This is a genomic window from Streptomyces sp. NPDC026301 (assembly GCF_055567935.1).
The window spans coordinates 75,408-133,078 of record NZ_JBVHPN010000014.1 but is presented as its reverse complement, the minus strand read 5'-3'; the positions used below and the strand labels follow the sequence as shown (position 1 = coordinate 133,078).

Here is a 57,671-nt window from a genome sequence, read left to right as displayed (position 1 = left end):
GGTGGGTCTCCTCGGGGAGCTTGCCGGGCAGCGGGCGGCGGATGCCGCGCGGGCGGCCGGTGGTGCCCGAGGTGTAGTTCATGACCCAGCCGAGCGTGCGGCCCTCAGGAGCCGTCTCCGGCTGTCCGGCGAGGAGTTCCGGGTACGGGCGGAAGCCGGCGGCCGTGCCGACCGCGTAGCGGCGCTCAGCGGGCATTCCGGCCTCGTCCGCGGCGGCGCGCGCCGCGTCGGCGAACCGCTCGTGCGCGATCAGGACCTTCGCCCCGGAGTCGGCCACGATCCAGGCGATCTCCGGGCCGACGAGATGGTGGTTGACGGGTACGAGGTAGAAACCCGCCTGCGCGGCCGCCAGGTAGGCGGTGAAGAACTCGACACCGTTGGGCAGTACGGCGGCGAACGCGTCGCCGCGGTCGAGGCCCGCGGCGCGCAGCCCGTGGACGAGCCGGTTGCACGCGGCGAGCAGCCGGCCCGCGGTCCATTCCTCGCCGTCCGTCGCGATCAGGACCGTGCGGTCCGGGTCCGCGGCGGCCTGGGCCCAGAAGCCGTTGGGGGGTTGCGACATGGCCGAGCTCCCTTCGGGCGGATCAGACGCGACCCGCGATCCGGTTGATGCGGTCGATGGCGCGTTCGAAGCCGCGGGTGAGGTCGTCGAAGACGGCCTGCACGCTGCGGGTGTTGTTCATTTGTCCGACGATCTGGCCGACGGGGGTGCCGAGCAGCGGCTCCGTCTCGTACTTCTGGATGCGCGACAGCGCGTCGGCGACCAGCAGGCCCTGCAGGGGCATGGGCAGCGGGCCCGGGCCCGTCGGGTCGTCCCAGGCGTCGGTCCACTCCGTACGGAGCTGGCGCGCGGGCTTGCCGGTGAGGGCGCGCGAGCGGACGGTGTCACCGGGCCCGGCGGCCAGCAGCTTCTGCGTCAGCCGCGGTGAGTGCAGCTCGGCCTCTTCGGTGGTCAGCCAGACCGAGCCGAGCCAGACGCCCTGCGCACCGAGGGCGAGGCCGGCGGCGACCTGTTCGCCGGTGCCGATGCCGCCCGCGGCCAGTACGGGGAGCGGGTCGACGGCGCGCACGACCTCGGGGGTCAGCACCATCGTGGCAATCTCACCGGTGTGCCCGCCCGCCTCGTATCCCTGCGCGACGACGATGTCGATCCCGGCCTCCTGATGGTGCCGGGCGTGCCGGGGGCTGCCGGCCAGCGCGGCGACGAGAATGCCGTGATCGTGGGCTCGTTGAACGATGTCGGCGGGCGGCGAACCCAGTGCGTTGGCCAGCAGTTTGATCGGGTAGTCGAAGGCGACGTCCAGCTGGGAGCGGGCGACCTGCTCCATCCAGCCGGTGATCCGCCACCCGGGCGCCGCGCCCTCGGGAAGCGGGGGCACGCCGTGTTTGGCGAGCGTTTCCTCGACGTACTGGCGATGCGCGGCCGGGATCATCGCCTCGATGTCCGCCTCGGTGACGCCCTCGACCTTCTTCGCGGGCATCACGACGTCCAGGCCGTACGGCAGGCCGCCGGTGTGCTCCTGCATCCAGTCCAGGTCACGCGCGAGGTCGTCGGCGGCCGTGTACCGCACCGCGCCGAGCACGCCGAACCCGCCGGCCCGGGAGATCGCCGCGGCCACGGCGGGGAACGGCGTGAACCCGAAGACGGCGTGCTCGACACCCAGTGTGCTGCTCAACTCCGTCTGCATGCGCGCAGGATGCCGCAGCGCGCCGCACGAGGGAAGAGATTTTCTGACACCACGTCAGTTTTATGGCCACCGGAGGAAGATCCCTCCCATGAGCCCACTTCCCATATGCGGCCCCGAGGGCCCGCTGCGCACCGTGGAGGGCCCGCCGCGCCCCTCCCCCGTCCGCGCCGTGCTCTTCGACTTCTCCGGCACGCTCTTCCAGATCGCGTCGTACGCCGACCGCATACGTGCCGCCATCGGCTCCCCCGTGAGCGAGGCGGCGATGGACGCCCTGCTGACGGGCCTGGAGACCGGGCTCGCGCAGCCCGATGTCGTGGCGGCTCAGCGGGGCCGGGATGTCTCGGCCGCGGCCCATCGGCACGCGTTCACGACGTGGTACGCGTCCGTGCCGGGCCTCGTGCCGGTCGCGGAGGCGCTGTACGAGCAGCTGCGGTCGCCGGAGCACTGGCGCCCGTACGCGGACGCGGCGGAGACGCTGGACGCCCTCACGGAGCGCGGCATCGCGCTCGGGGTGGTCAGTGACGTCGGCTGGGACCTGCGCCCCACCTTCGCGTACCACGGGCTCGACCGGTACTTCTCCGCGTGGGTGCACTCCTACGAGTACGACACGGAGAAGCCCGATCCGGCGCTGTTCGCGCACGCCTGCCGGCAGCTGGGCGCCGCTCCCGCCGAGACGCTGATGGTGGGCGACCACCCCGCCAAGGACGGCGGCGCGGCGGGCAGCGGCCTGCGGTCGTACGTGCTGCCGGCCGGTGCCGCCCCGGGGGCCGTCCGCGGGCTGGACGCGGTACTGAGGCTGGCGCTCGCGCCCCACCCGTAGGCCACCGCCGCACCTTCGTGTTCAGCCCGTCAGCCCCGTAGGCCACCGCCGCGCCTTCGGGCTCAGCCCTCCAGTACCGCCATCGCCGCGTTGTGGCCCGGGATGCCGCTGACGCCGCCGCCTCGGGGGGCGCCTGCGCCGCACAGGAGGACGTTGGGGTGTGCGGTGGCGACGCCCCAGCGGGCGGCGGGGGTGTCGTCCGTGGGGTCGTCCGCGTACGGGAAGGACAGGTCGCCGTGGAAGATGTTGCCGCCCGGGAGGCGGAGGTCGCGTTCCAGGTCGAGCGGGGACTTCGCCTCGATGCAGGGGCGGCCGTCGGCGTCGTGGGCCAGGCAGTCGGCCAGCGGCTCGGCGAGGTGCGCGTCGAGCTGTTCGACGGTGGCTCGCAGGAGGCGTTCCCGGGCCGCGTCGTTGTCTGCAGCGAAGAGCCGCGCCGGGGTGTGCAGGCCGAACAGGGTGAGGGTCTGGTAGCCCTGGCGCACCAGGTCGGGGGCGAGGATGGAGGGGTCGGTGAGGGAGTGGCAGTAGATCTCGCTGGGCGGCGCGGCGGGCAGTTCGCCGGCCGCGGCCTGCTGGTAGGCGGTCTCCAACTGCTCGTAACCCTCGGCGATGTGGAAGGTGCCGGAGAACGCCTCCCGCGGGTCGACGGTCTCGTCCCGCAGCCGGGGCAGCCGCGTCAGCAGCATGTTGACCTTGAGCTGGGCGCCTTCGGGCGGCTCGGGCGGCTGCTCCCCGAGGAGCGCGGCGAGCGTCTGCGGGGCGGCGTTCACCAGGACGTGGCGGGCGGCGAACGTACCCTGCGCGCACGTCACTTCGGCCGTCGTCCCGTCGGTGGCCAGTCCCGTCACCTCGTGCCCGGTGGCGATCTCGGCGCCCGCCTGCCGGGCGGCGCGGGCCAGCGCGTCGGTGAGCGCGCCCATGCCGCCGAGCGGCACGTCCCAGTCGCCGGTGCCGCCGCCGATGACGTGGTACAGGAAGCAGCGGTTCTGGCGCAGGGATTCATCGTGCGCTGAGGCGAACGTGCCGATCAGGGCGTCGGTCAGGACCACGCCGCGCACGAGGTCGTCGGCGAAGGTCTTCTCGATCGTCTCGCCCACCGGCCGCTCGAACAGCGCCTGCCAGGCGTCCTCGTCGTCGATCCGGGCGCGCAGCTCGGCGCGGGTGGGGAGCGGTTCGGTGAGGGTGGGGAAGACGCGTTCGGCGAGCCGGGCGGTGGTCCCGTAGAAGCGTTCCCACGCCTCGTACTCGCGGTCCGAGCCGGTCAGCGCCTCGAACGCGGCACGAGTACGGGCCGGGCCGCCGCCCACGAGGAGCCCGCCGGGGCGGCCGTCGCGGTCGGCGGGCGTGTACGAGGAGACGGTGCGTTTGCGGACGGCGAAGCGCAGCCCCAGGTCCTGCACGATCTTCGGGGGCAGCAGGCTGACGAGGTAGGAGTAGCGGGAGAGCCGGGCGTCGATCCCGGCGAAGGCCCTGGTGGAGACGGCGGCGCCACCGGTGTGGCCGAGCCGTTCCAGTACGAGCACGCTGCGCCCGGCGCGGGCGAGATAGGCGGCGGCGACGAGACCGTTGTGCCCGCCGCCGACAATGATCACGTCATAGGACGTCCGTTCCGGCATGTCTCTTGGTAGCACGGAGCGATCAGTACCGGCCAGAGGTCGGTACTCCTCCGGTCAGTGTCGACCGGGAACGGTCACTTCCATGCTCGATCGATCAGCCCCAGCAACAGCTCGGGCGCCATCCGTACCCCTCAGTGCCCCTGCGTCCCCCGCTGCTGTCGCAGCGCCGCCACCCTGCGGTACAGGCCGACCGCCTCGGCGGAGCGGCCGAGCTGTTCCAGGCAGTGCGCCTCGTCGGTGCGGCTGGCCAGCGCGTCGGGGTGGTCGGGCCCGAACACCCGCTCGCGGGCCTCGGCGACCCCCCGGTACACGGACAGCGCCTCGGCCCAGCGGGTCAGCCAGCCCAGCCCCACCGCCACCTCGCGGCGGCTGACGAGCGTGTCCGGGTGGTCGGCGCCGAGCACCTTCTCGCGCAGCGCACACACCTCGCGCGCCTCGGCCAGCGCCTCCTCCCAGCGCCCGAGCCGCCCGAGGTTGACGCCGAGGCCGTGCCGGGCGCGCAGCGTCTCCGGGTCCTCCGGTCCCTGCGCCTCCGTACGGGTCGCCACCAGGTCGCGGTAGAGCTCCAGGGCCTCCGCGCTGCGGCCGAGCCGGCCGAGGCTTATGCCGACCTCGTAGGTCGCGGCGAGCGTGTCGGGGTGGTCGGGGCCGAGCGCCTGGGCGCGCGCCGCCGCCACTTCCCGGTAGGTGCGCAGCGCCTCGGGCCAGCGGCCCAGTCGGCCGAGCGTGTAGGCCACCTCGCAGCGCGTCACAAGGGTGTCGGGGTGGCGCTCGCCGAGCACCCGGGCGCGTGCCGCGGCGACCTCCCGCGCCATCTCGTAGGAGTCCTCCAGCCGGCCGAGGCGGCTGAGGTTGAAGGCGAGGTTGTGGCGGCAGCGCAGGGTGTCGGGGTGATCGGCGCCCATGGTGCGGTCACGGGCCGCCAGTACCGCCGTGTAGACCTGGTGCGCCTCGAAGTGGCGGCCCAGCCGGCCGAGTACGTACGCGGTCTCCTGGCGCGCCGCGAGCGTGTCGGCGTGTTCGGGGCCGAGCGCCCGCTCGCGGCCCGCGGCGACCGCCTCGTACTCGCGCAGCGCGTCGGCGAAGCGGCCCGAGCGCGAGAGCGTGAAGGCCACTTCGAAGCGGCTGGCGAGGGTGTCGCGGTGGTCGGGCCCGAGCACGTGTTCCCGTTCGGCGGCGACCGCGCGATGCACCTCGCCCGCCTCCTCCCACCGGCCGAGCCGGCCCAGGCTCAGCCCGGCGTTGTGCCGGCCGGCGAGCGCGGCGAGCGTCGCGGGCGAGGGGGTGGGGCGTTCCCTGGCGGGCGGGGTGCTCTCCGTTCGGCGCGGCTCGAAGCCGGCGGTCCAGGAGCCGGTGAGCTCGCCGACGGCGCCGCGGGACGGCGTGCGGGGCGCGCGGGCCGGCCGCGCGCCGGCCCCGATCCGCATGCCGGCGGTCCAGGCGGGCAGCCCGGAGGCGGCGGCCGACTGCGGGGCGCGGGCGGTGGCGATGCGCTTGCCCAGTTCAGCGGCGTCGCGCGGGCGGTCGTCGGGGTCCTTGGCGAGCAGGTCCAGGACGATGCGCTCGTAGGGCTCGGGGAGGTCGGGACGGCGCTTGCGGAGCGGTTCGGGCGCGGTGTCGCGGTGGCCGACGAGCACGGCCCAGGCGTCGTCGAATTCGAACGGCGGGACACCAGTGGCCAGTTCGTACAGCACGCAGCCCAGCGAGTACAGGTCGCTGCGGTGGTCGATGGTGCCGCCCGCGATCTGTTCGGGCGACATGTAATGCGGGGTGCCCATGGCGACGCCGGTGCCGGTGAGGCGGGCGGTGAAGCCGATGTCGTGGCCGAGCCGGGCGATGCCGAAGTCGCAGATCTTCACCGTGCCGTCCGCTATCCGGACGATGTTCGCGGGCTTCAGATCCCGGTGCACGACCGCTTGCTCGTGCGTATACGCGAGCGCCGCCGACACCTGGTCGGCGATGTCGACGAAGTCCGGCACGGGCAGCGGGTCCTGGCGGTTGTCCTCCAGAAGCTGGCTGAGATTGCGCCCGTCCAGCAGCTCCATGACGATGTACAGAATGCCGTCGTCCTCGCCGAAGTCGTGCACGACGGTGATGCCGCGGTGCTGCAGGCCGGCGGCCACCCGCGCCTCGCGCCGGAACCGCTCGCGCAGCACCCGCATGAACGACGGGTCCTGCTGCTGCCCCAGCGGCTTGAGGCACTTCACCGCGACCTGGCGGCCCAGGGACTCGTCCCGGGCCCGCCACACCTCGCCCATCCCCCCGCGCCCGATCAGATCGATCAGCCGGTAACGGCCGTGGATCAGCCTGCTTTCCCCCATCGCCTGCTGCCGCCCCCCGTCCCCGTCGTCACTCCTGTGGCTCCCCCTGAGCACCGTGAGCCCTCAGTATGGCGGCCGGGCGGCACAGCTTGTAGGCCGACGGGCGGGTGCCGGGTCCGAGTCTGGCCACCGCACGCAGGATGTGCTTCGGCGGCAGCTGCCAGCGCACGGTCGGCGGGACCGCCCGCAGTACGCGTCCGGCGGCGCGCAGCCGCCGGTCGACGGCCGCAGGGGGCGGCACCGGCCTGCCGTACAGCTCGTGCGCGTACGGAGGGAGCGCCTCGTACGCCAGCGAGGCCACCCGCCGCCACAGCAGCGCGCGTACGGGGACCAGCGGGAGGGGCGCCGGCGGGCGCCGCAGGAAGTCGTCGACGGCCGCCGCCTCCGGGGTGGCGGCCAGCTCGGACCGCACCCCTTCGAAGTACGCGGCAAGCTGGGCACGGTCCGCGGGCACGGTGGCCGGATCGAGCCCCACCAGGCGGGCGGCGGTGCGGTTCTCCCGTATGTACGCGTCACCCACGGCCCCTTGAAGGGCGTCGGCCGCGGGATGGCCGGAACGGCGGACGACCTCCAGGTAGGAGTCGATCTCGGCGCAGTGCACCCACAGGAGCAGCCGCGGCTCGTCGACCGGATACCGCTCCCCGGTGGCGGGGTCGGTGACGGACAACGCGCGGTGGATGCGGCGAACCGCGGCACCGGCCCGCTCGGCGGCCTCGGTCGTCCCGAAGGTGGTGGTGCCGACGAAGCCCGCGGTACGCATCAGCCGCCCCCAGGCGTCCTTGCGGAAGTCGCTGTTCTGCATGACGCCGCGCACCGCCCTCGGGTGCAGCGCCTGGAGGTACAGCGCCCGGACACCGGCGATCCACATCACGGGATCGCCGTGCAGCTGCCAGGTCACCGAGTCCGGACCGTAGAGGCCGGGATCCGCCGCGCGGTCCTCGTACGCCATCGCCGTACCGCCCTCCGCCGTGTGTGACCAGGCTCGGTAATTGACACTTTGGCACGTTCCTGACCTGCGGTTATGTCAACTAGATTCAGCAGCTTTCGCCCTGGACTAGGCGATTTAGTTGGCACATTGGTACACGACAGCTGGTTCCCTCCGCGACTCCGCCTCGAGGCATGCACGTTCGATACGGGCTGGAGGCGGAGAAGAGAGAAGGCTGGGGTGCATCTTCGTGTCGCCCCGGCTGATGTGCGCGGAGCCAGGCTGCGGAGGCGGAGTCACAGTCAACGTCTGGGGAACCGGCCATTAAACAGCAGGCTCAAGTACTCGAAGGCCGAAGAAATATTCCCTGCCTGTTCGACATCGAGGGCCTTTCGAGCCCGCGTCGCAGCAGTGTGTAGCTTCGACAAGGTGCTCGCCCGCGTCGCCGTGCCAGAGCACGCGGTGAACCGACTCGCCTCCCCCTTCGGGTCGTTCATGTCCGCCAACTGAATCTTGTCCAGCCATTCAAAGTAGCCACAAAGGTGGACAAGGGGCCGGAAGGAGGTCTGCACCTCCATGTACTGGGCTGCGCGCATCTCCAGGTAGAACGAGGAGACCGGTACCGTGTTGAAGTACTTCCAGGCTTTGGCGAGCCGGGCCAACCTCTTCGCGCCGCCGCGGATGCCATCGCGCTGGTTGATCTCGTTGACGTACTCCAGGTGCGCAGTAGGAGCGGAACTCATCCATCCGCTGGTCGGCTCGGGAATGTCATAGACCGGTGTGCGATCCGCGGGTGAGGTACGAAAGCCGGGAAGGATCTCCCACTTCTCCGCCCCGTCGGCGAACATGACGGCGACGGTGGGGCGCCGGATCTGTACGACGGTGGTCGGGAAACTGGTCTGCAACGTCTCCTTCACCCAGAGCAGGGCGGTCTCGGACGTGGGCCGGTTCGCACTCATACTGACAAGCAGGTCGACATCGCAGTGATTGCGGACACCGGTTCCGTGCCCGAACGAACCAGACTCGCGGAAGAGCTGGACGCTGAACCGGGCAGAGTTCGTCAGTGAGATTTCGACGCTGCGTCGATGCCGCGCCTTGGCGTCCCGCTCACTCTGCAAAGGTGTCAGTCGTTCCAGGAAGATGTCGAAGCTCTGGGATACCGAGAATGCCATCGCGTGTTCTACCGTCCTGTCGGTGTTGTCGTCTCGTCGACGGCATAGGTCTGTCCACCGCTGCCGATGTTGCGGCGGGCCTTCTTGTAGGCCCGTCTGTTCGGCGGCTCAGCAGTCTTGTTCTGCTCATCCCGCCGCGTTGTGATCTCGGCCAGTACCTGCCGTGCCTCATCAATGGCCAAGTACGGCAGGTCGACTTCCCTGGTCTGGCGAGCCGCGGTCTGAATCTCGAGATAGGAGTTGGCGGACGCCGCGGCCTGGTTCATCCGGTGCGAGGCGTTAACCGTGGTGAGGACGGCGCCGAAGCCGGACGCCACGAGAGCGATAACACCAGCTGCTACCCGTCCCGTGGCCGAGACGAGAGCGACGGTGCCCGAGATAGCCGCCAACCCGCTCGCGGGCAGGCCGAGCCAGAGGTTGATGCCGCGCCACTGCTTGGTCATCTCGAACTGCATCTGCCCGCTGTACAGAGCGCTTTCTTCAAGCCGTCTCAACTCGGCCTCGATCGCGCTCCGGCGAGCGGAATCCGTCGTGCTGTCAGGTTCTGCCATACGCACCAAGGTACGAGTCAGCACTGACAATGGGCGCCTGATGGAGCTCTGGGGCCTGCTGATTGGAGCTAACTACGGCGGTCTTTTCGCTTAGTTGGACAGCCAGAAGGGCCCTCGCGAAGAGAATGAGGAGGGTGCCGTGACGCCCTCCTGATGAGCTTGCGCCACGCCCGCGTCATCCCGCGGCGTACCGGACTACGTGTCCGGTAGTCGAGGGCTATGTGGGTTGGCACCTTCCGGCAGGTGACCATGGTGTCGGTAGGGCATCTCGTCGGGGTACAGGTCGATGCGGACGCGCCGCCAGGCGGCGTCGAAGCTGACGTTCCCGTCGGGGGATCGTGTCAGTCGCCAGGCTCGCCAGCTCGTACGCGGTGCGAGCAGGCACCGCCACAGAGAGGTCTTCATCCGTGACGCCGGCGAGCACCACAAGTGAGCGCGCTTCGAGGAGTAGTTCATACGTTGCCTGAAGCGTCGGGGAGCGCACGCCCGTTGAGTATCGCCTGGACCTTCGCTGCGTGGTGGGGACGCTGTGCGCCCTCCATGCCGGCTGCCAGGAGCGTGTAGAGCATGCGCTTTTGAGCGTGGTCAGGGAAACTGCTCAGGAACTCGCGCAGGACTTCAACGGCCTGATACTCGACCGTCCGCTCGTGTTCCGGACGGTACTGCGCGAAGACTTCCGCTAGCGTTTTCACCTCCCCGGTGAGTGAGGGGATCTTCGACCAGTCGGCGTCGTCCCGCTCGACCCAACGAACCAGCAGGGCAGCGGGGTCGGCGAGTTCCGCCGCTACCGCCTTCGCCTTCTGCTGGCGCAGGATGTCTGCTGTGGCTTGCTTGCGCTGCGCTGCGAGCAGGGCCGCGACAGCTTCCCTGTCGTCGGACAGCAGATCGAGAGTGAGCTCGGCCCGGAAGACGACGGGCGGCTCAGTGGGCAACGTGCGCTCTCGGTTCAGGTGGTTTGCGACACGGTCGTATGCGGTTGCCAGGTCCGCCGGATCGCACGTCTTGGACACATCTTCCGCGGCAGTCCTCAGCGCTGTTCGTGCAGCGCTCACGATCCCCTCGTCCGTATCCGGGAAGGGGGGCTCGGTGAGGACACGGGCTGTGATCCGGGATGTGAAGGCTATGCCGGGACAGGAACTTCGCAGTCGGGCGTCGAAGCGGGTCAGGCCACGCCGCACCCGTCTACGGGTGCGGCGTCGTGCCCATCGGGAGATCGCCACCGTCAGGACCTCGCGGATGTGGGCTCGTCGGGAAGGGCCGCGGAGAGTGACGGCGGCAGCCTGAGGTCCTTTCGCAGTTCGATGACGGCCGAGTCATTGGCCACGCCGGGTTCGCCGAAGATCAGGGCCGAGATGGGCGTGGAGTACAGGTGCTGCACCACGACTTCGTTCAGGATTTCGGTGATGGTGTCTTCCGGCACCTGCTCCGATTCCCGTGCTCGGGCCCAGGCGACGAGGAGGCCCCGGCATTCGACGTCGACCCGGGAGTCGGCCAGGGCCACGTTCCAGCCCTCCACCAGGGCTTCCTTGATGTCGGCATCCTGTTGGGCGGCGGCGAGCATGACCTGTAGGACGTACGGGTCGACGCTCGGGTCCAGGAGTGAGAGGAACGCCCGGTGGCCCGCCAAATGCTTCTTCTCGGTGGCCCACTTGATGACGGTGCTCCACACGCGTGGCAACTGACCTTCACGGGCGGCGATGTCCCGCAGCGCGTCCTGCGCCGTCAGCACGGCCTCGTCAGTACCGGGCCGGTCGAGGATGTGCCGCAGTCGCACAAGTGACTGGCGTGGGTAGTGTTCGGCGAACTCACCCTGGCAGACCAATGCGACGACCGTGGCCACGGCCTGGGATGCGTCATGCGCCGAGTCCAGCAGCAGGGCGCGGACCTCTGCCCCCAACGTGTCGGATTCGGCTGCGACGGTGAGGACGCGGGCGATCAGCTCGCGATGTTCGGTGCTGTTGTCGCCCTTGTCGATCCAGGCGTGGATCTGGTCGATCACGCGGATGTCGTTCTCGGCGATGGCCAGTTCGACCAGGAGGTCGCCGATGTCGGCCAGCCGGTCGGCAGCGAGTCCCTTCGGGGCGGTGACGGTGTCGAGCCACTTCAGCAGGGGCGGGTGGATGTCGGCGCGCTGTTGCCACAGGTGCAGCAGAACAGCTCGGGCGTAACCGGGCTTGTGTTCGAGGGTGACAGTGCGACCGGTGACCTTGGCTCCCATCTTCTTCAAGCGGGTGGTCAGGTCGGGTCCGGTCAGAATCGCGCGGACATCCGTCTTGTCGGGCTCTCTGAGCAGGAGTCGGGCACCGCTCTGGATGGTCAGCGCATCCTTACCGTCGAGGAAGAGGGCAGAGACGAGCAGGGCTCGGTCTTCCGGGGCCTCGTCCGTTGCCTTGAAAACTCCTTGGACATCTTTGTGCCACTGCTGGAACGTGCCCAGGGCCGTCTTGAGGCTCTCGGGGGTTCCGTCGCCGTCGGCGAGCGCGGCGGCGAGGCGTACACCGTCTGCCGGGCGGCTGCTGTCGTTAAGTAGATGTGCGGCTGAACTGGCCTGCTCGACATTCCCGGTGGTCGTGCTCAGCAATCGGACCCGGTCCGGTTTGCGGTGCACCGACTCCAAGTGCGCCTTGGCCACGCGGAGTGCGGAAGGCCGTGTCGTCGTGCGGACGACTACGCGGGCGAGTGCTCCCGAGTCGTCCGGCCACCCGTGGTCGTCAGCGATCACAACCAGGTACGAACCCAGGTAGACGAGCTTTTCCGCGTAGCTGATCAGCTGTTCGGCCACGTTGCCGGGGTTGTGCCACGAGCCGATCTCGGCCGCGACGTCCAGCAAGTAGCCCCTACCTGGTTCGTCGGGCAACACGGAGATGTCGGGCGAGCCCGGTCGTTCCCAGTCGGGGCGGATCTCCTGCAGGGTCAGAGGCTTGCCCCGCGTCTCCTTCTCTCTTCGGGAGACCTCCGCCAGGGCCTTGAGCCCGGCGGTGCGCTTGCCGTAGCCGAAGGGGCCGGCTACGACGGCCAAGCGTGACGCTTCGCGAGTGAGGCGTTCGATGGCCTCGTCCGCCGTCCGGACCTTCTCGTCCCGGGCGCTCAAGTCCACCCAGGCCAGCTCCACGACATCAAGTTCGGCTTGGGGGATGTCCGCCACGGGCAGCTGAGGTTTGCTGGTCATGGTGACGGACCCAGCCGCCACGATGATCTTCGAGTTCTGGTTGTTGCCCACGTCCACACGGAATCCGGGAGCAGGTGGAGCGGCGGGTGGAGCAGGCGGACCGGGCGGAGGCGGTACGGGGCCGAAGGTGGAGTCGTCGCTCACTGGCCTGCCTCCGGCGTGCGGTAGTGGAACCCGCCCGAGGCATTGATCGCGCCAGCGGAGATGACGACCTGGCTGTTGGTGTTGTGGTGCACGCTCGTGCGGGCCCCGGGCGCCTCGTCCGGCCCCTGGACCTGGTCCGCGAACTCCTGCAGCTCCGCTGTTGCGTCCGGATGCCGCTGCAGGAAGGCTGCCAACTGAATCATCAGCTCACCGCGCAGCCGTTCCTCCACCGAGGCGCGCTCGTTCTCGGGACTGTCGACGAGTTGCTGCCGGGCCGTGTCAACGAGCCGCAGCACTTGGTCCGCGCCCTGTTCACCGTCCCGGTGCAGCAGTCGCGCCACGACTCCCCGTACGGAATCCCAGGTGCTCTTGACCATCTCGGTGACCAAAGCGGCAGCTCCGACACCCGCGACCTGCATGATGTCCGACGTGTCCCCCATGAAGTTGCGCCCGCACAGCTGAGCAGCAGGCGCCGGCGGCATATTCGACACATCAGGGTGGGCGCGGGCATGAGACCTCGCAATCGAAAGTATTTGCTACATATCGGAATCCGAAATTCCTACCCAGCTGGAACAGGCCATCGCGCAGGAAGACCTCTCGCCTCACACGGACGGGACCGACGGAACGTGCAGCACAGGATGCCGCCGCAAACCGAGACACGGCGCAACTTAGCCAGAGCACGCCCTTGGCAGTTTGTCTGAAAGCGGACAGAGCAAGGAATCTTTGCGCATAGGAGTGGGCATACAGGGGCTCCACCACGCGCATGATGCTGAGGTGCCTCATGGGATGCTTATGACACTTGCGACGGCCACATGTCCGCGAGTCTGGGCGCTAGCCGGCGCTGGAGCTCTCCAGGGCAACGGCTTCGCCCGCGGACACATTCAGTCCGGTCTGCTGGTCGCAACACCGTGTCACCGTCGCACGCGGGGCATCCCCAGGCCGATCCAGGAGATGATCTCCCGCTGGATCTCATTGTTCCCGCCGCCGAAGGTGAAGATGACGGCGGAGCGGTAACCGCGCTCCAGTTCCCCATGGAGCACCGCGCCCGCCGAGCCCTCCTTCAGCGGCCCGGCCGCGCCGACCACCTCCAGCAGCCAGGCGTAGGCGTCGCGGCGCGCCTCGGAGCCGTACACCTTGACGGCGGAGGCGTCCTGCGGGGTGAGGGCGGCGCGCTGGAGCGCGTCGACCATTCGCCAGTTCAGCAGCTTCAGGGCGTCCAGCCTGGTGTGGGTGCGGGCCAGCCGGGTGCGGACCCAGCCCAGGTCGATGACGCGCCGGCCGTCGGCGAGCTTGGTGTCCATGGCCCAGCGCTGGACGTCGTGCAGCGCGCGGATGGCCATCGTGCCGTGCGCGGCGAGGGTGACGCGCTCGTGGTTGAGCTGGTTGGTGATGATGCGCCAGCCCTCGTTCTCCGCGCCGACCCGGCGGCTCACGGGGACGCGGACGTCCTCGTAGTAGCTCGCGGTGGTGTCGTGGCCGGCGAGGGTGTTGATGAGGGTGCAGGAGTAGCCGGGGTCACTGGTGGGGACGAGGAGCATGCTGATGCCCTTGTGGGGCGGCGCTTCGGGGTCGGTGCGGACGGCCAGCCACACCCAGTCGGCGGTGTCCCCGTTCGTGGTCCAGATCTTCTGCCCGTTGACGACGTAGGAGTCCCCGTCCCGCACCGCGCGGGTCTTCAGGGCCGCCAGGTCGGTGCCCGCGTCGGGTTCGCTGTACCCGATCGCGAAGTCGATCTCGCCGGAGAGGATCCTCGGCAGGAAGTACGCCTTCTGCTCGTCGGTGCCGTACTTCATGATCGTCGGGCCGACGGTGTTCAGCGCCATCAGGGGCAGCGGCACGCCCGCCTGGGCCGCCTCGTCGAAGAAGACGAACTGCTCCATCGGCGTGAGGCCGCGGCCTCCGTACTCCTTCGGCCAGCCGACGCCGAGCCAGCCCTCGGCGCCCAGGCGGCGGACCGTCTCGCGGTAGAAGCGTTTCCGTTCGGCGGGCGCCGCGTACCGCGCGTACGCGTTGTCCGGCACCAGTTGGGCGAAGTAGGTCCGCAGTTCGGCGCGCAGCCGCTGCTGTTCGGGCGTGTATTCGAGGTGCACGGCCCCTCCTGTCCCGGTCTGACGGCCCGTCCCTGCCGTGGACTGACGGCCCGTGGGGTCGCCCGCACGGTAGAACGTGTTCCAGTAATACGGAAGGGGCGGACGCGCCCCACTTCCGCGCGCAGCCCGCCGGGTGATCTGAGAAGGTCGAGCCATGCTGCGTACCGTCCGGGCGGTCGCCGGCCACTGGACCGCCGCCCTCCCCGTACTCGCCGTCGTCCTGCTCGCGCTCGCCTGGGGCCGTTCGCTGCCCGGTCCGGTCGTGGCCCTCGTGGCGTGCTTCCTGGCCGGCGCGGTGCTCGCGGCGGTGCACCACGCCGAGGTGGTGGCCCACCGGGTGGGCGAGCCGTTCGGGTCGCTCGTGCTCGCCGTCGCGGTGACCATCATCGAGGTCGCGCTCATCCTCACCCTGATGACCGACGGCGGGGACAAGTCCGCCTCGCTCGCCCGCGACACCGTCTTCGCCGCCGTGATGATCACCTGCAACGGCATCGTCGGACTCTGCCTGCTGGTGGGCGCCCTGCGGCGGCGGGTCGCGGTGTTCAACCCGGAGGGCACGGGCGCGGCGTTCGGGACCGTGGCCACGCTGGCCGGGCTCAGCCTCGTCCTGCCGACGTTCACCACGAGCAAACCGGGCCCGGAGTTCGCACCGGCACAGCTGATCTTCGCCGCGCTCGCGGCCGTGGTGCTCTACGGGCTCTTCGTCACCACCCAGACCGTGCGGCACCGGGACTACTTCCTCCCGGTGACCGCGTCCGGCACGGTGATCGACGAGGACGACCACGCCGATCCGCCCACCCGGCGCACCGCCCTGACCAGCCTGGGCCTGCTGGCCCTCGCGCTGGTCGGCGTGGTCGGGCTGGCCAAGGCGGTGTCCCCGACGATCGAGGCCGGGGTGGCCTCGGCGGGGCTGCCGTCCTCGGTGGTCGGCGTGGTGATCGCGCTGCTGGTACTCCTGCCGGAGACCATCGCGGCGGTACGGGCCGCCACCCGCGACCGCGTGCAGACCAGTCTGAACCTCGGGCTCGGCTCGGCCATGGCGAGCATCGGCCTGACCATTCCCGCGGTCGCCGCGGCGTCCATCTGGCTGAAGGGCCCGCTCGTCCTCGGACTCGGCGCGACACACATGGTGCTGCTCGCCCTCACCGTGGTCGTCGGCACCCTGACGGTCATCCCGGGGCGCGCCACGCCCCTCCAGGGCGGCGTCCACCTGGCCCTGCTGGCGGCATATCTGGTGCTGGCGGTCAGCCCCTAGCGACTGCCTTACGGAGCGGGCGGCTCGTCCTTCAGGTCCGCGCGGTCCTGCGTACGGCTCTGGATACGGCTTTGCGCGGGGTCGCCCTCCGTGCGCGTCCGGCCGGAGTGGCGCCGCAGGTGGAAATGGGGGCCGTGCGGCATGTGCGGCGTGTGCTCATGGCGCTCGGGGCTGGACTGCGGCGCGGTCTCCGCCTGGAGGGCCCGCTCGGCCAGCCCGACCGGCACCGCGTGCACCCGCCGGCTCTCGCAGTGCGGGCAGACCGGCGAGGTCAGCGGGGAACGCACCCTGCGCCCTTCGATGCGGTACTCCTGGGAGCGCTCGCCCGCGAGGTCGGTGACGATCACGATGTCGTAGGTCTGCTTCCAGGCGTGTCCGCATCCGGTGCAGCTGAATGCGTACGTCTGCCGCAGGTCACCCGGTTCGGCCATGGCTCGCTCCCTTGTGGCCGGCGCGCCGCGCCCGGCGCCGCCGCTCCCAGGCAGCCATCATCACGCGCCCGGAGGCGTCCCGCAACGCTCGCGGCCTCCCGCGGGGCCCCCGTCCGCACGGTCACGGTGCTGCCCGAGCCGAGCGTGTATGTGGCGCACGTAGGTGGCGGGCTCCATGGGGGCCACCCCGCCGCTGCCGCCGGGCCCCGCGGCCAGTACCTTCTCCTCGACCGAGGGAGACGAGGACACACGATGCGTTATGCGGACGGCCCGGCGGCCGAGTGCGAGATACGGATCGCGGCGGCCGCGCCGCGGGTCTGGGAGCTGGTCAGCGACATCGGCCTGCCCGCCCGGCTGAGCCCCGAACTGCACCGCGTGGAATGGCTCGACGGCGCCACCGCGCCCGCGCCCGGCGCACGCTTCACGGGACACAACCGCCACCCGAAGATCGGCGAGTGGCAGACCGTCTCGCAGATCGTGGCGGTCGCCGCCGAGCGCGAGTTCGGCTGGGCCGTCCTGGACGCCGGCGGCCGGTTCGGCGCGCCGGTGGCGGACCCCGCGCAAGCGATGGCGACCTGGCGTTTCGAGCTGGAGACGGCCTCCGACCACGTCCTGCTGCGGCACTCCGTACGCGTCGGCCCCGGCGCCTCCGGGCTCAGCGTCATCATCGCCCGCCTGCCCGACCGGGAGGAGCAGCTGATCGAGGCCCGGCTCGCCGAGCTGCGCGCGGGCATGGAGGCGACCCTGACCGGCATCAAGGCGCTCGCGGAGGGCTGAGAGCCCGCGCCCAAGCCCCTCGGAGGGCTGATGAGCCTGCGCCCAAGCCCCTGACGCGACCCCCTGCGTACGGCGCGTTTGGCTCGGTTTGTACGGATTCCTGTCCGGGTACTCGACGACCGCGATCCGGACAGGAACGCCGACAGGAACGCGGGCAGGAACCGGGCAGGACCGGGGCCGGGATATCGACCGGGAGGCCGCACATGCGGGACAGAGAGCCGCAGGACCAGACGCCCACGCCCTCGCAGGCGGAAGGCGAGCGCCAGGGGCCGGAGAAGACGCGGGGGCAGCGGAGCGGCGCCGAGCGCGGCCGGGACCGCGACGTGCCCCGTACGACGCCCTCGCAGGCGGAGGGCGAGGACGAGGACCGGGACACGGAACGGCGCCGGGACCGCTGACGCGGCACGGCGGGCCACGGACGATGACGTACCGAGGACGTAGCGAGGACGACGTACCCAGGACGATGACGTACCGGCGGCCTACCGCAGCCCCGACACCTTGAAGACCAGGCGCGCCGTCTCGCTGTCGACGTGCCGCGCCAGCTGCCGCATGGCCACCGTGCCGCACAGCAGCAGCCCGCGCTCGGCCGACGTCCGGGCGCCCGCCGCGACGAACCGCCAGAGCGCGGGATCGCCGGTGAGCACGGCCGGGTCGATCTCGACCCGGCCGCCGCGCATGTCGCGCAGCACCAGCCGCTGCGCGACGCCGTCCAGCCGGCGCACCGACACCAGCAGGTCGGTCCTGACCCGCCGCTCCCCCAGCAGCCCGTGCACGGCCAGCCAGCCGGGCCCCGCGCTGACGCGGGGCGGCAGCAGCACGGCGAACAGCAGCGCCGCGAGCCCGGCCCACAGCACGGCACGCGGCGGGGTGAGCCGCCCCGTACCGCCGTCGAGCAGCAGCAGGAGCCCCAGCAGCGTGGCGGCGCACAGGCAGGCGTCCCGTAACCCGGCGGCCCACCGGCAGTCGTGGGCCACGGCGTCCGGCGGCTGCGGACATTCGTGGATGCGGTCCATGTCCATGGTGCCGACGCTAGAGAGCCGGCCGGCGAATGCCTCTCGCTTTGACGCCGTACTGATGCGCTGCTGATGCGGTACAGGCCGAGCGTTGACGGTCCGCTGACGGTGCGTCACTGTATGGCGCCGCCGCCCCACCGGGCCCCGGAAGCGGAGGCAACCCGCCGGCAGGACTCGCGATGCGTCAGCATCCCGTCAGGAGCGGCCCCTCCCCCGTCAGCGTCGCGTCATGGACCGCCGGTCCGCCCGTTTCCCCGGGCATAGCGTCGGCGATGGCCCCGGCACGCCCTCACCGTGCCGGGGCCATCGCCTTCAAGCCCGCGCCTCAAGGGGAGAACACCATGGCGGACACCGCGCTCACCGACGACCCGGAGCCCCTCGAACCCGTCCCGGACGGACCGCTGTACGTACCGGTCCGGCCGGGACCCATGGGGTACACGGCCCGCCTGTGCCGTACGCCCCTCGGCGGCCGTACCGCCGTCGGCTTCACCACCGAGCGCGGGCTGGTCTCGGCGCTCGGTCCCGGCCAGCCGTGGATCCGGCTGGCCGAACCGGCGCTGCGCGCCCTCACCGCGCCGCTGGGCATCACCCGCGTCACCGTCGACCCCCGCTTCACGGCCCCGAACCCCCGCACCGCCGACGGACCCCGCGCCGCCGCCGGGCCCCGTTCCACCGCTCCGGCCCGCGCCACCGATCCGGCCCGCACCACCACTCCGGCTCGTTCCGCCGCTCCGGCCCGCGCCACCGCGCCCGCCGGCCCGTTCCTCGTCCGGGGACGCGCCTCATGACCACCGTCGACCTGCCACCCACCTCGGCTGCGCCGGCCGGCCCGTACGAGCTGTCCGTCTGGCCCACCACCACCGTGCCGCTGCCCTCGGGCGACCTGGCGGTGGGCGGGGTGCCGCTCGCAGCGGCCGCCGAACGCTTCGGCACGCCCCTCTACCTGCTCGACGAGCACGACGTACGGGCCCGCTGCCGTACGTATGCGCAGGCGTTCCCGGACGCCGACATCCTGTACGCGGCCAAGGCGTTCCTGTGCCGGGCCATGGCGCGCTGGGTGGCCGAGGAAGGACTCGGCCTGGACGTCTGCTCGGCGGGCGAGCTGGAACTCGCGGTGGCCGCCGGCGTCCCGCCCGAGCGCATCGTGCTGCACGGCAACGCCAAGAGCCCGCACGACCTAGAGGCCGCGCTGCGCCTCGGTGTGGGCCGCATCGTCATCGACAGCCCCTCGGAAATCGCCCGGCTGGCGGCCGCCGCCGGTGGCGGCCGGGACCGCCTCAAAGTCATGATCCGAGTGGTGCCCGGCATCGCCGCCGGGGCGCACGAGAAGATCCGTACCGGTACCGAGGGGCAGAAGTTCGGCCTGTCGGTCGCGGACGGCAGCGCGCAGCACGCCGTCGCCCGGGTGCTGGCCCAGCCGTCTCTCGAACTGGCCGGTCTGCACTGCCACTTGGGATCACAGATCACCAGCGCCAAGCCCTATCTCGCGGCGGTGCGCCGGATGGTGGGGCTGATGGCCCGCATCCGCGACACCCACGGCATGGTGCCGCGCGAGCTGGACCTCGGTGGCGGGCACGGCATCGCCTACCGGCCGGGCGAGCCCGCGCTGGACGTCCCCGCGCTCGCCGGAAAGGTACGCAACGAGCTGATCGAGAGCTGCGCGGCGGCCGGGCTCACCGTGCCCCGGCTCGTCATCGAACCGGGCCGGGCCGTCGCGGGCCCCGCGGGCGTCGCGCTGTACCGGGTGCTCGCGGTCAAGCGCACCGAAGCGCGCACCTTCGTCGCCGTGGACGGCGGGATGAGCGACAACCCGCGGCCCGCGCTCTACGGGGTGCGCTACGCGCCGCGCCTGGTGGGCCGGCACTCCCCCGCCGAGCCCGCCCCGGTGACCGTGGTCGGCCGGCACTGCGAGGCGGGCGATGTGCTCGCCGCCGGGGTCCCGCTGCCCGGCGACATCCGGCCCGGCGACCTGCTCGCCGTACCGGCTGCGGGCGCCTATCACCTGTCCATGGCCTCCGCGTACAACCTCGTCGGCCGTCCGCCGGTGGTCGCCGTGGCAGGCGGCGAGGCCCGGCTGCTGGTACGCCGCGAAACCCTGGCCGACCTCAGCAGGCGCGACGTCGGCCGATAGCCCCGCCACCCTCCGCACCGGTTTTCCGCGGCTCGGAGCGGGGCGCGTATGGGTTGCGTCAAGGGCGGGCCGCCGCTCGTAAGGGAGCCGTCAACGGGCACGGGGATGGCTCAAAACGGCGCTTTGCTCTCACCATCCGTTCATTTCCCGACCTACCTCAATCAGGAGCTCTCCATGGCCGACGTGGCCTTCGTCGTCACCACGCTCGCGGTCTTCGCGCTGGTGGCCCTCGTCGCCAAGGGGGTCGCAAAGCTGTGACCACCGAAAACATCGTCGGCCTCGTCGTGGCCGTCGCCCTGCTGGGCTATCTCGTCCTCGCCCTCATCGATCCCGAGAGGTTCTGAGCACAGACATGAGCCCCGTACTTGCCGGCGTGCTCCAACTGCTGGTACTCATAGCCGCGCTGGCGCTCGCGTACCGCCCGCTCGGTGACTACATGGCCCGGGTCTACTCCTCCCCGCGCCACCTGCGGGTGGAGAAGTGGATCTACCAGGGCATCGGCGCCCGCCCGGACACGGAGATGCGCTGGCCCGCGTACCTGCGCGGCGTGCTGGCCTTCTCCGCGGCCGGCGTCCTCTTCCTCTACCTGCTGCAGCGGCTCCAGGGCTCCCTGCCCGGCTCGCTCGGCTTCGCCTCGATCGACCCGGACCAGGCGTTCAACACCGCCGCCTCCTTCGTCTCCAACACCAACTGGCAGTCGTACGCGGGCGAACAGGCCATGGGCCACGTCGTGCAGACCGGCGGCCTGGCGGTGCAGAACTTCGTCTCGGCGGCGGTCGGCATGGCCGTCGCCGTGGCCCTCGTACGCGGCTTCGCCCGGTCCCGCACCGGCGAACTGGGCAACTTCTGGGCCGACCTGGTGCGCGGCACCGTCCGCATCCTGCTGCCGATCTCGGTGCTCGGCGCGCTCGTCCTGGTCGCCTGCGGCGCGATCCAGAACTTCGCCGGCATTCACGAGGTCGGCCAGTTCCTGGGCGGCCACCAGCAGTGGCAGGGCGGCGCCTACGCCTCCCAGGAGGTCATCAAGGAGCTGGGCACCAACGGCGGCGGCCTCGCCAACGCCAACAGCGCCCACCCCTTCGAGAACCCCGACGGCTTCACCAACCTCTTCGAGATCTTCCTGATCCTGCTCATCCCCTTCGCCCTGACCCGCACCTTCGGCCGCATGGTCGGCTCCCTCAAGCAGGGCTACGCGCTGCTGGCGACCATGGGCGTCATCTGGCTGGGCTTCGTGGCGCTGATGATGTGGACGGAGTTCCACCACGGCGGCCCGGCGCTCCAGGCCGCGGGCGGCGCGATGGAGGGCAAGGAGACCCGGTTCGGCATCGGCGGCTCCGCCCTCTTCGCGGTCTCCACCACGCTGACCTCGACCGGTGCCGTGGACGCCTTCCACTCCTCGCTGACCGGCTTCGGCGGCGGCATCACGATGCTGGGCATGCAGCTGGGCGAGATCGCGCCCGGCGGCGTGGGCTCCGGCCTGTACGGGATGCTGATCATGGCGATCATCGCGGTGTTCCTCGCCGGGCTGATGGTCGGCCGCACGCCGGAGTACCTGGGCAAGAAGATCGGCACCCGTCAGATCAAGCTGGCCGCCTGCTACATCCTCATCACCCCGGCGCTGGTGCTGTGCTTCACCGCCGCCGCGATGGCCCTGCCCACCCCGCCCCACTCCATGACCAACACCGGCGCGCACGGCTTCTCGGAGATCCTGTACGCCTACACCTCCGGCGCCAACAACAACGGTTCGGCCTTCGCCGGGCTCAACGCCGACACCCAGTGGTTCAACACCACCATCGGCCTGGCGATGCTCCTCGGCCGCTTCCTGCCGATGGTCTTCGTCCTCGCACTGGCCGGCTCGCTCGCCGAACAGACACCGACACCGGCCACCGCGGGCACCCTCCGCACGGAGAAACCCCTCTTCACCGGCCTGCTGACCGGCTCGATCCTGATCATCACCGGCCTGACCTACTTCCCCGCCCTCGCGCTGGGCCCCCTCGCCGAAGGACTGGCGTCTTGACTTCTCTTCCTCGCGAACGAGGAGATTCTCACAGCTCGCGCCGTGAGGGTTTCTGCTTCATCGCCGACTGCCCGCCCGGAGTTTTCCGTTGAGGTCTTACATCAGCTCCACAGACTGTCACCGCCAGCCCGGCGGCCAGAAGGTTCCTCGCCGCGTTCACGTCCCGGTCATGGGCCGTGCCACAGTCAGTACACGTCCAGGCGCGGACGTTCAGCGGCATCTTTTCTGCCAAGGCGCCGCAGGCGGAGCACAGCTTGGTGGAGGGGAACCAGCGGTCCACCACCACGAGGTTCCGCCCGTGCCAGGCGCACTTGTACTCCAGCATCGTCCGCAGCTCTCGCCATGCGGCATCGCTGATGGCGCGGGCGAGGCCGCGGTTCTTGACCATGTTGCGCACGGTCAGGTCCTCGATCACGAGCGTTTGGTTTTCACGCAGGAGACGAGTGGTGAGCTTGTGCAGACCGTCTCGGCGACGGTCGGTGATGCGGGCGTGGATCTTGGCGACCTTCCGCCGGGCCTTGGCCCGATTCGCCCCGTCACCCCTGGCCTTGCGGGACATCTCTCGCTGGGCACGGGCGAGCCGGGCTCGGTCTCGACGCTCATTCCTCGGATTGGTGATCTTCTCCCCGGTGGAGAGCGTCACCAGGTGATCCAGACCCGCGTCAATGCCGACCGCTGCCTCGACGGTGGGGAGCTGCGCGACGGTGGGATCTTCGCACAGCAAGGACACGAACCAGCGCCCCGCCGCATCCTGGGACACCGTCACCGTCGAGGGCTTCGCGTCATCCGGCAACGGCCTGGACCACACGATGTCCAGCGGCTCGGCCATCTTCGCCAAGGTCAGATTGCCGTTACGGAAGCGAAAGGCGCTGGTGGTGTACTCGGCGGACTTCCGGGACTTCTTCCGGCTCTTGAAGCGCGGGTATTGGGCCTGCTTGCCGAAGAAGTTCGTGAAGGCGGTCTGCAAGTGCCGCAGGGCCTGCTGGAGCGGGACGGAGGAGACATCATTGAGGTAGGCGAGTTCTTCGGTCTTCTTCCACGCGGTCAGCATCGCCGAGGTGGCGTTGTAGCTGACCCGCTCCTGACGTGCCCACGCCTCAGTACGGGCGGCGAGCGCCATGTTGTAGACCTTCCGCACGCACCCGAACGTGCGCGACAGCTCCATTGCCTGCGCATCCGTCGGATAGAAGCGGCACTTGAACGACCGCTTCACGTGAGTCGCCACAGCCCGCACGCTAACACGTCAACCACCGTCTTTTTGCGGGGGTTTGGGGACGAACGACGAGCCACCCTGATGGGTGGAGTAGCTATGGAGAAATCGGAATGACCACCGACACGACGAAACAGACGGAACACGACCACTCGATGCGCACCGTCACGCCCACCCCGGCGCCGCACCTGGACCCGCCGCCGACCGGGCATGAGGGCCAACGGCGCGTCGGTTCGGGGATGTTCGCGCCCGGGCAGTTGGTGAAGTCGTTGCCGGACGCGGTGCGCAAGCTCGATCCGCGCGTCATGGTGAAGTCGCCCGTGATGTTCGTGGTCCTGGTCGGCTCGGTGCTGACCACGGTGTTCTCCTTCACGGACCCCGGTGACTGGTTCGGCTGGACGATCAGTGGCTGGCTCTGGCTGACGGTCCTCTTCGCGAATCTGGCGGAGGCCGTGGCCGAGGGGCGCGGCAAGGCGCAGGCGGACACGCTGCGCAAGGCCAAGACCGACACCGTGGCCCGGCGCCTCACCGAGGACGCCGAAGAGCGCGTCCCCGGTACCGAACTGCGCGTCGGTGACCGGGTGGTGTGCGAGGCGGGCGACATCATCCCCGGTGACGGTGACGTCGTCGAGGGAGTGGCGTCGGTCGACGAGTCCGCGATCACGGGCGAATCGGCGCCGGTCATCCGGGAGTCCGGCGGCGACCGGTCCGCGGTCACCGGCGGTACGAAGGTGCTGTCCGACCGCATCGTCATCAGGATCACGGCGAAGCCCGGCGAGACGTTCATCGACCGCATGATCAACCTGGTCGAGGGCGCGGCCCGGCAGAAGACGCCCAACGAGATCGCGCTGAACATCCTGCTCGCGTCGCTCACGATCGTCTTCCTGCTCGCCGTGACCACCCTGCCGTCGTTCGCTTCGTACGCGGGCAAGCACCTGACCATGGTGGTGCTGGTGGCCCTGCTGGTCTGCCTCATCCCGACCACGATCGGCGCGCTGCTCTCCGCGATCGGCATCGCCGGCATGGACCGCCTCGTCCAGCGCAACGTCCTGGCGATGTCCGGGCGGGCCGTCGAGGCCGCGGGCGACGTCTCCACCCTGCTGCTGGACAAGACCGGCACGATCACCCTCGGCAACCGGCAGGCCGCCGAGTTCGTACCGGTCAAGGGCACCACCGCCGCCGAGGTCGCGAACGCCGCGCAGCTCTCCTCGCTGGCCGACGAGACGCCCGAAGGCCGCTCCGTCGTCGTGCTGGCCAAGGAGAAGTACGGCTTGCGCGAGCGTACTCAGGGGGAGCTGGCGCACGCGGAGTGGATCGCGTTCACCGCGCAGACCCGGATGTCGGGCGTCGATGTCGACGGGCGCCGCATCCGTAAGGGCGCGGCCGGTTCGGTCCTCACCTGGGTCGGGGAGCAGGGCGGCACGGTCGCCGAGGACGCCGACGAGATCGCGAACGCCATCTCGGAGGCGGGTGGCACGCCGCTGCTGGTCGCTGTCGAGGACGCCGACGGCGCGCGGGTCCTGGGCGTCATCCACCTCAAGGACGTGGTGAAGGAGGGGATGCGGGAGCGGTTCACCGAGCTGCGCCGGATGGGCATCAAGACCGTCATGATCACCGGCGACAATCCGCTGACCGCGAAGGCCATCGCGGACGAGGCGGGCGTGGACGACTTCCTCGCCGAGGCCACGCCCGAGGACAAGATGGCGCTGATCAAGCGGGAGCAGGCGGGCGGCAAGCTGGTCGCGATGACCGGCGACGGTACGAACGACGCTCCGGCGCTGGCCCAGGCGGACGTGGGGGTGGCCATGAACACCGGCACCTCCGCCGCCAAGGAGGCCGGCAACATGGTCGACCTCGATTCCAACCCCACCAAGCTCATCGAGATTGTGGAGATCGGTAAGCAACTCCTCATCACACGAGGGGCGTTGACAACCTTCTCGATCGCCAACGATGTCGCCAAGTACTTCGCGATCATTCCGGCGCTGTTCGCCGCGGTCTACCCCGGCCTGGACAAGCTCAACATCATGCGGCTGTCCTCCCCCGACTCCGCGATCCTCTCCGCGGTCGTCTTCAACGCGCTGATCATCATCGCGCTGGTGCCGCTGGCCCTGAAGGGCGTGCGGTACCGGCCGACCAGCGCGGACAGGATGCTCCGCCGCAACCTGGGGCTCTACGGCCTCGGCGGGCTGGTCGCCCCCTTCCTCGGCATCAAGATCATTGACCTGCTTCTCTCCCTCGTCCCCGGGCTGCGTTGAATCAGAAAGCGTGCTGATCACTGTCATGAACAACTCGGTCACCAACACCGCCCGGCTCGTCGGCGCGGGGCTGCGCGCCCTCCTGCTGCTGACCGTCGTGTGCGGCGTGCTCTACCCGCTCGCGGTCACCGGCGTCGCCCAGGGCCTCTTCCCCCATCAGGCCAACGGCTCGGAGATCAAGGCCGCCGGGAAGGTGGTCGGCTCCGAACTCATCGGGCAGCGCTACGACTTGCCGCTGAAGAAGGGGCAGCAGGCTCCCGCGCCGGACCTGAAGTGGTTCCAGCCCCGCCCCTCCAACGGCCTAGGCACCAACAGCGTCAACACCCAGTACAGGCTGCTGGTCTCCGGCGCGACCAACCGTTCCGCCGACAACCCGGAGCTGCTCACCTGGGTGAAGGACGCCAAGGCCGCCGTCATCAAGGACAACAGCGTGCCCGGCTACCGCGTACGCCCCTCCCAGGTCCCCGCCGACGCGGTCACCTCCTCCGGCTCCGGTCTGGACCCGGACATCTCCCCGCGGTACGCCCGGCTCCAGGTCCACCGCGTCGCGGAGCGCAACCACCTCCCCGTCGCCCGGGTGGCCAAGCTGGTAGAGGACCGCACCGAGGGCCGCGTCGCCGGCTTCATGGGCGAACCTCGGGTCAATGTCCTCCAACTCAACGTCGCTCTGAGGGACTTGACGCGGCGTTGAGAGACCCGGCAGGCAGAGCCCGGTGGCCGTCCCGTGTGGCGCCACCGGGCTTTTACCCGCCCGAGGCCGCTCAGCGGAGGCGGGTGTTGAGGGCGTACGCGAGGCCCTCCTCCGTTTCGGTTTCCAGGCCGTCGCGGAACGCCGCTTCGTAGGCCGCGTCGCCGATCCGCTCCCGGATCCGGCGTTCGCACGACTCGCGGGCCGCGATCAGTTCGGCAAGGCCGATCTGCTGCCTGCCGAGGGTGTGCCAGAGCCGTTCGGCGATGCCGATCAGCCGGGCCGCCTGTGCCTCCCGGCCGACGTCCGCCGCGAGCGCCGAAGCCAGTACGTCGGTGCACATGGCCCAACCCAAACTGTCGTTGAGCTGCGACTTCACCGCCAGCGCCGTACGGGCGCAGTCGGCCGCCTCGCGCGGCCTGCCGAGAGCGAGCGCGTTCCAGGCTTTCGCGTAGTAGGCCCACCCCAGGGAGTGACGCTCGCCGCGGCTCTCGCACGTCGCGCACACCGCGTCGACCTCCGCCATGGCCTCTGCCGACTCACCGGCGTGGACGAGGACGAACGCCCGGCTGACCCGGATCAGGAGCCCCACTCCCGCGTACGGGCCGCTGTCGTCCCGCCGGCGCAACGTCGTGCCGTACACCGCGATGCCCTCTCGCAGCCGCCCCCGCAGCACCAGGGCGGTGCCTTCGAGATAGGCCGCGGCGTTCCGGATGCCAGGGCTGCCGTCCCTCTCGGCCGCCACCTCGAGCTCCCGGCCCGTCGCGGCACAGACTTCGGCGTCCCCCTGCGCAATGGCGACGACACCGCGCGCGAACACCCCGCTGCTGCGGACCCGGCCCGGCACCGGCCAGCGGTCGAGCGCCCGGTCCAGGTAGTGACGCCCCTCGCGGGCGAATCCGCAGGCGTGCCAGAAGAACCACAGCGTGCCCGCCAGGTCCAGCGCACTGCGGCCGTCGAGGTCGGACAGGCCGTACTCCAACGCGGCCCGGAGATTGGCGTGTTCGGTGACCATGCGCATGCACCAGCGCACCTGCTCGGGGCCGACCCACCCGGCGGCCGCCTGCCGGGCCAGCCCCCGGTAGTACTCCCAGTGCCGGCGCCGCCACTCGTCCTCCTCGCCGAGCCGGTGCAGCCACTCCGCGCCGTATTCCCGCACCGTGTCGAGCAGGTCGTAGCGCGGGCGCGCCGGGGCGTCCGTGGGCAGGCGGCGCACCAGGGACTTGGCCGCCAGGCCGGCCAGTACGCCGGGGACCGTGGCGGCGGTGAGCGGGCCGCCGGAGCACACTGCCGTCGCGGCCGCGCGGTCGAAGCCGCCGGGGAAGACCGACAGCCGTGTCCACAGCAGCCGTTCGGGCGGCGAGCACAGCTCGTGGCTCCAGCCGATCGTCGTACGGAGGGTCAAGTGGCGCGGCAGTACGCCGTCGCCGCCGCCGGCGGTCCGTGCGGTCAGCACCTCGAAGCGGGCGCGCAGCCGGTCGCGGAGCTGCTCGACCGACAGCTCCGCCGCCTGCACCGCCGCCAGTTCGATGGCCAGCGGAATGCCGTCGAGCCGTCGGCACACGGCGCGTACCGCGTCCCGGTTGGCGGTGCTCACCGTGAAGCCCGGCAGCACGGTGGCCGTCCGTTCGGCGAAGAGCGTCACGGCGTCGCCGTCCCGGTGCTCCGCGTCTTCGACGGAGAGCGGGCTGACCTCCAGTTGCCGCTCTCCCGTCACGCCCAGTGGCTGCCGGCTGGTCACGACCACGTGCAGTTCCGCGGCGGCTGCCAGCAGAGTGCGTACCAGGTCGGCGCAGGCTTCGACCAGGTGCTCGCAGGAGTCGAGGACCAGCAGCAGCCGTTTGTCCGCGAGCCACTCGGCGACCACGTCGGCGGACGGCCGGGTGGACGCATCGGCCAGCCCCAGGCCCTCCAGCAAGGTGATGCCGAGCAGCTCCGGGGCGCGCAGCGGGGCCAGCGGCACCAGCCACGCTCCGTGGTCGAAGCCCCGCACCGACCGGGCCGCCGCCCGCAGCGCCAGCCGCGATTTGCCGACGCCGCCCACGCCGACCAGCGTCACCAGCCGCGATTCGGCCACCATGGCGTCGAGGACGGCGAGTTCGCCCTCCCGCCCCACCAGGCTCGTCGACTCCGCCGGCAGGTTCCCCGTCAACCGCCCGGGTCCGGACACGTCCGTCACGGCCCCTCCCGCTTCCGGCCACCGTTCGACCGCCGTACCAGTCTGCCCGCCGCCAGGGAACATGGCGCGGGATCCCTGTGAGCGGCTCGCTCTTGGTGCGGTACCGGGCAGAAACCCTCGGGAAGCCGTCCCCTTTGGTTCACACACCGCCACCTTCGGTCTCCGGGCTTCCGCCTTGCCGGTGCACGCCATGCAACGAGTCGCGCCCGCACCGCAACACAACGCAACGCATCGCACCGCAACGCCAGGGTTCGTCGACGCTCCGTCACCGGATTCCGGAATTTCGTCAGCAACGCGTCAGGATTCGTACGTTTTTCCGCTCCAGCGGGCACATGGTTTCTGGCGCGCCCCGGAGGACCCCAGCTCCTCAAGGAGGAAATGCCATGTCGGACGTCTCACCGGCCGAAGAGCCGGAAGCGCGTGGCCAGGGCCGGGCGGGAGCACTGTACGTACCCGTCCGGCCCGGGCCTGCCGGATACGCGGCCCGCCTGTTCCGTACGCCGCTCGGCGAACGTACCGCCGTCGGCTTCACCACCCTGCACCAGCTGGTCACTACGCTCGGCCCCGGCCAGGCGTGGATCAAGCTCTCGGAACCGGCTCTGCGGGCCCTGACCGCCCCGCTGGGCATCACGCGTCTCCTGCTGAACCCCGCGCTCGCGGCCTCCACCGCGGCGCCGAGCGCACTCGCCGCGGCACCGCCCCTCGCCGTCCGGCGCGGCGGAGCCCGGAAGCGTTCCCAGGTGACCGCAACGCTGCCGAAGCGCTCGGAGGTGGCCACGGCACTGCATGCGATAGCCATCCGTCAGCATCTCGTGAAGACCGGCACCGTCGGCGCGAAGACCGCGTAAGGACGGCGTCCGGCCGGTCGGGAGCGGCGGGAACCTGGGCGGACCTGCGCATGTAAGGAGTCAACCGCATGTCCGTCCTGACCACGGAGCCCGAACCCGGGCCCGGCACCGCCCTCGCGCGGTCCGGGTGCGGCACCGCCCCCGCGCGCGAAGAACCCGCGGACCCGGCCGACCCGGCCGACCCGCCCGACCCGGCCGACCCGCCCGACCCGGCCGACCCGGGTGACCGGCACCGGCTGACGGCCGTGACCGGGCTGGCCGCGCTGTCGCTGGACGCGATGGCGTCGGTGGCGTACGGGCCCGAGGCGATCGTCCTCGTCCTGGCCGCCGCGGGCGGCTACGGGCTCGGCTTCACGCTGCCGGTGACGCTGACGATCGCCGCGCTGCTGGCGGTACTGGTCGCCTCCTACCGGCAGGTGATCGCCGCGTTCCCGGCCGGCGGCGGCTCGTACGCCGTGGCCAGGACGTACCTGGGCCGCCGCACCGGCCTGGTCGCCGCCGCCTCCCTGGTCCTGGACTACGTACTGAACGTCGCGGTGGCGGTCACCGCCGGCATCGCCGCCCTGACCTCCGCCTTCCCCGCCCTGTACGCGGACCGGCGCTGGCTGTGCCTGGCCGTCCTCGCCCTGGTCACCGCGGTCAACCTGCGCGGCATCGCCGACTCGGCGCGGCTCTTCGTCCTTCCCACCGCGGTCTTCGTCCTCTCGATCCTCGCGCTGATCACGGTGGGGCTGTTCCGCTCCGCGCCGGTGAGCACCGCGACCGCCGCCGGACACGCCTCGGTACTCGCGGACCACGCGACCACCGTCGGCGCCCTGTTGCTGCTCAAGGCGTTCGCCTCCGGCTGCTCCGCCCTCACCGGCGTCGAGGCGATCGCCAACGCCGTGCCGTCCTTCCGTGCCCCGCGGGCCCGGCGCGCCCAGCACGCGGAGGTCGCCCTCGGCGCGCTCCTCGGCGTGCTGCTGATCGGACTCGCGGTGCTGATCTCGCGGTTCGGGCTGCGGCCGGTCGCAGGCGTCACGGTCCTGGCCCAGCTCGCCGATGCCGCGCTCGGGCACAACTGGGCTTTCTACCTCGTGCAGTTCGCGACCATGGTGCTGCTCGCACTGTCCGCGAACACGTCCTTCGGCGGACTGCCGGTGCTGCTGAAACTGCTGGCCCGTGACCACTGCCTGCCGCACGTCTTCGCGCTCAAGGCCGACCGTCAGGTCCACCGGCACGGCGTACTGGCACTGGCCGCGGTCTCGGCGGCGCTGCTCGCCCTCTCCGGAGGCGATACCAACGCCCTCGTCCCGCTCTTCGCGATCGGCGTCTTCATCGGCTTCACCCTCGCCCAGGCCGGCATGGTCCGCCACTGGCGCCGGGTGCGCGGCCCGTGGTGGCGGGCCAAGGCGGTGCTGAACGGTTCCGGTGCGGTCCTCACGGGTGTCTCCGCGTTGGTGGTCACCGCCACGAAGTTCGCCGACGGCGCGTGGCTCGTCGCGCTCGCCGTGCCGTTGCTGGTCGCGGCGTTCGAGGCGGTGCACCGTACGTACGCGGCGATCGGCGAGCGGCTCGGACTCGGCCGGGTCCCCGAATGTCCGCGCCGGGTCCGTTCGTTGGTGATCGTGCCCGTGGCGAGCCTGTCGAAGCTGACCAGCGAGGCGCTGACCGCCGCGGTGTCCCTCGGCGACGAGGTCCGCGCGGTGACCGTCTGCCACGCGGCCCCGGAGGACCGCGCCGAAGCCGACGCCCTGGCGCGGGACTGGGCCCGGTGGGGCCCGGGCGTCCCGTTGGTACGCCTCCTTCACCCCCACCGGGCACTGGGCGGCCCGATCGCCGCGTACGTACGCGAGATCACGGCCGCCGAGCCCGGCACGCGGGTCACGGTGCTGATTCCGGAGGTGGAGCCGGCCCGCCTGTGGCAGAGGATGCTGCAGAACCAGCGCGGCGCCGTGGTCGCCCACGCGGTCCGCCGCGACACCGACGCGGCCATCTGCCGACTGCGCTTCCGCCTGCCCTGACGCGCGACCACATCAGCCACCGGCCGCGTCAGCCGCCGACCGCGTCCGTCTCCGCTGCCGCGTTCGTCTCCTCGGCCGCGAGCTTGCGCACCAGCGAGATGAACTGGTGGGCGGTCGAGTGGGCGTAGAACTGTCTGGGCGTCACCTTGGGCAGGTGGTGGGTGCGCAGTGCGGCGATGGCCTGGATCACCAGGAGGGAATTGCCGCCGAGTGTGAAGAAGTTGTCGTCCGGCCCCACCTCCGTCCTCAACAGCGCGCTCCAGATGCGGAGGATGTCTTCGGCGGGGTCGGCCGGGGCCGCTTCGGCCTCCGCTTCAGGGGTGACGGGCGAGAGCGGCGCCGCCGCGCGGGGGTCGGGCAGCCGGGTCTCGTCCAGCTTGCCGTTGAGGGTGAGGGGGATCTCGGCGAGGAGCGTGACCGTGGACGGGACCATGTAGTCCGGCAGCACGGCACGGACGTGGGCACGGACCTCGTCGAGGTCGAGCGGGCCCATCGCGGCCACGTAGGCGTCGATCCGTCTGTCTGCCGGGTCCGCCGGGTCGTCCTGACGGACGACAACGGCGGCTGCGATGACCCCGCTCGCGCCGAGCAGCACCGTCCGGATCTCGTCCAGTTCGATCCGGTAACCGCGCACCTTGACCTGGTTGTCCAGCCGGCCCAGGTGGTCGAAGCCGCCGTCGGGACGCAACCGTCCCCTGTCTCCGCTGCGGTAGACGCGCTCTCCGCTCAACGGGTCGCGTACGAAGCGCTCGGAGGTGAGGCCGGGCTTGCCGAGGTAGCGGTCGGCCACCCCCGCCCCGCCCACGTAGAGCTCTCCGGGCGCCCCGGGCGGGAGCAGCCGGCCGTGTGCGTCGCGGACGGAGAGGTGCCAGCCCGGCAGTGCCCGGCCCACCGACCGGGAGCCGGCGACGACGTCCTGCGGCAGCACGGTACGGGCGCTCACGTGCACGGTGGTCTCGGTGATCCCGAACATGTTCACCACGCGGCAGTGCGCGGGCGAATGGCGGGCGAACCACGGGCCGAGCATTCCGGCGTCGAGCGGTTCACCACCGAAGACGATCAGCCGGAGCGCCGTCTCGCGTGCCGCCCGGCGGTCGGCGTTGATCAGCTGGGAGAACGCCGAGGGCGTCTGGTTCAGCACGGTGACCCCCTCGCTGCTCAGCAGTTCACAGAACTCGTCGGCGTCCCGCGTCACCCAGTGCGGCACCACCACCAGGCGGCCGCCGGTGAGCAGACAGCCCCACATCTCCCAGACCGAGAAGTCGAAGGCGCTGGAGTGGAAGAGGGTCCAGGAGTCGTCCGGGCCGAGCCCGAAGTCCGTCGTTGTGCTGTCGACCAGGGCCAGGACGTTGTGATGCGGCACGACCACGCCCTTGGGGCGGCCCGTCGAACCGGAGGTGTAGATCACGTAGGCGGCGGCCGTCCCTGCCTCGTCCGAGGCCCGTGGCGCGGCCGGCGCGGCCGGCGGGGCCGAGCTCGCGCGGGCCGCCAGCTCGGCGGGGCTCACCACGACCGTCCCTGTTCCCTCGGGGAAGCCGTCCATCGCCGTGACGACGACGGACAGTGCCGCGTCCTCGGTCGTGTACCGCAACCGGTCGACCGGGTGCCGGGTGTCCATCGGTACGTAGGCGGCGCCCGCCTTGAGCACGGCCAGCAGGGTGACGACGAGGTCCGCGTCGCGTTCGAGACAGACCCCCACCAGGTCTCCGGGGACGACACCCAGGGCTCGTAGCCCGGCGGCTTCCTCCTCCGCGCGCGCGTCGAGTTCCCGGTACGTCAGCCGGGTGTCTCCGGCTGTCAGGCAGACCGCGTCGGGCCGGTGCCGGGCGATCTCCGCGAAGCGCTGATGGATCAGTCCGCCCGTGGAGCGGAGGGTGGTGCCCAGGCCGCCCATGGCCAGGATCTCCCGCGCCCGGTCACCGGTCAGCGGATCGATGTCGGCGAGCCGTCGCCCACTCGGCCCGTCGACGAACTGGGCGGCGCTGCTTGCGAGTTGGTGGCAGAAGTCCTGGGCGATGCCGGCCGCGACGGCGCTCTCGTCGAAGAGGCACGTGGCGGACAGCGTTCCGTCGGCCTGCTCCGCGACCTGGAGGGTGAGCGGGAACAGCGGGGCCAGGCAGGGCTCGTACTGACCGTCGCCGGCATCGTCCGTGCGGACAATACCCACCGCGGGCAGCGGCTCCGGCTCCGTCTGCTCCTCGGGCCGTTCGCCGGCCTGTCCGAGCAGCCCTGCCACATCCTGGTCCCCGTGTGCGGTGAGCGTCAGGAGGCCCGGCCGCCCGTTCGTGGCCGGGTCGAGGACGCCCAGCCGGACGGTCTCCTCCCCGCTGTACCGGGCCAGGGTGAACGCCGTGGCCGCGATGAGGGTGCGTACGCCGATGTCACCGCCGGGGGCGAGCTCCAGCGGCAGCCGGCCCGCCCGGGAGGGGGTACGTGGGTCAGCGAGCCCCCAGGAGGGCCGGGTGGCGGGCCGGGGGCCGGTCTCCGGGGCCGCGGGGAAGGGCGGTATCGCGTCCGGGGCGGAAGCCTCGTCGCTGAGCAGGGCCGCGACCTGACGCAGAGCCGGGAGCGGCACGCGGGAGCGGTCGGCCACGAGGACCAGGTCGTACACGTCGTCGGCGTAACGCAGCAGGACCGCTCGCAACGGGAAGGCCCCCGCGCGCACCGGGCGGGCGGCTTCGGTGCTCCGGCTGCGCCGCGCGTCGGCATCCGTGGAGCGCGCGTGCACCTCGGTCTCCCAGAGCTTCAGCTCTGCCAGTGGCGGCCGGTGTACGGCGGCCGCGGCGATCCGTTCACGCGCGCGCACGCAGTCGTAGCCGTCATCGAGGCGGATGACAAGGCTGTGGCATGCCGCACCCGGCGAGAGTGTGGTGAGGTCTGTTGTCGCGTGTGTCGTCATGAGCGGCCTTCTGCCTGTGCGATCCGGGGTGGGAGCGGTGGACGCCGTCAGCGGGCGGTGAAGCCCCCATCGACCGTCAGGACGGTGCCGGTCACCTGGCGGGATTCGTCTCCGGCGAGCCAGAGGGCGGCGTTGGAGATGTCGGAGGGGTCGATCAGCGCGTTCATGGGCTGATCGCGGACGAAGATCTCTTCGTGTTCGGCGACGGAGACGTCCAGGGACCGGGCGATCTCGGAGAGCATGCGGCCCTCGCGTACCGGTTCGTCGTGGACCGACCCCGGGCAGAGCGCGTTCACGCGTACCCGCACCGGCGCGTAGTCCAGTGCCGCGGCCTTGGTCAGCCCGATCAGGCCGTGCTTGGCGGCGACGTATCCGGCGAAGCGCCGGTATCCGACCGTGCCCGCGGTGGAGGAGACGTTGACGATGCTTCCCGACCGCTGTGCGGCCATCGTGGGCAGCGCCGCCTTCATCATCCGCCAGGCGCCGGAGAGATCGACGTCGAGCATGAGCGACCACTCCTGCTCGGTGATGTCCTCGACGAGCTTCCCGGAAGGCGCGGCGATGCCCGCGTTGTTGACGAGGACGTCCAGCCGTCCGAACCGGTCCAGGGCGGTGTCGACGGCTGCGCCGCAGTCCTGCTGTTTCCGCACGTCGGCGGTGAGGACGACGACGGCCGCACCGGCCCGTTCGCACTCTTCGCCGGTGTACTCCAGCTGGGCCCGCGAGCCGAGCGGGTACGGAACGCCGTCGAGGTCCGTTCCGATGTCGAGGAGCACCAGGTCGGCTCCCTCCTCGGCGAACCGGACAGCGCAGTCGCGCCCCAGCCCGCGGGCCGCGCCGGTGATCAGGGCGGTCCTGCCCTTGAGTCTCATCGTGTGTCTTCCGTTCGGTGCAGTGCGCCGGACAGGAGCCGAAGCAGCGGATCGGGGTTCTCGGCCAGGTACATGTGGCCGCCGGGGAGTTCCTCGTACCCGAAGTCACCCCTCGTCGCGGCCGCCCACTCCCGCGCCTGTTCACGGGTGACGAGGCGGTCGTCGGCGCCGCGGAGTGCGGTGATGGGGGCGGACAGCGGCTCGTGGTCGGCGGGCCGGTAGTCCTCGTGCATGGCGACGTCGGCGCGCAGGACGGGCAGCAGGAGCTCGCGGAGCTCCGGCACGTCGAACGCCTCGTGGCGGTATCCGGCGAACTCGTGGACGCGCGCCAGGAATTCCTCGTCGCCCAGTCCCGTGGCGCGCTCGCTCCGTCCCCCCTCAGGCCCGGGGGATCCGCTCACGTACAGCCGGCGCAGGCGGCCGGGGTGCGTCCGCTCGATCGTGCGGGCCATCTCGTACGCGATCACCGCGCCGAGGCTGTGTCCGAAGAGCACGACGGGGGACGCGGGATCCGACTCCGCCAGCACTTCGGGAACGAGGGCCGCCGCGGCCGCACGCACGTCTTCGAACAGGTCCTCGCCGAACAGCTCCTCTCGGCCGGGCAGTTGGACGGGAAGGAGGCGGGCCCTGCCCGCCAGGGGCGCTGGTGACCAGGCGCGGTAGAACGCCGCTCCGCTTCCGGCGAAGGGCAGGCAGACGAGGGAGAAGGGCTGAGTCGACATGGTCCTCTGGTGTCCGTGGAGGCGAGCGGTGGAGATGGTCGGGTGGTCGGCGCGGCGGTGGCGGACGCGCGGGGCGGGCGGGGAGGACGAACCGTGGAGGTCCGTGAGAGCTCGCTAGCGCTCCCGCTCCCCCCGTTCCGTGTCCGCGCCTGTGCGGGCCGCCATCTGGCGCTGAATCCGGCCGGTGACCGCCGCCATGTGGTCGTTGAGGTAGAAGTGGCCGCCGTCCAGTAGGTGGACTTCGCCGGATCCGGTGGTCAGCTCCGGCCAGCGCGCCACGTCCGCCGGGGCGACGGCCACGTCGGTGGTGCCGCCGAAGGCGACGACCGGGCAGTCCAGCACGCGGCGTTCCTCCCCGTAGTGGTACGACAGCGTGACCTCGCGGTCGGCGCGGCACGCTTCGAGTACGAGTTCCAGCAGTTCAGGGTGTTCGAGGGCGGCCCGGTCCATGCCACCGCGGTCCACCAGGGCTTCGACGAGCTCGGCGTCCGTCGGCTCGGCGGGTGTGGGTGCGGGGTTGCGCGGAATGTGTGAGGCGGGCGCGGCCGACGGGAAGAACGCTCGTACCGGCCTGCCCATGCGCGCCAGCCGCCAGCACACCTCGAAGCCGAGCATGGCGCCGAGGCTGTGGCCGAAGACGTGGAGTTCCGTCTCCTCGGCCAGGGCTTCGGCGATGGGATCGACCAGGGCGGCCATCGAGCGGGCGGCCTCTTCTCCGAAGCGGGGGCCCCGCCCGGGGTACTGCACCGCGATGACCCGTATGTCCTCGGGAAACCACCGGGCCCACTTGGCGTAGCCCTGGGCCAGTCCGCCGGCGTGCGGCAGCACGACCAGCGTCGCGCGTACCGGCGCTCCGGCCGGCCGCGGCTCCCACAGCCACTTCTTTCGGTCCCGCACGAGTGCGTCCGCGTTCGCCGTGCTCATCGCTCCCCCTCTTCCTCGCTGCGTGCACTGCGTGTCCGCTCGGGCCCCCTGTGCCCTCCGGCGGGGAACAGGGGGGAGTCCGGCTGGTGTGCGAACCGGTTCGGCAGGGCGGTCACTTCGTCCGCCATCGCGCGCAGCGCGGGCTCGCCGATCCGTTCGGGATCGAAGTAGAACCGCCCCGTCATCGCCTCGCCGGACAGTTCGATCATCAGGGTCAGATCGAACCGGGCCGGGGGAACGAACAGCCAGGGGTGGGCGGTCACCACCGCACCGTGCACCGGGCCGGGGTCCTGCGGCTTCTCCTCGACGGAGAAGGCAACATTGCACAGCGCCGGCGCCGCTGAGCCCCCGCGAGCCGGGGCGAGGGCCCGGACCACGTGCTGGAACGGAATGTCCTTGTGGAGCAGTGCGTCCACCGCGACATCACGCACCCGCTCGACGAACTGTCCGGCCGTCGGGGCGCCGTCGGTACCGACGCGGAGCAGCAGTGTGTTGTCGAAGGGGCCGATGACCGCCTCGAACTCCTCGGCGGGGCGGTCGGTGACGGACGTGCCGACGATCAGGTCCTCGGCTCCTGTGTGGTGTGCCAGGGCGCCGGTGAACGCGGCGAGCAGCACCATGAAGGGGGTCGCGCCGAGACTGTCGCAGGCCGCGGTGACGTCGCGCACCGCCGCCGGCGGGAAGGCGAATTCCACCACCGCGCGGCCGGTCTCGGCGGGCGCCCCCGGCACCGGGCCGGGGCCGCCCAGGACCAGAGCGGTCGGCGGATCGTGGAGCCGCCTCGTCCAGTGGGCGAGCTGGTCGGCCGCCTCCGGAGTGTCCAGCCAGGCGCGTTGCCACTGGGCGAAGGCGGCGTACGTGCCGACGGGTTCGGGCAGGTCCGGGGCCTTCCCGGAGGCATGGGCGTCGTAGAGGTGCCAGAGCTCCCGGGTCAGGAGGGGGCCGGACAGCCCGTCGAAGGCGCCGTGGTGCAACACGACCAGCACGATGTGGACATCGCCGGGGAGGGCGACGATCCGTACGCGCAGCAGTGGCCCGGTGAGCAGGTCGAACGGGCGCAGTGCCGCCTCGTACAGCAGGGTGTCCAGGGACTCGCCCGGGCCGTCGGCGGCGGTCCGCTCGATGTCGGCCTCGACGGCTTCCGGCGCCGTCAGCCGTCCCACGAGGAGGCCGTCCTCGGTGTCCTCGATGCGGGTGCGCAGTGCCTCGTGGCGTCGGGTCAGGGAGAGCACCGCCCGGCGCAGGGCGTCCTCGTCGAGGGTTCCGGCGAGCTCGAAGCACAGGGCGACGTTGTAGCTGCCTTCGGGGGACAACTGGTCCAGGAGCCACAGGCGTTCCTGGGTCGCGGACAGCGGAACCTGCCGGTCGGTGTCGGGCATGTGTCTCTCCAATGGGCGGTGCGGCACGGGCTCAGGCCGACGGGGACGAGAGGCCCGTGCGGTTGTTGCGGAGCGGGCCGGAGACCAGCCCCAGCAGCCCGACACCGGCGATCACCACGGCGCAGACGATGACGGCGGCCGCCGGGCCGCCGAGTCCGGCGAGGTTGCCGAGTACGTTGTTCATCAGCAGCAGGGCGAGGCTCTGTACGAGGACGAGTACGGCCTGGATGCGGGACAGGTGGCTCTCGGGTGTCACCGCGAGGACCAGCGGCGCGATGTGCGCGGCGAAGACGCCGTTGCCGATGCCGATGACCAAGCCGGCGGCCGTCGCCGCCGGCACGCCCGGCGCGAGTCCCAGTCCGAGTACGCCCAGGCCCGCCACCACGAGTCCGCTCGCGGCGAGCAGTCCTGGGCGGCCCAGTGGTCCGCGCCGCACGACGATCAGGGTGACCGCCACCATGCCGGCCCCTTCCGCCCCGATCACCAGGCCGGCGGCGCCCGCGCCCCAGTGCTCCGCCCGCGCGAGCAGGGGCAGCAGCAGCGGCAGGACCGGCAGCAGGAAGCCGGCCGCGACACCCGTGAGCAGCAGCCCCGGACGCAGCACCGGGTGGGAGAACGCGACGCGTACGCCGTCCGAGGCGTCCTTGACCAGGCCGGCCGTCTTCGGCGCGGGCGGCACCTTGCGCCATGACCGGACGACGATCAGCACGATCAGTACGAGGGCGAAGGTGACGGCGTTGACCAGGGCGACGCCCGCCAGCCCTGCGATGCCCACGAGCACGCCGCCGAGCGGCCCGCCCCCCATGTTGACCACCTGGCCGCCGACCTGCCGGAGGGAGAGCGCGCGCGGCAGCTGCTCCTTGGTCACCAGCCGGCGCGGCATCGCCCCGGAAGCCGGAAGGTAGAAGGCGTCGGCGACACCGACCACGACTCCGGCCGCGATGAGGAGGGCGGGCGGGGCCCCGAGCCGGTAGGCGACAGCGGCCAGCACGAGGGAGAAGACCAGCATCGCCGCGTCTCCCGCGATGAGGACTCGGCGCGCGCTGACCCGGTCGCTCACCGCGCCGCCGATGAGCAGGAGGAGCACGCGGGGCAGTGTGACCGCGCTCAGGACCAGGCCCGCGACGGCTCCCCCGTGCGCACTGGCCGCCCAGCCGAGAGCGAAGTAGAAGACCGCGTTGCCCGCGAGGGAAGCCAGGATGCCGGCGAGCCACAGCAGGTAGGAACGGGGCAGCCGGGCCGCGCCGGGCACGCGTTCTTCCTCGGCCGCTTCGGGCGGGGCGGCCTCGGAGGCGCCCGTCGACGGGCTCAAGAGGTTCTCTTCGGGAGCTGAAATCGGGCACTCCTGAGGGGCTGACAGCTGATGTGGGGGGTGTCGTCCTGCGGCGCCGGGTCAGGCGCCGGCGGCCTGGGCGGCGACGAGTTCGTCCAGTACGGCCGCCAGCGCTTCCACGGTTCGGTTGGCGAAGAGCTGACGCATCGTCAGCCGTACTCCCAGCCGGCTGCGGAGCGTGGCGACGACCTGGGTGGCGATCAGGGAGTGGCCGCCGAGCTCGAAGAAGTCCGCGTGCGCACTCTCGACCGGCAGGTCGAGGACCTTGGACCAGACCTGCGCGACGAGTTCCTGAGTGGGCGTCGACAGCGCGGCGAAGGATGCCGGACGGTCCGCGGCCTCCTGGCTCAGCCGGACCAGCTCCGCCTGGTCGGTCTTGCCTGCCACGGTCTGCGGGAGGCGGTCCAGGCACAGTACTTGGGACGGCACCAGGTGCTCGGGCAGCTTCGCCCGGAGCGCGTCGCGCACCGCCTCCGGCTCCGGACCCGCGTCGCCCTCGGGCACCACGGCCAGGGCCAGGACGGAGCCGGCCGGCCCGGGTACCGCGAAGGCCGCGGCGGCCCGGACTCCCGGCACCGCGCGAGCGGCGGACTCGACCTCCGCGGGTTCCACGCGAAAGCCACGGATCTTGAGCTGGTCGTCGGCCCGTCCGGCGAATTCGAGCGCCCCGTCGGTCCGGCGCCGCACGAGGTCGCCGGTTCGGTACATCCGCTCGCCGTTCCCCGAGGGGTCGGGCCGGAACCGAGCGGCCGTCACGCCGGGACGGTTGTGGTATCCGCGCCCCACGCCGGCACCGGAGATGAAGAGCTCACCGATCTCGCCGTCCGGGACGGACCGCAGCCGTTCGTCCAGTACCTGCACGCGGTAGTGGGGCAAGGGGTGCCCGATGGTCGACGGGTCGTCGCCCGCCTCGCTGTCCGCCCAGGTGGCACAGATCGTCGTCTCGGTCGGGCCGTAGGCGTTGATGAACCGCCTGCCCACCGCCCAGCGGGCCGCGAGGTCGGGCGCACATGCCTCGCCTGCCGAGACCACCGTCCGCAGGCCCGCTTCCGGCGCGGGCGGTTCGTGCACCGCGAGGAGGGAGGGAGTGGCCGTCACGACGGCCACCTCGCCCTTCAGCAGGGTGTTCTCCTCGTTCCGCGGATCGGCGAGCACGACGCCCCGGCCGTTCACCAGCGGGATCAGGGTGGACCAGAGCCAGCCGTCGAAGGAGGGGGCCAGCACGTTCCCGCCCTCCTGGCCCTCGGCCGGCGCGAGGGTGCCCACGCTGTCGAGCAGATTGGCGAGGTTGCCGTAGGTGATGCCGACGCCCTTGGGCTCGCCCGTGGTGCCCGAGGTGTAGACGATGTAGGCCAGCGACTGGGACGGCGACGCGCCGGCCGGAGTGCCGGCTTCCCTTACGGTCGCGGTGTCCGGGTCGATGCGCGCGATCCGGCCGTCCGCGAAGGGAGCGTCCTGGCGCGAAACGACCACCGCGAGACCGGCGTCCTCGGCGATGGCGGCCAGCCTGGCGTGCGGGTGGGCCGGGTCCAGCGCGACGAACACCGCGCCGGCGCGCCAGGTGCCGATGAGCGCGGCGACCAGGTCGCGGGACCGGTCCAGATGCGCCCCCACCGCCGTCTCCGCGCCGGCACCCAGGCGCGTCAGCTCGGCGGCTATCGCATCCGCTCGCCGGTCCAACTCCCGGAAGGTGTACGTCCCGTCGTAAGCGCGCACGGCGATGGTCTCCGGCGTCCTGCGGGCGTGCTCCCCGACCGTCCGCGCCGGGTTGGCGGGTGCGTCAGGCACCCTCGGCGCTTCGTCACGGACTTCGGTTTCGACGGCATCCAGGCGTGCGGTCATTGGCTGAAAACCCACTTCCATTCCAGAGGCACGGGATCATCACAACGCTCGGTGGGGCGCGCGCCTCCGCGAAGCTACGAGGTCGGCGAAGCCCGCCGACCGTCAACGGAGCACGAGGGGGGTGGCTGAAAAACTGCCTCATTGGGGGATGCAATGAGAGGGAGATCATCGGAACAGCCATATCCGGTCGGCCAGTAGAGCACCTCGATCCGGTAAATACAAGAGTGGATCTTGCGGAAAAAATCTGTTTATAGTGCTCCGCCCACGCCATCCCGACTTGGGCTCATGTCCCGTCCCGCACTGACCAGCGGGGCCGCATGGACCGCGGCCCGGAACAGCCGCGCCCATGCCCGACTCCGCCGCACGGAAGATTCCTTGAACCACTGACGTTCCGGTTCGGCTTTCCGTGCGCCATCCACGCCAGTTACGGGAGCACCCATGACCGACACCCCCACCACGATGTGGACCGTTCTCGCCAACTCGGAGGAGCAATACGGGCTTCACCCTGCCGACCTGGCGATTCCGGAGGGCTGGCAGGCCGTCGGATTCACCGGCAGCGAGGAGGAATGCATCCGCCACGTGGATGCCGTCTGGACCGACATGCGGCCGCTGAGCCTTCGGGCCGCGCTGGGCTCCCCGGCCTCCTGAGCTCCCTGCCGACGAGCGGCTCCCCGGAGGATTGCCCTCATGCAAACGATGAAACTCCCCAACGGCCTTACCGTGAATCATGTGGATGCCGGTGAAACGGCACTGTTGTACCGGGACATATTCACCGAGCGCTGCTACATGCAGCACGGAATATCGCTCTCCCCCGGTGACACGGTGTTCGATGTCGGCGCGAACATCGGCATGTCCGCGCTCTTCTTCCACTCGGAATGTCGCGGGCTCACCTTTCACGCCTTCGAGCCGGCGCCGATTCCCCACGCGGCGCTCACGGCGAATTTCGCCGTACACGACATCAAGGGAACGGCAACTGCCTGTGCGCTGTCCGATTACTCGGGCACCGGCACCATGTCCTACTACCCGGACTCCTCCACGATGTCGGGCTTCCACGCCGACCCGGAGGCCGAGTCGGCGCTGATGCACACCTTCCTCGAGCGCAGCGGATTCGACGACGAGGACATCGACGACATGGTGAGCGGCCGCCACTCCTCGCTGTCCATCGAATGTCCGGTGCGGACCCTGTCCGAGGTGATCGCCGAGCGCGGTGTCGACTCGATCGACCTCCTCAAGGTCGATGTCGAGAAGAGCGAGCTGGAGGTCCTGCGCGGGGTCGCGGACGCGGACTGGCCGAAGATCAAGCAGGTCGTCGCCGAGGTACATGACATCGACGGCGCGCTCGACGCGTTCACCTCGCTGCTGCGCGGCCACGGATTCACCGTCGCGCTGGAACAGGACGCGCTGCTGAGCGGGACCGAGATCTACGAGGCGTTCGCCGTCAGGAAGGAAGGCTGAGCCGTGTCCGTCACCACCGACGTCGCGGACCCCGGTCTGTACGAATCGGGTGATCCGGTCGCCACCTGGGCACATCTGCGCGCGACGACGCCCGTGTTCTGGAACGAGCACCCGCCCGGCCCCGGTTTCTGGTCGGTCATGTCCTACCGGCCGGCGCTGGAGGTCTACCGCAACACGAGCGCCTTCACCTCCGAACTGGGGATGCGGGTCGATTCCGATCCCGCGGCCGTGAAGGCCGCCGCGGGCAAGATGCTGATCGTCACCGATCCGCCGGTGCACCCGCGCCTGCGCCAGCTGATGAACTCGGCCTTCGTCCCCCGCGTCGTGGCGACGCTGGAGGAGTCCATGCGCCGGGTGATCGAGCCTCTGGTGGATCAGGTGCTGGAGAAGGGGACCGTCGAGTTCGTCAGCGAGGTCGCCGCCGTACTGCCGGCCGCGATCATCTGCGACATCATGAACGTCCCGCAGGCGGAGCGCTCGACGATGATCGAACTCACCAGCCAGGCGTTCGGCGCGTCCGTGGGCACGTCCGGCGGCTGCCCGATGGACCAGCTCCAGAAGACCGAGGCGCACTCGGAGATCTTCCTGTACTACACCGACCTCGTGGCGGAGCGTCGGCGCAACCCCGGCGACGACGTGGTCAGCGCGCTGATCCAGGGCGACATGGGCGGGCGCCCGCTCACCGACGAGGAAGTCCTGCTCAACTGCGACGGCCTGGTCACCGGAGCGAACGAGACCACCCGGCACGCCTCCGCCGCCGGCCTGGTGGCCCTCATCGAGAACCCCGGCGAATGGCACCGCCTGAAGACGGGCGAGGTGGACATCGAGTCGGCGGTCGACGAAGTACTGCGTTACACCAGCCCGGCCCTGCACGTTATGCGTGTGGCGACCCAGGACGTGGAGGTCGGCGGGCAGCAGGTGCGCGCCGGTGAGGCCGTCGCGCTCTGGAACTCCTCGGCCAACCGGGACGAGAGCGTGTTCCCGGACCCCGACCGGTTCGACCTGGGGCGTACGCCGAACCGGCATCTCACCTTCGGCCTGGGGCCGCACTTCTGCCTGGGCGCACCCCTCGCGCGGGTGGAGCTCAAGGTCCTCCTCCAGGTTCTCGCCGACCGTGTGGGTCACATGGAGATCACCGGCCCTGTGAAGCGCATGCGGTCCAATTTCATGTGGGGCATCGACCGCCTGCCGGTCGCCCTGTCGAGGGAGACGCAGTGACCGACCACACCATCGGCCCCGTCCGGGAGCACGCCGCGGCCGTCTGGGCGGAGGTCCTGAACGGCCACGCGCCCACCGACGCCGACAATTTCTTCCGGACGGGCGGCACCAGCCTGAAGGCCCTGCGGCTGTGCGCGCGACTCGGCCCGCTCCTCGGGCACCAGGTCTCCGTCAAGGTCCTGCTCAAGAACAGCACCTTCGGCGCCTTTGTGAACGCTCTGGAGAAGGGCGCCACATGAAGAAGCTGGCTGTCGTCCACGACAAAGGCGCTGTACACCCCATGGAGGTGTACAGCGGTCTGTCCGGCACCGCCTCGCTCGTCTTCGCTGTGGCGTCCACGCCCGCCGCACAACGGCTCCTGCCCGTGATGGAGCGGCTCGGCGACGTCGTCGCACTTACCGGCGAGCACACTGCCGACGTCAGGGCGCTCGCCGCCCACCGCCCCGACGGCATCGTGACCTTCAGCGAGTCGATGCTGCCCACCACGGGCGCGCTCGCCGGTTCCCTGGGCCTGCCTTACCACGATGCCGCCACCGTCACGCGGCTCACCGACAAGCACGCACAACGCGCCGCCCTGCGGCAGGCGGGCATCGACACCACGGCACAGCGTCTGCTGCGCGGTGCGGAGGACTGGGACTCCGCGGTGGCGGCCGTCGGCCTGCCGGCGGTACTCAAGCCCGCTTGGGGCGGCGGCAGCCGGGACACCCACCGCGTGGACGACGCCGAGGCCGGGCGCCGGACCCTGCGGACCCTGCTGGCGCGGGGCCCGTCCACCGCCGGTTTCGTCCTGGAGGAGCTGCTGTCCGGCAGCCCGGACTCGCCCTTCGGGGACTATGTGTCGGTCGAGAGCCTGGTCCTCGGCGGCGAACCCGAGCACATGGCGGTCACCGGCAAGTTCCCGCTCGCCCCGCCCTTCCGCGAAACGGGTCAGTTCTGGCCCGCCGCACTGGACGACGGGGCGCGGAGCGAGGTCCTGGCGCTGACGACGGGCGCGATCCAGGCCATGGGCGTCACCTCGGGCATCACCCACACCGAAATCAAACTCACCCCGCAGGGGCCGCGGATCATCGAGGTCAACGGCCGCCTCGGCGGACACATCAACGAACTGGCCCTGCGGGCCTGCGGCGTGGACATGGTCCGGCTCGCCGGGCTGACCGCGCTCGGCGAGCCGGTGGTCCCCGTCCGCACAGCCCCGGACCGGGTGTTCTGGCAGTACAACAACCCCGCCCCCACCCGCCCTTGCCGACTCGTCGAGGTCACCGGGTGGCGCGCGGCGTGCGCCGTCCCCGGAGTGAGCCGGTACACCCCGTACATACGCGCCGCGGACCTCGTGGACAGCGGTGTCATGACCCAGGCGCTGGATCTGGTCAGCGGTGACGCCGCCGACCACGCGGAGATGCGGCAGCAACTGGCGCGCGTCATGGACCTGGTGTCCTTCACCTTCGACTTCGAAGGCGAGACCCGGACGGTTCCGGCGTCCGCGCTGGCCGCCCACTGACAGGAGCCCGTTCCCATGACCGACCCGACATCCCTCGCCGGGGCCCCGTCGCTGAATGTGGACCTCACCGATCCGCGCGTCCACGCCGAGCAGGACCTCCGCCCCCTGTTCGCGGAGCTGCGGGCCGGCCGGCCGGTGGTCTGGCACCCGCCGCGCTCCGCCGGCGCGCCCGGCTTCTGGGTGGTCACGCGCCACGCCGACATGACGGCCGTGTGCCGCGACGCGGACCGCTTCGTCTCCACGGGCGGCAACGTGTTGTCCACGCTGCTCGGCGGCGGTGACTCCGCCAGCGGCCGGATGCTGGCGGTGAGCGACGGGCACCGGCACAACCGACTGCGGCGGCTGCTGTGGCAGGCCTTCACGCCCGCCGCGCTGGCCTCCCTGCGGGAACGGATCTTCGCGGCCACCGGATCTCTGATCGCCGCCGCGCTGGAGAAGGGCGAGTCCGACTTCGCCCAGGACGTCGCGGCGCGCATCCCGCTCACCGCGATCTGCGACCTGCTGGGCGTCCCGGAAGCCGATCGCGCGTTCATCCTGCGGCACACCAGCTCGGCCCTCAGCTCGGACTCGGCCCAGGAGGCGGATGCCGGTACCCGGCTGTCCCAGGGCGAGTTGCTGCTGTACTTCGCACGGCTGGCGCGGGCCCGGCGCGCCGACGCCCAGGACGACCTGATCACCCTGCTGGCGAACGGGACCGTCGACGGCGGCCGGCTGACCGACGACGAAGTGGTGTTCAACTGCTACAGCCTGATCCTGGGCGGCGACGAGACGACCCGCCTCGCCATGATCAGCGGGGTGCGCGCGCTGCTGGAACATCCGGACCAGTGGCGCGCCCTCAAGGACGGCTCGGTTTCCCTTGAGTCCGCGACCGAGGAGATCCTGCGCTGGACCTCCCCGGCGATCCATGTGGGACGTACCGCCACCCAGGACACGGTCCTGCACGGGGAGCAGATCCGGGAGGGTGACGCGGTCGTCGCGTGGACGCTGTCGGCCAACTTCGACGAGGCCGAGTTCGACCGGCCCCTCCGCTTCGACCTGGCACGCACCCCCAACCGCCATCTCACCTTCGCCTACGGCCCGCACTTCTGCATCGGCGCCCACCTGGCACGCATCGAGATCTCCGCCCTGCTCGCAGCGCTGCGCGACCTCGTCGGCAGCATCGAAGCGGCCGGGCCCGCCCTGCCCATCTACTCGACGTTCCTCCGGGGCTTCAGCAGCCTCCCGGTCCGCCTCCACCCCTGACGCCCCGACGGACGGAAAAGCCATGCCCCACGACAACCAGCCCCACGGCGACACGGCCGAGCCGATACACGTCCGCTTCGACCGGGTGGCAGCGCAGGATCCCGGCCATACCGCGCTGACGAGCGGCGAGCGGACCGTCAGCTACGGCGAACTGCGGGAGCTGACGGACGCGCTGGCCCGCCGACTGCGCCGGGCAGGCGTGGAGATCGAGACTCCGGTCGGGGTACTCGCCCACCGCTCCGTCGCGTTCGTCGTGGCCGCGCTGGCCGTGCTCAAGGCCGGCGGAACATACGTACCGCTCTCGCCCGAGTACCCCGCCGACCGGCTGCGGCACCTCGTCGAGGACGCCGACGCGCGAATGATCCTGACGACGCCCGAGCACGCCGAGCAGGCAGCGGAGTACGGCCGCCCGGTACTCGGCATCGAGGGCCCCGAGGAGGACACGGCCACCGGCGGCGTCGACACCGGGACCTTCCCGCTGCCCGACGTGCCCGTCGACTCCCTCGCGTACCTCATCTACACCTCGGGCTCGACGGGGGTGCCCAAGGGCGTGGGCGTGACGCACCGCAATCTGACCGGGCTGGTCACGCACCAGAAGTACGTCCACTTCGGCCCGGAGGAGACCTTCCTCCAGTTGGCACCGACCTCTTTCGACGCCTCCGCCTGGGAGATCTGGGGAGCGCTGCTGTCCGGGGCCCGGCTGGTGATCGCGGCGCCCTCGTACCAGGCCATCGAAGAACTGCCCGCGGTGCTGCGCGAACAGCAGGTGACCACGCTGCTGCTCACCCCGCCGCTCTTCCACGAACTGGTGCGCACCCGTATCAGCAGCTTCGCCTCGGTCCGTCAGCTCATCGTGGGCGGTGAGGCCATGGCCGTCCCCGTCGCGCGCGCCTATGCGGCCGACGCGGGCCGGCGAGGCGCCGTATTCGCCAATGTCTACGGCCCCACCGAGACGACGACGCTGGTCAGCCGGTACGAGATCAGCCACGTGGCCGAGGACGCGGCGTCGGTCCCGATCGGCCGACCGATCGAGAACGCCACGGTCCGGTTGCTGGACTCCCGGCTGCGGCCGGTGCGGGTCGGCGAGATCGGGGAGATCCACATCGGTGGAGCCTGTGTGACCCGCGGCTACCACGGCCTTCCCGGGCTCACCGCACGGCGCTTCGTCCCCGACCCCCACTCCCCCGTCCCCGGTGCGCGCATGTACGCGACCGGCGACCTGGGCCTGTTGCGCCCGGACGGGGAGATCGAGTTCATCGGGCGGGCCGACGAGCAGGTGAAGATCCGCGGCCACCGGGTGGAGCCCGGCGAGGTGGAGTCGGTGCTCATGGGACACCCCGGGGTGCACGCGGCCGCAGTCGTCGCCACCCCGTCCGAGAGCGACACCCGGCAGCTCGTGGCCCACGTGGTCACCGTGCCCGGAGCGGACGCCCCGGAGGTGCTGGCCGAAGTACGCGAACTGGCCGCGGCCGCGCTGCCGGCGTACATGGTGCCGTCCGCCTACCGCACCACGGACGCGCTCCCGACGACTCCCGGCGGCAAACTGGACCGGGCCGCGCTGCGGGACGTACGCGGCGACACACCGCCCGCGAGCCGCCCGGAAGCCGCGCCGGAGACGGCGATGTCCGAGGCGCAGCGGGCCCTGGCGGAGATCTGGCGCACCGTGCTCGACCTGCCGGAAGTGGGCCTCGACGAGGACTTCTTCGCGCTGGGCGGCGACTCCATCCTCGCGATCCGGGTCATCGGCGCCGCGGAGGAACGTGGCATCGAGATCTCGCTCACCACGCTGTTCAGCACCCCCACCATCCGCGCCATCAGCCCGGACGCCGAGCCGGAGGCCGCCGAGGCCCCCCTTGAGGAAGCCGCCCCCGCCGCGGCGGTCCCCGCGCTGCTGAGCCAGGAGGACCGGGCCGCGCTCCCCGACGGCGTGGAGGCGGCCTACCCGGCCACGACCATGCAGCTCGGCCTGATCTTCGAGAGCGTCCTCGACGAGGACGGCGCCCTCTACCACGACGTCATCTCCCGGCGGGTCGAGGGAGCCTTCGACGAGGGGTTGTTCCGCCGGGCTCTCGGCCTCGTCTCGGCCGCGCATCCGGTGCTCCGCACGCGCTTCTCCCTCGGTGATTTCAGCGTCCCGCTCCAGCTGGTCGAGCAGGACCTGGCGATTCCGCTCACGGTCGTGCGCCGGGATGCCGCGAGCGCGGGGCCCGAGGCGCCGGAGGAAGACATCGCCGACGCGGCGCGCCCCTTCGACCTGGCGCAGGGGCCGCTGATCCGCCTCCGCGTCAGCACGTTCGGCGACACCGCCTTCCAGATCACGTACGGCTTCCATCACGCGATCATGGACGGCTGGAGCGAGTCCGTCTTCGCCGCCGAACTCCTCAGCGCTTACGTGGAGTTGCTCGACACGGGCACCACCATGGTCGCCGCCGAGCCGGCCGCCGGCTACGCCTCCTTCATCGGCCTGGAACAGGCGTCCCTCGACTCCGCCGTGTCGCGCGCCTTCTGGGCCGAACGTCTCCGTTCGCTGCCCAGGAACGCCCGCCCGCAGGAGGCGCCGCGCTCCGCCGAGCGCATCAGACTGACCGAGACACTGCCGCCGTCCGTCGGCCAAGGGCTCGTGAGCGCACGGGAACTGACGCGACTGCCGCTCAAGAATCTCGCACTGGCTGCCCATCTCGCCGCCCTCGGTGCGCTCCGGAACACGACCGTCCCGGTGACCGGTGTGGTGATGAACGGACGCCCCGAGACGCCCGACGGAGACCGGCTGATCGGGCTCTTCCTGAACCTGCTGCCCCTGGGGATCGATCTCGGGGGAAGCTGGGCCGATCTGGCACGCAAGACCTTCGACCAGGAGCGCGCGCTCCTGCCGCACCGCCGGTTCCCCTATGCCGAACTGCACGAGATGGCCGGCGGGGCGCCTTTCGACGTCTCGTTCAACTATGTGCAGTTCCACGAGCGGTCGCGGCTGTCCGCACTCGGCGGCATCACGGTCGGTGAGGCCGACATCCGGGACCGGTCGAGCCACCCGCTGCGGGTGGAGGTCATCCAGGAACCGGACAACGACCTGTTGGTCCTCGATGTGGCCGCCGACCCGGGATTCTGGTCGCCCGCGCAGGTCCGCGAGGCGGTGGCCGCCCATGTCGACGCCCTCACACGGCTGGCCGAGGACCCGGCCGCACCGGCCACGGCGGCCGGCCGTCCGTGATCACCGGCCCCCGGCGGCCGGGCCCCTGAGGTCCCGGCCGCCCCGGAAGGAGCACCCGCGCATGTTCACGTTCCCCTCCTTCGACGGCGTCGAACTCGCCTACCACTCCGCAGGGGAAGGCCCCCCGGTCGTCTGCCTGGCAGGTGGCCCGGGACGCGCTTCGGCCTACCTCTCGGACCTCACCGACTGCCTGCCGGGCCGGACCGTCGTACGCCTCGACAACCGCGGCACCGGGGACTCCGCGGCACCCGATGACGCTGCCACCTACCGCGCCGCCGCGGCGGTCCAAGACGTCGAAGCCCTGCTGAAGCATCTCGGCCACGAGCGCCCCGCGCTGCTCGCGCACTCCTCGGCTGCCAACACCGCGATGCTGTACGCCCTGCGGCACCCCGATCGCCTCTCGCACCTGATCCTGGTGGCGCCGAGCAGCCGGCTGGTGGGCATCGACGTGGCGGACTTCCACCAGGCACTGCTGCTGCGTAGGCACGAGGAGTGGTACCCGCGTGCCCGTGCGGCGATCGACCGCTGGGTCGGCTCCGCCACCATGGCGGAAACCCTCCCGTACCGGGTGCCGGCGGCCCCCTTCTACTACGGCCGTTGGGACGACCGGGCACGCTCCCACGCCGCCGCCGAGCCGGAGCAGATCGGCCTCGCCGCCGCCGAGGGGTTCTACGCGGGATTCGACTTCGACGCCGCGGCCGTACGGACGGCGCTGGGACGGCTCTCCGTCCCCGTACTGGTGATCACCGGCGAACTGGATCCCTTCCCCACCCCGCGCACCGGCGAACAACTCGCGGCGGTGTTCGCCCACGGCACGTCCTTCGTCCAGCCGTCGGGCGGCCACTTCCCCTGGCTCGACGACCCCACCACCCTCGCAGCCGTAATCAATGCCCATCTCCGCGGAACAGCCGCCCGCCGGACCGGAACACCACGGCACTGACTTACGGCATCGAGGCCCCGCGCCGCCGCGCAGAAAGATGGCGCCGCGGCCCCGCGCGGCTCAGGCGGGTACGGCGTCCTCGTCCACGGGATCGCGCAGCCGTGGGATGAACAGGGAGAGCGCCAACGTCGCGAGAGTGACGAGGGCGCCGAGCCAGAACACCCCGGTGTACCCGGCGTCCTGGTAGAGCGCGGTGCCCTTCGCCACGGTGCTGTGGGCGTTCAGGACGGCGTAGGCGCCGGCGGTGAGAACGGCGCCGAACAGGCTGACCAGCATGTTGAGCATGCCGCTGCCGAGCCCCTGCTCCTCGCGCGAGACGACGCCGACGACGAGTACCGGTGCCACCGCCATCACCACGCCGGAGCCGATGTTGGCCAGGCAGGACGTCAGGGCGAGTTCGAGCTCGTCGCCGTGGAAGAAACCGACGAGCGCGTAGCCGACCGCCATGAGCACCAGCCCCGCGCTCCACACTCTGCGCGGGTCCAGGCGGCGCAGGCACCGGCCGGCGAGGAGGCCGGTGCAGAGCATCACCAGATTCCAGCTCACACTGACCACGGCGTTGTGCTGTGCCGTCCAGCCGAGACCCGCCGAGACACCGGGAATACGGGGGTACAGGGCCAGCACGATGGCGAGACCGGGCATCGTGAACGCGACGGTCTGGGCGAGTCCCGCGGCGGTGAGCGCCACAGCCACCGGGCGACGGCGCAGCACCCGCAGATCCAGGATGGGATGGGCACTGGACCGCTCGACACGGAGGAAGACGGCCAGCGCCACGAGACCGGCGGCGAGCCAGCCGAGCGTTCTGCCGTCGGCCCAGCCCCAGCTCTGCCCCTGGCCGACGCCGTAGACCAGGGCGGTCAGCCCGCCACCGAGGAACAGGCCGCCGAGCCAGTCGAAGCCGGAGTCGAAGGCGTGCCGCGGCGTCTCCGGAATCACCCAGGCGACCAGCGCGAACGCGAGGGCCGTGGAGCCGGCGAGGAACCACAGCCCGCCGCGGAAGCCCCAGGCGTCGATGAGCCAGCCCGCCAGGAAAGGTGCGCCCAGACCCACGAGCCCGACGCTGCTGCCCATGACGGCGCTCGCCGACTTCACCAGCCGGTGCGGGAAGATGTCCCGCACCGCGGCGAACGACAGCGCGCCGAACGGCCCGTAGAAACCGGCGATCGCCCGGCCCGCGAGGACGAGCCAGAAGCTGCCGGCCATGGCGGCGATGGCCTCGCCCAGCGCCCCCAGAGCGGTCATGGCGAGCATGACACGCCTCTTGCCGTACAGGTCGCCCAGCTTGATGACGAACGGCGTGAGCAGCGTGGACACCAGCGTGAGCGTCAGACCGAACCACGCCACCTGAGTGGTGTGGAAGGTCTGCGCCACGCTCGAGGTGGCGTTGGCGCCGATGATTCCGCCGGCGGCCAGCAGCTGCGTGGGCCAGGCGAGCGCGATCAGCACCAGGACGAGACGGAAGGACCATCGTCCGCTCGCGTCGGCCGGAGACGCACTGTCGGGTGAGGGGCTCGGCGACGTCAGTGTCATGCCAGCCCTCCTTTCACGGAGGTGCGGGAAGGTGAAGGCGCAACGGGAGGCGCGGAGGAACCAGTCCGCCGTCGCACAGCCCTGCGGGGGTGACAGCGCGGCAATCCATCGCGGCGTGGGGTCGATGATGACCCGAACACTTAGTGGCCGCTAGGTGTTCGTTACGTGACCCACGTCACACGTCACTTCGCCGCACGACCGGCTCGCGGCGCCGCCCCGGTAACGTGCCCTCATGGCAACACCCAGGGGGCCGCGCGGCGGCTACACGACAGGCCGCGCCCGGCGCACCCAGATCCTCGAGGCGGCGTTGGTGCGCTTCGGGCAGGACGGCTACCGCAAGACCTCGCTCGCCCGCATCGCCCGGGACGCCGAGATCACCGACGCCGGGCTGCTCCACCACTTCCGCGACAAGCAGCAACTCCTGCTGGCCGTGGTCGAGTACTGGCACGAGCGCATGGACAAGCAGTGGGAGCGCGTCTCGGACTCGGTACGGGACGCCTTCCGCTGCCACCTGGAGGACACCGCCGAGACGCTCACCATGCCGGGCATGGTGGAACTCGCCGTCGTGATCGCCGCCGAGGCGACCGCGCCCGACCACCCGGCCCACGACTTCTTCGCCCAGTGGCAGGAGAAGGGCGTCCGCGAGCTCACCGACCGGCTGCGCGACGGCAGTAACAGCGGCGAACTCAAGCCCGGCATCGACCACCAGGGCATCGCCCGCGAGTGCGCGGCCCTGGACGCCGGGCTGCGTCAGCAGTGGCTGGCCGGCGGCCGCTCCTTCGATCTCATCGCCGTGATGCGCGCCCACCTCGACCGCTTGATGCGGTCCGTTTCGGCCGACGGGCAGGGGTTGTAGCGGGTCGACCACCTGCACGGCAGGCGCACGGCGCCGATGTGGTGTTGTCATGTACTCGTCACCCCACGGGGTCGTGGTGCGCGTCACACAACTCAACACCTAGTATTCACTAGGTGTTGGCTGCATGATCGGGCCTGCCCGTCCCGCTCCAAGGAGATCCACATGCCCCGCCACTGGACTGCCCGTGCCATCGCCCCCTCCCCGGACGGGCGGCCGTCCACCGCGGCGCCCCGGCCGGGCGCGCTGCTGCGCGGCACGTTCACCGCGCGGGGAGCGGTCGCGACGGCCGAGCTCTGCGTCACCGCGCTGGGCGTGTACGAGCTGGAGCTGAACGGGACCGTCGTGGGCGATCACGTCCTCGCGCCCGGCTGGACGAGCTACCGCCATCGCCACCGCTATCAGGTCTTCGACGTCACAGGGCTGGTCCGCGAGGGCGCCAACGCCTGGGGAGCACACCTGGCCGACGGCTGGTACCGAGGCCTGCTCGGCTTCAACGGCGGCACCCGCGACATCTACGGCAGGCACACCGCACTCTTCGCCGAACTGCGCGTCGAGTACGCCGACGGCACCATCGACACCGTCGCCACCGGCAGCGACTGGCGCTGGAGCCCGGGACCCGTCGTCGCGGCCGGCCTGTACGAGGGCGAGGAGTACGACGCCCGCCTCGCGCAGGACGGCTGGAGCGAGCCCGCCTTCGACGACTCGGCCTGGCGTCCGGTGCGTGTCCTGGACTCCGGCAGCGTCGACAACTCCGACGGCTTCGACACCTCCGTGCTCTTCCCGGCCGACAGTCCGCCGGTGCGCCGCACCGAGTTCCTGCGTCCGGTCGCCGTCACCACCTCGCCGGCCGGCCGTACGATCGTCGACTTCGGCCAGAACCTGGTCGGCCGCCTGCGGCTGCGCGTCCGGGGCGAGGCGGGCCGTACCGTCACGCTGCGCCACGCGGAGGTCCTGGAGAACGGCGAGTTGTGCACCCGGCCGTTGCGGCACGCCACCGCCACCGACCGTTACACGCTGCGCGGCGCCGACGGGGGCGAGGAGTGGGAGCCCCGCTTCACTTTCCACGGCTTCCGCTACGCGGAGATCGAGGGCTGGCCGGGCGCTCTGGACCCGGCCGACGTCACCGCCGTGGTCCTCCACAGCGACCTGCGCCGCACCGGATGGTTCTCCTGCTCGGACCCGGCCCTGGAGCGGCTGCACGAGAACATCGTGTGGGGCATGCGCGGCAACTTCCTCGACGTGCCCACGGACTGTCCGCAGCGCGACGAGCGCCTCGGCTGGACCGGCGACGTCCAGGTCTTCGCCCCCACCGCGGCCTTCCTGTACGACGTGCGCGCCTTCCTGCGCTCGTGGCTCCGGGACCTGGCCGCCGACCAGGGCGACGACGAACGGCGGATCCCGCCGGTGTTCAGCCCCGACATCCCCGTGCACATCCCCGTACCGACACCCCCGGGCAACCCGCCCATGGCCGGCTGGTGCGACGCGGCCGTGATCGTCCCCTGGGTGCTGTACGAACGCTACGGCGACGCTGATGTGCTGCGCGCCCAGTACCCCTCCATGCGTGCCTGGGTCGACGCCCTCGACGGCCTCACCGGCCCCGACCGCATCCGGGACGAGGGCTTCCAGTTCGGCGACTGGCTGGATCCGACCGCGCCGGCGGACGATCCCGGACGCGCCATGACCTCGCCCTCCCTGGTCGCCACCGCGTACTTCGCGCACTCAGCACGGCTGCTCGCCCGCACCGCCGAGGTCCTCGGCGAGAAGGACGACGCCGGGCGGTATCACGCCCTGGCCGATTCCGTACGGGACGCCTTCCGGCACCGCTTCCACACCGGCGGCGGACGGCTGACGGAGGAGACCCAGACCGCCTACGCCCTCGCCCTGTGCTTCCGGCTCCTGGAGGACGGCGCCGAGCGCGCTGCGGCCGGGCGCCGGCTGGCCGCCCTGGTGGCCGACCGGGGCCACCGCATCGGTACCGGATTCCTCGGCACGCCTCTGGTGTGCGACGCGCTGACCGACACCGGCCACGTCGACACCGCGTACCGGCTGCTGACGCAGCGGTCCTACCCGTCCTGGCTGTACCAGGTCGACATGGGCGCCACCACCGTCTGGGAGCGCTGGGACAGCCTGCTGCCCGACGGCAGTGTCAACCCCGGCGAGATGACCTCGTTCAACCACTACGCGCTCGGCGCCGTCGCGGACTGGATCCACCGCACCGTGGCAGGGCTCGCCCCCGCCGAGCCGGGCTACCGCCGCCTGCTGGTGCGCCCCCGTCCGGGCGGCGGTCTCACCTGGGCGAACGCCGCGCACGAGACCCCGTACGGACGTGCCGAGATCGGCTGGCGTATCGCGGAAGACACGCTGCGCGTCGACCTGCTCGTACCGCCGCACGTCACCGCGCTGGTCGACCTGCCGGGCCGGGAGCCCGTCGAGGTCGGCCCCGGCCGGCACTCCTTCCACACTCCGTAGGAGCACACATGACACACCGCATCAGCCTGCCCGACGGCTTTCTGTGGGGCGTTGCCACCGCAGGGCACCAGAACGAGGGCGACAACGTCGCCAGTGATACCTGGTTCCTGGAGCACACGACCCCCTCGCTCTTCCGCGAGCCGAGCGGACCGGCGTGCCGGGGCTACGAGCGGTGGGAGACGGACCTCGATCTCGTCGCGGGACTCGGGCTCAACGCCTTCCGGTTCTCCGTCGAATGGGCACGCATCGAGCCCGAGCCCGGCGTCGTCTCCACCGAAGCCCTCGACCACTACGAGCACATGGTCGACGGCTGCCTCGCGCGCGGCCTCGCCCCCCTCGTGACGTTCAACCACTTCACCGCCCCGCACTGGTTCGCAACAGTCGGTTCCTGGACGTCTCCTGACGCACCGTCACGGTTCGCCGAACAGTGCGACCGCGTGATGGCACGCTTCGGCGACCGGATCGCCTACGCCGTCACCCTCAACGAACCCAACCTCGAGCAGTTGTTGCAGACCGGCGGCAAACTGCCGGCCGAGGCGGAGCTCCTCAAGACACAGATGCTCGCGGCGGCGGCACGCGCCGCGGGCAGCGCCGACTACGCCGCCTCGAACGTCATCCCGGCCGCACGGCAGGAGGAGTTCCAGGAGGCGCTCACCCACGCCCACCGGGCCGCCCGCGAAGCGATCAAGGCCCGCCGCGGCGACCTGCCCGTCGGAGTGTCCCTCGCGATCGCCGACGAGGTCGCCGTTCCCGGCGGCGAAGAACGCCGCGACGCGAAGCGTGCCGCCGTGTACGACCACTGGCTGCGCGAGGCGCGCGACGACGACTTCATCGGCGTACAGAACTACGAGCGCATCGTGCACGGGCCCGACGGCGAAGTGGCCGTCGACGGCGAACTCAACGGCATGGGGACCGCCATCGCGCCCGGCTCCCTCGCCGGCGCGGCACGCTACGCCCATGAGGTGTCGGGGGTGCCGGTACTCGTGACCGAGCACGGCATCCAGACCTCGGACGACACCCAACGCGCCGCTTTCATCCCCGCGGCCATCGACGGGCTCGCGGCCGAGATCAGCGCGGGCACGCCCGTCCTCGGCTACTGCCACTGGACCCTCATGGACAACTTTGAGTGGATCTTCGGTTACGGTGCTCAGCTCGGCCTCCACGAGGTCGACCGCGAGACCTTCCACCGCCGCCCGAAGCCGAGCGCGACGGCCTATGCCGACGTGGTGCGCGCCTACCGCGGCATGCTCACCGACACGGCGAGCTGATCGCTCGTACAATCGTGGCATGGCATTCATGAGCACCCCGCACTGCTGCTTCCTGTGATCCGGAGGCGTTGAGGGCGATGCCGGCCGGCGTCGCCCTCCTTGGTGTGCCTGCTGCGTGAACCACCTTTCCGGCGCTGCCCGTACCGATGCGGCCGGACGTCGGCCCCGCCCCTTCCCGGGTCGGCGACTTCCCGAGCGCACAAGCAGGCACGGTCCCTCCCCTTCACCGTTGCCAGGAGTGCCTTGTGCCCGTGTCGCTTCCCCCCGCCCTCGAACCGCTCCTCGACCTGCTCCGCTGCCCGACATGCCGCGCCCGTCTCCACCCCGGCCCCGGCGCACTGCGCTGCCCGGCGGGTCACACCTTCAACATCGCCCGCCAGGGCTACGTCAGCCTCCTGACGGGCACCCGCGCCACCAGCAGCGACAACGCGGCCATGACCCGGGCCCGGGACCGGTTCCTCGCCACGGGCAAGTACGGGCCCATCTGCCGGGCCGTGGCCCGTCTGGCGGCCGACGCCGTGCCCGAGCAGGGCAGGGTCATGGACGTCGGATGCGGCACGGGCTACTACCTGGCCGACATACTCGACCAACTACCCGGCACCCGCGGCCTGGGCCTGGACACCTCGGTGCACGCACTGCGCTCGGCGGGCCGGGCCCACGCCCAGGCCGCCGCGGCGAACCGGGAAGTCTTTCGTCCCTTCCCCCCCGCCCAA

The 57,671-nt window shown here is 71.3% G+C and carries 48 protein-coding genes (1 of these 48 only partly in view); 25 read left to right on the top strand and 23 right to left on the bottom strand.

Translation table 11 applies throughout. The annotated features are described in order from the left end of the window. Together ACZ4MH_RS24605 and ACZ4MH_RS24600 are read right to left on the bottom strand one after the other, a co-directional pair. Positions 1–562, bottom strand: the 5' portion of a protein-coding gene (locus ACZ4MH_RS24605; protein ID WP_351590783.1) for an acyl-CoA synthetase. 989 nt of this gene lie to the left of the window's left edge; only the first 562 of its 1,551 coding nucleotides appear in the window; its start codon is at positions 560–562; its stop codon lies beyond the left edge, outside the window. Positions 563–584: 22 nt separating this feature from the next. Then, positions 585–1,688 carry an NAD(P)H-dependent flavin oxidoreductase gene (locus ACZ4MH_RS24600; protein ID WP_351590780.1) on the bottom strand — a complete coding sequence of 368 codons (1,104 nt, stop codon included), beginning with the start codon at positions 1,686–1,688 and terminating at the stop codon, positions 585–587. An 88-nt stretch (positions 1,689–1,776) separates the two neighbouring features. On the opposite strand from ACZ4MH_RS24600, the gene ACZ4MH_RS24595 reads away from it, so the two are divergent. Continuing rightward, the gene (locus ACZ4MH_RS24595; RefSeq protein WP_351590777.1) at positions 1,777–2,508 is read left to right on the top strand and encodes an HAD family hydrolase; all 732 of its coding nucleotides are present in this window, start codon (positions 1,777–1,779) and stop codon (positions 2,506–2,508) included. Between the two features lie 62 nt (positions 2,509–2,570). Here ACZ4MH_RS24595 and ACZ4MH_RS24590 read toward each other — a convergent pair whose 3' ends face one another. From ACZ4MH_RS24590 to ACZ4MH_RS24550, 9 genes are all read right to left on the bottom strand, one after another. Next, entirely contained in the window at positions 2,571–4,124 is a 1,554-nt protein-coding gene (locus tag ACZ4MH_RS24590) for a phytoene desaturase family protein (RefSeq protein WP_351590774.1), read from the bottom strand. Positions 4,125–4,255: 131 nt separating this feature from the next. Then, positions 4,256–6,445 (bottom strand): serine/threonine-protein kinase, encoded by a 2,190-nt coding sequence (locus ACZ4MH_RS24585; RefSeq protein WP_351590771.1) that lies wholly within the window; start codon positions 6,443–6,445, stop codon positions 4,256–4,258. Positions 6,446–6,473: 28 nt separating this feature from the next. Next, positions 6,474–7,394, bottom strand: coding sequence for an oxygenase MpaB family protein (locus tag ACZ4MH_RS24580; RefSeq protein ID WP_351590768.1), 921 nt, complete (start codon positions 7,392–7,394; stop codon positions 6,474–6,476). A 278-nt stretch (positions 7,395–7,672) separates the two neighbouring features. Further along, entirely contained in the window at positions 7,673–8,542 is an 870-nt protein-coding gene (locus ACZ4MH_RS24575) for an SMODS domain-containing nucleotidyltransferase (RefSeq protein WP_351590765.1), read from the bottom strand. Between the two features lie 8 nt (positions 8,543–8,550). Next, positions 8,551–9,093: an SLATT domain-containing protein gene (locus ACZ4MH_RS24570; protein WP_351590762.1), complete on the bottom strand. Its 543-nt coding sequence runs from the start codon at positions 9,091–9,093 to the stop codon at positions 8,551–8,553. 452 nt (positions 9,094–9,545) lie between these two features. Further along, positions 9,546–10,145 (bottom strand): hypothetical protein, encoded by a 600-nt coding sequence (locus tag ACZ4MH_RS24565; RefSeq protein WP_351590759.1) that lies wholly within the window; start codon positions 10,143–10,145, stop codon positions 9,546–9,548. A 170-nt stretch (positions 10,146–10,315) separates the two neighbouring features. Further along, positions 10,316–12,313, bottom strand: a complete 1,998-nt coding sequence (locus tag ACZ4MH_RS24560) for a hypothetical protein (protein WP_351590756.1) — start codon at positions 12,311–12,313, stop codon at positions 10,316–10,318. Between the two features lie 89 nt (positions 12,314–12,402). Continuing rightward, positions 12,403–12,846: a hypothetical protein gene (locus ACZ4MH_RS24555; RefSeq protein ID WP_351590753.1), complete on the bottom strand. Its 444-nt coding sequence runs from the start codon at positions 12,844–12,846 to the stop codon at positions 12,403–12,405. 471 nt (positions 12,847–13,317) lie between these two features. Next, positions 13,318–14,496 carry an acyl-CoA dehydrogenase family protein gene (locus ACZ4MH_RS24550; protein WP_351590750.1) on the bottom strand — a complete coding sequence of 393 codons (1,179 nt, stop codon included), beginning with the start codon at positions 14,494–14,496 and terminating at the stop codon, positions 13,318–13,320. A gap of 154 nt (positions 14,497–14,650) precedes the next feature. On the opposite strand from ACZ4MH_RS24550, the gene ACZ4MH_RS24545 reads away from it, so the two are divergent. Beyond that, positions 14,651–15,751, top strand: a complete 1,101-nt coding sequence (locus ACZ4MH_RS24545; RefSeq protein ID WP_351590747.1) for a calcium:cation antiporter — start codon at positions 14,651–14,653, stop codon at positions 15,749–15,751. Positions 15,752–15,759: 8 nt separating this feature from the next. Here ACZ4MH_RS24545 and ACZ4MH_RS24540 read toward each other — a convergent pair whose 3' ends face one another. Continuing rightward, entirely contained in the window at positions 15,760–16,182 is a 423-nt protein-coding gene (locus tag ACZ4MH_RS24540) for a hypothetical protein (RefSeq protein WP_351590745.1), read from the bottom strand. A gap of 252 nt (positions 16,183–16,434) precedes the next feature. Here ACZ4MH_RS24540 and ACZ4MH_RS24535 point away from each other — a divergent pair, with 252 nt between their 5' ends. Together ACZ4MH_RS24535 and ACZ4MH_RS24530 are read left to right on the top strand one after the other, a co-directional pair. Beyond that, positions 16,435–16,959, top strand: a complete 525-nt coding sequence (locus ACZ4MH_RS24535) for an SRPBCC family protein (protein WP_351590742.1) — start codon at positions 16,435–16,437, stop codon at positions 16,957–16,959. 203 nt (positions 16,960–17,162) lie between these two features. Next, positions 17,163–17,357, top strand: coding sequence for a hypothetical protein (locus tag ACZ4MH_RS24530; RefSeq protein ID WP_351590739.1), 195 nt, complete (start codon positions 17,163–17,165; stop codon positions 17,355–17,357). Between the two features lie 81 nt (positions 17,358–17,438). Here ACZ4MH_RS24530 and ACZ4MH_RS24525 read toward each other — a convergent pair whose 3' ends face one another. Further along, positions 17,439–17,978, bottom strand: a complete 540-nt coding sequence (locus ACZ4MH_RS24525; protein WP_351590736.1) for a hypothetical protein — start codon at positions 17,976–17,978, stop codon at positions 17,439–17,441. Positions 17,979–18,313: 335 nt separating this feature from the next. Between ACZ4MH_RS24525 and ACZ4MH_RS24520 the strand changes: the two genes are divergently transcribed. The 5 genes from ACZ4MH_RS24520 to kdpA all read left to right on the top strand — a co-directional run bounded on the left by ACZ4MH_RS24520 (position 18,314) and on the right by kdpA (position 22,120). Beyond that, positions 18,314–18,760, top strand: a complete 447-nt coding sequence (locus ACZ4MH_RS24520) for an SAV_915 family protein (RefSeq protein ID WP_351590733.1) — start codon at positions 18,314–18,316, stop codon at positions 18,758–18,760. Beyond that, on the top strand, positions 18,757–20,103 hold the full coding sequence (lysA, locus tag ACZ4MH_RS24515; RefSeq protein ID WP_351590730.1) for a diaminopimelate decarboxylase: 1,347 nt from the start codon (positions 18,757–18,759) through the stop codon (positions 20,101–20,103). The genes ACZ4MH_RS24520 and lysA overlap by 4 nt, the downstream gene beginning before the upstream one ends. Before the next feature lie 123 nt (positions 20,104–20,226). Next, positions 20,227–20,361, top strand: a complete 135-nt coding sequence (locus tag ACZ4MH_RS24510; RefSeq protein ID WP_351590728.1) for a hypothetical protein — start codon at positions 20,227–20,229, stop codon at positions 20,359–20,361. Further along, positions 20,358–20,447 (top strand): K(+)-transporting ATPase subunit F, encoded by a 90-nt coding sequence (kdpF, locus tag ACZ4MH_RS24505; protein WP_351590726.1) that lies wholly within the window; start codon positions 20,358–20,360, stop codon positions 20,445–20,447. The genes ACZ4MH_RS24510 and kdpF overlap by 4 nt, the downstream gene beginning before the upstream one ends. Before the next feature lie 8 nt (positions 20,448–20,455). Beyond that, positions 20,456–22,120 (top strand): potassium-transporting ATPase subunit KdpA, encoded by a 1,665-nt coding sequence (kdpA, locus tag ACZ4MH_RS24500; protein WP_351590723.1) that lies wholly within the window; start codon positions 20,456–20,458, stop codon positions 22,118–22,120. A gap of 28 nt (positions 22,121–22,148) precedes the next feature. On the opposite strand, the gene ACZ4MH_RS24495 is transcribed toward kdpA, so the two are convergent. Beyond that, the gene (locus ACZ4MH_RS24495; protein WP_351590720.1) at positions 22,149–23,345 is read right to left on the bottom strand and encodes an RNA-guided endonuclease InsQ/TnpB family protein; all 1,197 of its coding nucleotides are present in this window, start codon (positions 23,343–23,345) and stop codon (positions 22,149–22,151) included. Positions 23,346–23,443: 98 nt separating this feature from the next. Here ACZ4MH_RS24495 and kdpB point away from each other — a divergent pair, with 98 nt between their 5' ends. Together kdpB and ACZ4MH_RS24485 are read left to right on the top strand one after the other, a co-directional pair. After that, positions 23,444–25,585 carry a potassium-transporting ATPase subunit KdpB gene (gene kdpB, locus ACZ4MH_RS24490; RefSeq protein WP_351590717.1) on the top strand — a complete coding sequence of 714 codons (2,142 nt, stop codon included), beginning with the start codon at positions 23,444–23,446 and terminating at the stop codon, positions 25,583–25,585. Positions 25,586–25,610: 25 nt separating this feature from the next. Next, positions 25,611–26,276, top strand: a complete 666-nt coding sequence (locus ACZ4MH_RS24485) for a potassium-transporting ATPase subunit C (protein WP_351590799.1) — start codon at positions 25,611–25,613, stop codon at positions 26,274–26,276. Positions 26,277–26,346: 70 nt separating this feature from the next. Here the strand turns inward: ACZ4MH_RS24485 and ACZ4MH_RS24480 are convergent, their stop codons facing one another. After that, complete coding sequence (locus ACZ4MH_RS24480; protein ID WP_351590714.1) at positions 26,347–28,452, bottom strand: ATP-binding protein; 2,106 nt, start codon at positions 28,450–28,452, stop codon at positions 26,347–26,349. Positions 28,453–28,835: 383 nt separating this feature from the next. On the opposite strand from ACZ4MH_RS24480, the gene ACZ4MH_RS24475 reads away from it, so the two are divergent. After that, positions 28,836–29,300, top strand: a complete 465-nt coding sequence (locus ACZ4MH_RS24475) for an SAV_915 family protein (protein ID WP_351590711.1) — start codon at positions 28,836–28,838, stop codon at positions 29,298–29,300. A gap of 68 nt (positions 29,301–29,368) precedes the next feature. Beyond that, positions 29,369–31,303, top strand: coding sequence for an APC family permease (locus ACZ4MH_RS24470; protein ID WP_351590708.1), 1,935 nt, complete (start codon positions 29,369–29,371; stop codon positions 31,301–31,303). Positions 31,304–31,331: 28 nt separating this feature from the next. Here the strand turns inward: ACZ4MH_RS24470 and ACZ4MH_RS24465 are convergent, their stop codons facing one another. The 7 genes from ACZ4MH_RS24465 to ACZ4MH_RS24435 form a co-directional block, all read right to left on the bottom strand. After that, the gene (locus tag ACZ4MH_RS24465; protein WP_351590705.1) at positions 31,332–34,202 is read right to left on the bottom strand and encodes an amino acid adenylation domain-containing protein; all 2,871 of its coding nucleotides are present in this window, start codon (positions 34,200–34,202) and stop codon (positions 31,332–31,334) included. A gap of 47 nt (positions 34,203–34,249) precedes the next feature. After that, a complete protein-coding gene (locus tag ACZ4MH_RS24460; protein ID WP_351590702.1) occupies positions 34,250–35,074 on the bottom strand; it encodes a mycofactocin-coupled SDR family oxidoreductase in 825 nt (274 codons plus the stop codon). Beyond that, the gene (locus ACZ4MH_RS24455) at positions 35,071–35,796 is read right to left on the bottom strand and encodes a thioesterase II family protein (protein ID WP_351590699.1); all 726 of its coding nucleotides are present in this window, start codon (positions 35,794–35,796) and stop codon (positions 35,071–35,073) included. The genes ACZ4MH_RS24460 and ACZ4MH_RS24455 overlap by 4 nt, the downstream gene beginning before the upstream one ends. Positions 35,797–35,910: 114 nt before the next feature. Continuing rightward, positions 35,911–36,720: a thioesterase II family protein gene (locus tag ACZ4MH_RS24450; protein WP_351590697.1), complete on the bottom strand. Its 810-nt coding sequence runs from the start codon at positions 36,718–36,720 to the stop codon at positions 35,911–35,913. After that, positions 36,717–38,099 (bottom strand): condensation domain-containing protein, encoded by a 1,383-nt coding sequence (locus tag ACZ4MH_RS24445; protein WP_351590694.1) that lies wholly within the window; start codon positions 38,097–38,099, stop codon positions 36,717–36,719. Before ACZ4MH_RS24445 ends, ACZ4MH_RS24450 begins: the two co-directional genes overlap by 4 nt. 31 nt (positions 38,100–38,130) lie before the next feature. Next, a complete protein-coding gene (locus ACZ4MH_RS24440; protein ID WP_351590692.1) occupies positions 38,131–39,411 on the bottom strand; it encodes an MFS transporter in 1,281 nt (426 codons plus the stop codon). An 81-nt stretch (positions 39,412–39,492) separates the two neighbouring features. After that, on the bottom strand, positions 39,493–41,220 hold the full coding sequence (locus tag ACZ4MH_RS24435; protein WP_351590689.1) for a non-ribosomal peptide synthetase: 1,728 nt from the start codon (positions 41,218–41,220) through the stop codon (positions 39,493–39,495). A gap of 492 nt (positions 41,221–41,712) precedes the next feature. On the opposite strand from ACZ4MH_RS24435, the gene ACZ4MH_RS24430 reads away from it, so the two are divergent. The 8 genes from ACZ4MH_RS24430 to ACZ4MH_RS24395 all read left to right on the top strand — a co-directional run bounded on the left by ACZ4MH_RS24430 (position 41,713) and on the right by ACZ4MH_RS24395 (position 50,835). Then, positions 41,713–41,922: an MbtH family protein gene (locus ACZ4MH_RS24430; protein ID WP_351590686.1), complete on the top strand. Its 210-nt coding sequence runs from the start codon at positions 41,713–41,715 to the stop codon at positions 41,920–41,922. Between the two features lie 81 nt (positions 41,923–42,003). Beyond that, entirely contained in the window at positions 42,004–42,729 is a 726-nt protein-coding gene (locus tag ACZ4MH_RS24425) for an FkbM family methyltransferase (protein WP_351590684.1), read from the top strand. A gap of 3 nt (positions 42,730–42,732) precedes the next feature. Then, the gene (locus ACZ4MH_RS24420; RefSeq protein WP_351590681.1) at positions 42,733–43,947 is read left to right on the top strand and encodes a cytochrome P450; all 1,215 of its coding nucleotides are present in this window, start codon (positions 42,733–42,735) and stop codon (positions 43,945–43,947) included. Then, the gene (locus ACZ4MH_RS24415) at positions 43,944–44,186 is read left to right on the top strand and encodes a phosphopantetheine-binding protein (protein ID WP_351590678.1); all 243 of its coding nucleotides are present in this window, start codon (positions 43,944–43,946) and stop codon (positions 44,184–44,186) included. Before ACZ4MH_RS24420 ends, ACZ4MH_RS24415 begins: the two co-directional genes overlap by 4 nt. Beyond that, positions 44,183–45,445, top strand: a complete 1,263-nt coding sequence (locus ACZ4MH_RS24410; RefSeq protein ID WP_351590675.1) for an ATP-grasp domain-containing protein — start codon at positions 44,183–44,185, stop codon at positions 45,443–45,445. The genes ACZ4MH_RS24415 and ACZ4MH_RS24410 overlap by 4 nt, the downstream gene beginning before the upstream one ends. 15 nt (positions 45,446–45,460) lie before the next feature. After that, positions 45,461–46,687, top strand: coding sequence for a cytochrome P450 (locus ACZ4MH_RS24405; protein WP_351590672.1), 1,227 nt, complete (start codon positions 45,461–45,463; stop codon positions 46,685–46,687). A gap of 22 nt (positions 46,688–46,709) precedes the next feature. Then, a complete protein-coding gene (locus ACZ4MH_RS24400) occupies positions 46,710–49,895 on the top strand; it encodes an amino acid adenylation domain-containing protein (protein ID WP_351590669.1) in 3,186 nt (1,061 codons plus the stop codon). Positions 49,896–49,956: 61 nt separating this feature from the next. Continuing rightward, positions 49,957–50,835 (top strand): alpha/beta fold hydrolase, encoded by an 879-nt coding sequence (locus ACZ4MH_RS24395; protein WP_351590666.1) that lies wholly within the window; start codon positions 49,957–49,959, stop codon positions 50,833–50,835. Positions 50,836–50,895: 60 nt separating this feature from the next. Here ACZ4MH_RS24395 and ACZ4MH_RS24390 read toward each other — a convergent pair whose 3' ends face one another. Then, on the bottom strand, positions 50,896–52,365 hold the full coding sequence (locus tag ACZ4MH_RS24390) for an MFS transporter (RefSeq protein WP_351590663.1): 1,470 nt from the start codon (positions 52,363–52,365) through the stop codon (positions 50,896–50,898). Between the two features lie 232 nt (positions 52,366–52,597). On the opposite strand from ACZ4MH_RS24390, the gene ACZ4MH_RS24385 reads away from it, so the two are divergent. The 4 genes from ACZ4MH_RS24385 to ACZ4MH_RS24370 all read left to right on the top strand — a co-directional run. After that, a complete protein-coding gene (locus ACZ4MH_RS24385) occupies positions 52,598–53,221 on the top strand; it encodes a TetR/AcrR family transcriptional regulator (protein WP_351590660.1) in 624 nt (207 codons plus the stop codon). Positions 53,222–53,383: 162 nt separating this feature from the next. After that, complete coding sequence (locus ACZ4MH_RS24380) at positions 53,384–55,690, top strand: glycoside hydrolase family 78 protein (RefSeq protein WP_351590658.1); 2,307 nt, start codon at positions 53,384–53,386, stop codon at positions 55,688–55,690. Between the two features lie 8 nt (positions 55,691–55,698). Beyond that, entirely contained in the window at positions 55,699–56,958 is a 1,260-nt protein-coding gene (locus ACZ4MH_RS24375) for a family 1 glycosylhydrolase (protein ID WP_351590656.1), read from the top strand. Positions 56,959–57,203: 245 nt separating this feature from the next. Further along, the coding region (locus ACZ4MH_RS24370; RefSeq protein ID WP_467754682.1) for a putative RNA methyltransferase at positions 57,204–57,671 on the top strand (468 nt) is incomplete at its 3' end.

Bases quoted from the DNA above. Each gene is read 5' to 3' on its own strand.
- ACZ4MH_RS24400 (WP_351590669.1), top strand. From the start codon at position 46,710: ATGCCCCACGACAACCAGCCCCACGGCGACACGGCCGAGCCGATACAC.
- ACZ4MH_RS24540 (WP_351590745.1), bottom strand. From the start codon at position 16,182: ATGGCCGAACCGGGTGACCTGCGGCAGACGTACGCATTCAGCTGCACC.
- ACZ4MH_RS24410 (WP_351590675.1), top strand. From the start codon at position 44,183: ATGAAGAAGCTGGCTGTCGTCCACGACAAAGGCGCTGTACACCCCATG.
- ACZ4MH_RS24455 (WP_351590699.1), bottom strand. From the start codon at position 35,796: ATGTCGACTCAGCCCTTCTCCCTCGTCTGCCTGCCCTTCGCCGGAAGC.
- ACZ4MH_RS24445 (WP_351590694.1), bottom strand. From the start codon at position 38,099: ATGCCCGACACCGACCGGCAGGTTCCGCTGTCCGCGACCCAGGAACGC.
- ACZ4MH_RS24535 (WP_351590742.1), top strand. From the start codon at position 16,435: ATGCGTTATGCGGACGGCCCGGCGGCCGAGTGCGAGATACGGATCGCG.
- ACZ4MH_RS24600 (WP_351590780.1), bottom strand. From the start codon at position 1,688: ATGCAGACGGAGTTGAGCAGCACACTGGGTGTCGAGCACGCCGTCTTC.
- ACZ4MH_RS24595 (WP_351590777.1), top strand. From the start codon at position 1,777: ATGAGCCCACTTCCCATATGCGGCCCCGAGGGCCCGCTGCGCACCGTG.
- ACZ4MH_RS24475 (WP_351590711.1), top strand. From the start codon at position 28,836: ATGTCGGACGTCTCACCGGCCGAAGAGCCGGAAGCGCGTGGCCAGGGC.
- ACZ4MH_RS24585 (WP_351590771.1), bottom strand. From the start codon at position 6,445: ATGGGGGAAAGCAGGCTGATCCACGGCCGTTACCGGCTGATCGATCTG.
- ACZ4MH_RS24375 (WP_351590656.1), top strand. From the start codon at position 55,699: ATGACACACCGCATCAGCCTGCCCGACGGCTTTCTGTGGGGCGTTGCC.
- ACZ4MH_RS24530 (WP_351590739.1), top strand. From the start codon at position 17,163: ATGCGGGACAGAGAGCCGCAGGACCAGACGCCCACGCCCTCGCAGGCG.
- ACZ4MH_RS24485 (WP_351590799.1), top strand. From the start codon at position 25,611: ATGAACAACTCGGTCACCAACACCGCCCGGCTCGTCGGCGCGGGGCTG.
- ACZ4MH_RS24430 (WP_351590686.1), top strand. From the start codon at position 41,713: ATGACCGACACCCCCACCACGATGTGGACCGTTCTCGCCAACTCGGAG.
- ACZ4MH_RS24460 (WP_351590702.1), bottom strand. From the start codon at position 35,074: ATGAGACTCAAGGGCAGGACCGCCCTGATCACCGGCGCGGCCCGCGGG.
- kdpA (WP_351590723.1), top strand. From the start codon at position 20,456: ATGAGCCCCGTACTTGCCGGCGTGCTCCAACTGCTGGTACTCATAGCC.
- ACZ4MH_RS24380 (WP_351590658.1), top strand. From the start codon at position 53,384: ATGCCCCGCCACTGGACTGCCCGTGCCATCGCCCCCTCCCCGGACGGG.
- ACZ4MH_RS24590 (WP_351590774.1), bottom strand. From the start codon at position 4,124: ATGCCGGAACGGACGTCCTATGACGTGATCATTGTCGGCGGCGGGCAC.
- ACZ4MH_RS24575 (WP_351590765.1), bottom strand. From the start codon at position 8,542: ATGGCATTCTCGGTATCCCAGAGCTTCGACATCTTCCTGGAACGACTG.
- ACZ4MH_RS24470 (WP_351590708.1), top strand. From the start codon at position 29,369: ATGTCCGTCCTGACCACGGAGCCCGAACCCGGGCCCGGCACCGCCCTC.
- ACZ4MH_RS24465 (WP_351590705.1), bottom strand. From the start codon at position 34,202: ATGACGACACACGCGACAACAGACCTCACCACACTCTCGCCGGGTGCG.
- lysA (WP_351590730.1), top strand. From the start codon at position 18,757: ATGACCACCGTCGACCTGCCACCCACCTCGGCTGCGCCGGCCGGCCCG.
- ACZ4MH_RS24450 (WP_351590697.1), bottom strand. From the start codon at position 36,720: ATGAGCACGGCGAACGCGGACGCACTCGTGCGGGACCGAAAGAAGTGG.
- ACZ4MH_RS24580 (WP_351590768.1), bottom strand. From the start codon at position 7,394: ATGGCGTACGAGGACCGCGCGGCGGATCCCGGCCTCTACGGTCCGGAC.
- ACZ4MH_RS24545 (WP_351590747.1), top strand. From the start codon at position 14,651: ATGCTGCGTACCGTCCGGGCGGTCGCCGGCCACTGGACCGCCGCCCTC.
- ACZ4MH_RS24385 (WP_351590660.1), top strand. From the start codon at position 52,598: ATGGCAACACCCAGGGGGCCGCGCGGCGGCTACACGACAGGCCGCGCC.
- ACZ4MH_RS24525 (WP_351590736.1), bottom strand. From the start codon at position 17,978: ATGGACATGGACCGCATCCACGAATGTCCGCAGCCGCCGGACGCCGTG.
- ACZ4MH_RS24520 (WP_351590733.1), top strand. From the start codon at position 18,314: ATGGCGGACACCGCGCTCACCGACGACCCGGAGCCCCTCGAACCCGTC.
- ACZ4MH_RS24555 (WP_351590753.1), bottom strand. From the start codon at position 12,846: ATGGGGGACACGTCGGACATCATGCAGGTCGCGGGTGTCGGAGCTGCC.
- ACZ4MH_RS24570 (WP_351590762.1), bottom strand. From the start codon at position 9,093: ATGGCAGAACCTGACAGCACGACGGATTCCGCTCGCCGGAGCGCGATC.
- ACZ4MH_RS24395 (WP_351590666.1), top strand. From the start codon at position 49,957: ATGTTCACGTTCCCCTCCTTCGACGGCGTCGAACTCGCCTACCACTCC.
- ACZ4MH_RS24390 (WP_351590663.1), bottom strand. From the start codon at position 52,365: ATGACACTGACGTCGCCGAGCCCCTCACCCGACAGTGCGTCTCCGGCC.
- ACZ4MH_RS24405 (WP_351590672.1), top strand. From the start codon at position 45,461: ATGACCGACCCGACATCCCTCGCCGGGGCCCCGTCGCTGAATGTGGAC.
- kdpB (WP_351590717.1), top strand. From the start codon at position 23,444: ATGACCACCGACACGACGAAACAGACGGAACACGACCACTCGATGCGC.